Source organism: Pseudomonas rhizophila, from assembly GCF_003033885.1.
Taxonomy (GTDB): domain Bacteria; phylum Pseudomonadota; class Gammaproteobacteria; order Pseudomonadales; family Pseudomonadaceae; genus Aquipseudomonas; species Aquipseudomonas rhizophila.
In genome coordinates, this window is the sequence record NZ_CP024081.1 from 569,610 (window position 1) to 627,280 (window position 57,671).

The 57,671-nt window shown below is 61.8% G+C and carries 42 protein-coding genes and 2 pseudogenes (2 of these 44 cut by a window edge); 21 read left to right on the top strand and 23 right to left on the bottom strand.

What is annotated here, in order from left to right; translation table 11 throughout:
- From cobG to CRX69_RS28165, 5 genes and pseudogenes are all read left to right on the top strand, one after another.
- Window positions 1-990, top strand: the 3' portion of a protein-coding gene (gene cobG / locus CRX69_RS02605; RefSeq protein WP_240539578.1) for a precorrin-3B synthase. It extends 330 nt beyond the left edge of the window; the window shows 990 of its 1,320 coding nt (coding positions 331-1,320); its start codon lies off the left edge, out of view; it ends in the stop codon at window positions 988-990.
- Window positions 983-1,609 (top strand): precorrin-8X methylmutase, encoded by a 627-nt coding sequence (locus CRX69_RS02610; RefSeq protein ID WP_047227378.1) that lies wholly within the window; start codon window positions 983-985, stop codon window positions 1,607-1,609. Before cobG ends, CRX69_RS02610 begins: the two co-directional genes overlap by 8 nt.
- On the top strand, window positions 1,609-2,340 hold the full coding sequence (locus tag CRX69_RS02615; protein WP_107321476.1) for a precorrin-2 C(20)-methyltransferase: 732 nt from the start codon (window positions 1,609-1,611) through the stop codon (window positions 2,338-2,340). The genes CRX69_RS02610 and CRX69_RS02615 overlap by 1 nt, the downstream gene beginning before the upstream one ends.
- Window positions 2,340-4,031: a precorrin-3B C(17)-methyltransferase gene (cobJ, locus tag CRX69_RS02620; protein ID WP_107321477.1), complete on the top strand. Its 1,692-nt coding sequence runs from the start codon at window positions 2,340-2,342 to the stop codon at window positions 4,029-4,031. The genes CRX69_RS02615 and cobJ overlap by 1 nt, the downstream gene beginning before the upstream one ends.
- A 462-nt stretch (window positions 4,032-4,493) precedes the next feature.
- Window positions 4,494-11,566: pseudogene (locus CRX69_RS28165) on the top strand (TcdA/TcdB pore-forming domain-containing protein).
- 54 nt (window positions 11,567-11,620) lie between these two features.
- Here CRX69_RS28165 and CRX69_RS02630 read toward each other — a convergent pair.
- From CRX69_RS02630 to prmA, 8 genes are all read right to left on the bottom strand, one after another.
- On the bottom strand, window positions 11,621-12,217 hold the full coding sequence (locus tag CRX69_RS02630; RefSeq protein WP_047227382.1) for a MarC family protein: 597 nt from the start codon (window positions 12,215-12,217) through the stop codon (window positions 11,621-11,623).
- 63 nt (window positions 12,218-12,280) lie between these two features.
- Window positions 12,281-15,055, bottom strand: a complete 2,775-nt coding sequence (locus tag CRX69_RS02635) for a hybrid sensor histidine kinase/response regulator (RefSeq protein WP_107321478.1) — start codon at window positions 15,053-15,055, stop codon at window positions 12,281-12,283.
- A gap of 99 nt (window positions 15,056-15,154) precedes the next feature.
- The gene (gene purD, locus CRX69_RS02640) at window positions 15,155-16,450 is read right to left on the bottom strand and encodes a phosphoribosylamine--glycine ligase (RefSeq protein WP_047227384.1); all 1,296 of its coding nucleotides are present in this window, start codon (window positions 16,448-16,450) and stop codon (window positions 15,155-15,157) included.
- 189 nt (window positions 16,451-16,639) lie between these two features.
- The gene (purH, locus tag CRX69_RS02645; protein WP_047227385.1) at window positions 16,640-18,247 is read right to left on the bottom strand and encodes a bifunctional phosphoribosylaminoimidazolecarboxamide formyltransferase/IMP cyclohydrolase; all 1,608 of its coding nucleotides are present in this window, start codon (window positions 18,245-18,247) and stop codon (window positions 16,640-16,642) included.
- Between the two features lie 83 nt (window positions 18,248-18,330).
- On the bottom strand, window positions 18,331-18,651 hold the full coding sequence (gene fis / locus CRX69_RS02650) for a DNA-binding transcriptional regulator Fis (protein WP_025211617.1): 321 nt from the start codon (window positions 18,649-18,651) through the stop codon (window positions 18,331-18,333).
- Window positions 18,648-19,655, bottom strand: coding sequence for a tRNA dihydrouridine synthase DusB (gene dusB / locus CRX69_RS02655; RefSeq protein WP_047227386.1), 1,008 nt, complete (start codon window positions 19,653-19,655; stop codon window positions 18,648-18,650). The genes fis and dusB overlap by 4 nt, the downstream gene beginning before the upstream one ends.
- Before the next feature lie 185 nt (window positions 19,656-19,840).
- Window positions 19,841-21,079 (bottom strand): DUF3426 domain-containing protein, encoded by a 1,239-nt coding sequence (locus CRX69_RS02660; protein WP_107321479.1) that lies wholly within the window; start codon window positions 21,077-21,079, stop codon window positions 19,841-19,843.
- Window positions 21,080-21,109: 30 nt separating this feature from the next.
- Complete coding sequence (gene prmA / locus CRX69_RS02665; protein WP_047227388.1) at window positions 21,110-21,988, bottom strand: 50S ribosomal protein L11 methyltransferase; 879 nt, start codon at window positions 21,986-21,988, stop codon at window positions 21,110-21,112.
- A gap of 81 nt (window positions 21,989-22,069) precedes the next feature.
- Here prmA and CRX69_RS02670 point away from each other — a divergent pair, with 81 nt between their 5' ends.
- Complete coding sequence (locus CRX69_RS02670; RefSeq protein WP_240539581.1) at window positions 22,070-26,155, top strand: dermonecrotic toxin domain-containing protein; 4,086 nt, start codon at window positions 22,070-22,072, stop codon at window positions 26,153-26,155.
- Between the two features lie 81 nt (window positions 26,156-26,236).
- Here CRX69_RS02670 and accC read toward each other — a convergent pair whose 3' ends face one another.
- From accC to CRX69_RS02700, 5 genes and pseudogenes are all read right to left on the bottom strand, one after another.
- Window positions 26,237-27,592, bottom strand: coding sequence for an acetyl-CoA carboxylase biotin carboxylase subunit (gene accC, locus CRX69_RS02675; protein ID WP_047227390.1), 1,356 nt, complete (start codon window positions 27,590-27,592; stop codon window positions 26,237-26,239).
- A 17-nt stretch (window positions 27,593-27,609) separates the two neighbouring features.
- Window positions 27,610-28,071 carry an acetyl-CoA carboxylase biotin carboxyl carrier protein gene (gene accB / locus CRX69_RS02680; protein ID WP_047227391.1) on the bottom strand — a complete coding sequence of 154 codons (462 nt, stop codon included), beginning with the start codon at window positions 28,069-28,071 and terminating at the stop codon, window positions 27,610-27,612.
- 48 nt (window positions 28,072-28,119) lie between these two features.
- Window positions 28,120-28,572, bottom strand: a complete 453-nt coding sequence (gene aroQ / locus CRX69_RS02685; protein ID WP_018605716.1) for a type II 3-dehydroquinate dehydratase — start codon at window positions 28,570-28,572, stop codon at window positions 28,120-28,122.
- A gap of 547 nt (window positions 28,573-29,119) precedes the next feature.
- A pseudogene (locus tag CRX69_RS28170) lies at window positions 29,120-29,626 on the bottom strand (methyl-accepting chemotaxis protein); the annotation flags it as partial.
- A gap of 1,492 nt (window positions 29,627-31,118) precedes the next feature.
- The gene (locus CRX69_RS02700) at window positions 31,119-32,789 is read right to left on the bottom strand and encodes a GGDEF domain-containing response regulator (protein ID WP_047227393.1); all 1,671 of its coding nucleotides are present in this window, start codon (window positions 32,787-32,789) and stop codon (window positions 31,119-31,121) included.
- 285 nt (window positions 32,790-33,074) lie between these two features.
- Between CRX69_RS02700 and CRX69_RS02705 the strand changes: the two genes are divergently transcribed.
- The 6 genes from CRX69_RS02705 (at window position 33,075) to CRX69_RS02730 (ending at window position 39,728) form a co-directional block, all read left to right on the top strand.
- On the top strand, window positions 33,075-34,142 hold the full coding sequence (locus CRX69_RS02705) for a DUF2333 family protein (protein ID WP_047227394.1): 1,068 nt from the start codon (window positions 33,075-33,077) through the stop codon (window positions 34,140-34,142).
- 3 nt (window positions 34,143-34,145) lie between these two features.
- Entirely contained in the window at window positions 34,146-34,703 is a 558-nt protein-coding gene (locus CRX69_RS02710) for an NUDIX hydrolase (RefSeq protein ID WP_076382828.1), read from the top strand.
- 171 nt (window positions 34,704-34,874) lie between these two features.
- Window positions 34,875-35,246, top strand: a complete 372-nt coding sequence (locus CRX69_RS02715; RefSeq protein WP_047227396.1) for a translation initiation factor Sui1 — start codon at window positions 34,875-34,877, stop codon at window positions 35,244-35,246.
- Between the two features lie 223 nt (window positions 35,247-35,469).
- The gene (gene speA, locus CRX69_RS02720; protein WP_047227397.1) at window positions 35,470-37,383 is read left to right on the top strand and encodes an arginine decarboxylase; all 1,914 of its coding nucleotides are present in this window, start codon (window positions 35,470-35,472) and stop codon (window positions 37,381-37,383) included.
- A gap of 234 nt (window positions 37,384-37,617) precedes the next feature.
- Window positions 37,618-38,934: a type VI secretion system Vgr family protein gene (locus CRX69_RS02725; protein ID WP_107321483.1), complete on the top strand. Its 1,317-nt coding sequence runs from the start codon at window positions 37,618-37,620 to the stop codon at window positions 38,932-38,934.
- On the top strand, window positions 38,931-39,728 hold the full coding sequence (locus CRX69_RS02730) for a DUF4123 domain-containing protein (protein ID WP_107321484.1): 798 nt from the start codon (window positions 38,931-38,933) through the stop codon (window positions 39,726-39,728). The genes CRX69_RS02725 and CRX69_RS02730 overlap by 4 nt, the downstream gene beginning before the upstream one ends.
- 5 nt (window positions 39,729-39,733) lie before the next feature.
- Here CRX69_RS02730 and CRX69_RS02735 read toward each other — a convergent pair whose 3' ends face one another.
- Entirely contained in the window at window positions 39,734-41,083 is a 1,350-nt protein-coding gene (locus CRX69_RS02735) for an MATE family efflux transporter (protein WP_107321485.1), read from the bottom strand.
- A 209-nt stretch (window positions 41,084-41,292) separates the two neighbouring features.
- A complete protein-coding gene (locus tag CRX69_RS02740; protein WP_047227401.1) occupies window positions 41,293-41,586 on the bottom strand; it encodes a hypothetical protein in 294 nt (97 codons plus the stop codon).
- 164 nt (window positions 41,587-41,750) lie between these two features.
- Here CRX69_RS02740 and CRX69_RS02745 point away from each other — a divergent pair, with 164 nt between their 5' ends.
- From CRX69_RS02745 to CRX69_RS02760, 4 genes are read left to right on the top strand one after another with little or no spacing between them, the layout of a single operon-like run.
- A complete protein-coding gene (locus CRX69_RS02745) occupies window positions 41,751-42,056 on the top strand; it encodes a MazG-like family protein (RefSeq protein WP_047227402.1) in 306 nt (101 codons plus the stop codon).
- The gene (locus CRX69_RS02750) at window positions 42,053-42,802 is read left to right on the top strand and encodes a methyltransferase domain-containing protein (RefSeq protein ID WP_047227403.1); all 750 of its coding nucleotides are present in this window, start codon (window positions 42,053-42,055) and stop codon (window positions 42,800-42,802) included. The genes CRX69_RS02745 and CRX69_RS02750 overlap by 4 nt, the downstream gene beginning before the upstream one ends.
- Before the next feature lie 25 nt (window positions 42,803-42,827).
- Window positions 42,828-43,445: a DUF4136 domain-containing protein gene (locus CRX69_RS02755; RefSeq protein ID WP_076382818.1), complete on the top strand. Its 618-nt coding sequence runs from the start codon at window positions 42,828-42,830 to the stop codon at window positions 43,443-43,445.
- Window positions 43,446-43,465: 20 nt separating this feature from the next.
- The gene (locus CRX69_RS02760) at window positions 43,466-44,023 is read left to right on the top strand and encodes a DUF4136 domain-containing protein (protein ID WP_047227405.1); all 558 of its coding nucleotides are present in this window, start codon (window positions 43,466-43,468) and stop codon (window positions 44,021-44,023) included.
- A 295-nt stretch (window positions 44,024-44,318) separates the two neighbouring features.
- On the opposite strand, the gene CRX69_RS02770 is transcribed toward CRX69_RS02760, so the two are convergent.
- Window positions 44,319-45,173 carry a MaoC family dehydratase gene (locus CRX69_RS02770; RefSeq protein WP_047227406.1) on the bottom strand — a complete coding sequence of 285 codons (855 nt, stop codon included), beginning with the start codon at window positions 45,171-45,173 and terminating at the stop codon, window positions 44,319-44,321.
- A 2-nt stretch (window positions 45,174-45,175) separates the two neighbouring features.
- Window positions 45,176-46,528: a 3-oxoacyl-ACP reductase gene (locus CRX69_RS02775; RefSeq protein ID WP_107321487.1), complete on the bottom strand. Its 1,353-nt coding sequence runs from the start codon at window positions 46,526-46,528 to the stop codon at window positions 45,176-45,178.
- A 145-nt stretch (window positions 46,529-46,673) separates the two neighbouring features.
- On the opposite strand from CRX69_RS02775, the gene CRX69_RS02780 reads away from it, so the two are divergent.
- Entirely contained in the window at window positions 46,674-47,951 is a 1,278-nt protein-coding gene (locus CRX69_RS02780; protein WP_107321488.1) for an acetyl-CoA C-acetyltransferase, read from the top strand.
- Here the strand turns inward: CRX69_RS02780 and CRX69_RS02785 are convergent.
- Window positions 47,938-48,966: a bile acid:sodium symporter family protein gene (locus CRX69_RS02785; RefSeq protein WP_107321489.1), complete on the bottom strand. Its 1,029-nt coding sequence runs from the start codon at window positions 48,964-48,966 to the stop codon at window positions 47,938-47,940. The two genes, CRX69_RS02780 and CRX69_RS02785, sit on opposite strands and share 14 nt — an antisense overlap.
- Window positions 48,967-49,045: 79 nt before the next feature.
- Between CRX69_RS02785 and CRX69_RS02790 the strand changes: the two genes are divergently transcribed.
- Both CRX69_RS02790 and CRX69_RS02795 read left to right on the top strand, forming a co-directional pair.
- Window positions 49,046-49,837, top strand: a complete 792-nt coding sequence (locus tag CRX69_RS02790) for an AraC family transcriptional regulator (protein ID WP_076382810.1) — start codon at window positions 49,046-49,048, stop codon at window positions 49,835-49,837.
- Window positions 49,838-50,063: 226 nt separating this feature from the next.
- Window positions 50,064-50,957: a PA4780 family RIO1-like protein kinase gene (locus tag CRX69_RS02795; protein ID WP_047227411.1), complete on the top strand. Its 894-nt coding sequence runs from the start codon at window positions 50,064-50,066 to the stop codon at window positions 50,955-50,957.
- 606 nt (window positions 50,958-51,563) lie between these two features.
- Here the strand turns inward: CRX69_RS02795 and cueR are convergent.
- The 3 genes from cueR to CRX69_RS02815 form a co-directional block, all read right to left on the bottom strand.
- Window positions 51,564-51,977, bottom strand: a complete 414-nt coding sequence (cueR, locus tag CRX69_RS02805) for a Cu(I)-responsive transcriptional regulator (protein ID WP_047227412.1) — start codon at window positions 51,975-51,977, stop codon at window positions 51,564-51,566.
- Window positions 51,974-54,367 carry a heavy metal translocating P-type ATPase gene (locus CRX69_RS02810; protein WP_107321490.1) on the bottom strand — a complete coding sequence of 798 codons (2,394 nt, stop codon included), beginning with the start codon at window positions 54,365-54,367 and terminating at the stop codon, window positions 51,974-51,976. The genes cueR and CRX69_RS02810 overlap by 4 nt, the downstream gene beginning before the upstream one ends.
- 128 nt (window positions 54,368-54,495) lie before the next feature.
- A complete protein-coding gene (locus CRX69_RS02815) occupies window positions 54,496-54,879 on the bottom strand; it encodes a hypothetical protein (protein WP_047227414.1) in 384 nt (127 codons plus the stop codon).
- A 148-nt stretch (window positions 54,880-55,027) separates the two neighbouring features.
- Between CRX69_RS02815 and CRX69_RS02820 the strand changes: the two genes are divergently transcribed.
- Together CRX69_RS02820 and CRX69_RS02825 are read left to right on the top strand one after the other, a co-directional pair.
- Complete coding sequence (locus CRX69_RS02820) at window positions 55,028-55,225, top strand: heavy-metal-associated domain-containing protein (protein WP_107321491.1); 198 nt, start codon at window positions 55,028-55,030, stop codon at window positions 55,223-55,225.
- A gap of 96 nt (window positions 55,226-55,321) precedes the next feature.
- A complete protein-coding gene (locus tag CRX69_RS02825; protein ID WP_076382806.1) occupies window positions 55,322-56,524 on the top strand; it encodes a multidrug effflux MFS transporter in 1,203 nt (400 codons plus the stop codon).
- A gap of 1 nt (window position 56,525) precedes the next feature.
- Here the strand turns inward: CRX69_RS02825 and CRX69_RS27645 are convergent, their stop codons facing one another.
- Both CRX69_RS27645 and CRX69_RS02830 read right to left on the bottom strand, forming a co-directional pair.
- The gene (locus CRX69_RS27645) at window positions 56,526-56,696 is read right to left on the bottom strand and encodes a hypothetical protein (RefSeq protein WP_171061426.1); all 171 of its coding nucleotides are present in this window, start codon (window positions 56,694-56,696) and stop codon (window positions 56,526-56,528) included.
- A 222-nt stretch (window positions 56,697-56,918) separates the two neighbouring features.
- Window positions 56,919-57,671 carry the 3' portion of a zinc-binding alcohol dehydrogenase family protein gene (locus CRX69_RS02830; RefSeq protein WP_047227417.1) on the bottom strand. The gene runs 261 nt beyond the window's last position, so the window shows 753 of its 1,014 coding nt (coding positions 262-1,014); its start codon lies beyond the right edge, outside the window — the gene reads right to left on this strand; the stop codon is at window positions 56,919-56,921.

Sequence of the window (57,671 nt, forward strand, 5' to 3'; positions counted from 1 at the left end):
CGGCAGATGCTGCTCGATACCCGTCCGTTGGCCGCGCGGATTCTTTTCACCCTGCAAACCCATGAACGCTTCCATGAGCTGTCGGCCAAGTTCGCCGTGCAATTGGACGGCGGGGAAGGGTTGGCGATGCTTGAACATCACCATGACCTGTGGCTCTCGGCGCTGGTTCGCAACGGCGAACCGTGGCTGGCCTTCGGGCTGGCCGGCACCCCGCTGGATAAGCCGGACGGCGCTGTGCGCCTGGCCCAGGGACATGATTTGGTGGTAGCGGTGCTGGAGTTGTTTCTCGACCTGGCCCGTCCCGACCAGACGCGCATGCGTCACGTGCTGGCCGAAATCCCGAGGGATGAGTTCCTCGTCCAGTTGGCCCGCCGCGTGGCGTTGCAGCCCCCTCCGGATTGGCGGCGGGGCGAGTCCATCGACGGATTGCACATCGGCATCCATTCCCAGTACGACGACCGGGTCTACGTTGGCGCGGCGGCGCCTCTGGGCCGGCTCGACGCCGTCATGCTGCGCGCAGCGGCGCAATTGGCGCGGGACAAGGGCGACGCCAGCCTGCGTTTCAGCCCCTGGCAGAGCCTGTTGTTGCCCAACGTGCGCCGCGAGGATGCGCCCGGTGTGCGGGCGCGGCTCGAGGAGTTGGGGCTGTTGTGCTCGCTCGAGCAACCCCTGGCGCAACTCATCGCGTGTACCGGCTCCAGTGGCTGTGGCAAAGCCCTGGCCGACACCAAGGCCGATGCTCGTCAATTGGCCGAGCTGCTGCAACGCCAGGGCCGTGCCCTGAAGATCCATCTCTCGGGCTGTCCGCGTTCCTGCGCAGCGGCCCATGTCGCGCCCGCCACCTTGCTGGCGGTCGCCCCCGGTCGTTACGACCTGTATTTTCGCGATGCGACGCTGCCGGGTTTCGGCGCGTTGCAGGCGCACGATCTAACTATTGAAGCGCTCGGCCACTGGCTCGACGCTCGCCCCCGGAGCCCCCTTGATGCTTGATTACATCCGCGACGGTCAGGAGATCTATCGCAACTCCTTCGCGATCATTCGCGCCGAAGCCAACCTGGCGCGCATTCCGGCCGACTTGGAAAAACTCGCGGTGCGGGTGATTCACGCCTGCGGCATGGTCGAGGCCGTCGATGGCCTGCAGTTTTCCGAGGGCGCCGGCACGGCGGGACGCCAGGCGCTGGCCGCCGGTGCGCCGATCCTGTGCGATGCGCGGATGGTCAGCGAAGGCGTGACCCGGGCTCGCCTGCCAGCGAACAATCCGGTGATCTGTACCTTGCGCGACGAGAGCGTGCCGGCGTTGGCCCTTGAATTGGGCAACACCCGTTCGGCGGCCGCCCTGGAGCTTTGGCGTCCGCATCTGGAAGGCAGTGTCGTGGTGATCGGCAACGCGCCGACCGCGCTGTTCTACCTGTTGGAAATGCTCGATGCCGGCGCGCCGAAACCGGCACTGATCCTGGGCTTCCCGGTGGGCTTCGTCGGGGCCGCCGAGTCCAAGGCGATGCTGGCAGCCAACAGCCGTGGCGTGCCGTTCGTGATCATGCAAGGCCGGCTCGGCGGCAGCGCCATGGCCGCCGCCGCCGTCAACGCCCTCGCTACGGAGATTGAATGATGCAGCAGCCTGGACGTCTGATCGGCCTCGGCGTAGGCCCCGGTGACCCGGAACTGATTACGGTCAAGGCCCTGCGCCTGCTGCGCGAATCGCCGGTGGTGGCGTACTTTGTCGCCAAGGGCAAGAAGGGCAACGCTTTCGGCATCATCGAGGCGCATTTGCAGGAGGCGCAGACGTTGCTGCCGCTGGTCTATCCGGTGACTACCGAAGCGCTGCCGGCCCCGCTGTCCTATGAACAGGTCATCGCCGACTTCTACGACACCGCTGCCGAGCAGTTGGCCGTGCATCTGGATGCCGGTCGTGATGTGGCGGTGATCTGCGAGGGTGATCCATTCTTCTACGGCTCCTACATGTACCTGCACGATCGCCTGGCCGAGCGCTATGACGCCGACGTGATTCCTGGCGTGTGCTCGATGCTCGGTGGCGCCTCGGTGCTGGGTGCGCCGCTGGTCTATCGCAACCAGAGCCTGTCGGTGCTCTCCGGCGTCTTGCCCCACGACGATCTCAAACGTCGCCTGGCCGACGCCGATGCGGCGGTCATCATGAAGCTGGGGCGTAACTTCCCCAAGGTCCGGCAGGTGCTCCAGGAACTGGGCCTGGACGGTCGGGCGTTGTACGTCGAGCGGGCAACCATGGCCAACCAGAAGATCGTGCCGCTGGATGAAGTCGAGCCGATGTCCTCGCCGTACTTCTCGCTGATCATCGTGCCCGGCGAACGGTGGCAGGGTTGATGACTTCCAAAGTGCCGGCCATTGTCATCCTCGGCCCGGGCAGTCTCGCCACCGCCCGGCGGATCCAGCAGCGCTACCCTGACGCCCTGATTCATGGCCTGAGCGGACGGGTTGAGGGCGTGGATCGTCCCTACCACGAGTTCGGCGCGACGTTGCGCGAGCTCTACCAACAGGACACGCCGATCATCGCCCTGTGCGCGGCCGGCATCGTCATCCGCACGCTGGCGCCGCTGCTGCTGGAAAAAGGCGTCGAGCCGCCGGTGCTGGCGGTGGCCGAGGACGGCAGCGCGGTGGTGCCGCTGCTTGGCGGGCTGGGCGGGGTCAATGTCATGGCCCGTGATATCGCCACAGCACTGCAAGTCACCCCGGCGATCACCACCAGCGGTGAATTGCGTTTTGGCACTTGCCTGCTCAATCCGCCGAGTGGCTACAGCCTCGGCGATCTGGAGCAAGGTAAGCGTTTTGTCTCCGATCTGCTGGCAGGTGAATCGGTGCGCATCGAAGGCGCCGCGCCGTGGCTGGCTCAGGCGCAGTTACCCGAGGATGAACGGGCACGGTTGGCGATCCGTATCGACAGTGCTGCGGGTACACCGGCGGCGGATGAGCTGCGTATTTATCCGCGCAATGTGCTGGTGGCGTTGAGTGCAGGGGCGTCGGCGGACATCGGCGCGATACTGGAGCAGGCCGGCCTCGCGCCGCAGTCGCTGGCGTGCCTGTTGGCGGCGGACAGCGACATGGCCCGTCCTGAGCTGCACGAAACGGCATCGGCCTTGGGTGTGCCGCTGCGTTTTGCCGCAACCAATGGCAACCTCGAAACAGGGTTGAGCGATGCCCTCGGCCAACCGGCATCGCTACAGGTCATGGGCAGCCATGCCATCGCCGTGGCCGAGCAGCCCCTCGACCCCGAACAGATCGGCCGCCCGCGCGGGCGTCTTGCCGTGATCGGCCTTGGCCCCGGCGCTGCCGAGTTGATGGTGCCGGCCGTGCGCGCCGAACTCGACCGTGCCACCGATGTGCTGGGCTACGAAACCTACGTGCGCATGGCCGGTCCCTTCCGGCCCGATCAGGTGCAGCACTGCACCGACAACCGCGAGGAAATGCAGCGTGCCCGTCATGCCTTCGAGCTGGCAGCCCAAGGGCGATCCGTGGTGGTGGTGTCGTCCGGCGATCCAGGCGTGTTCGCCATGGCCGCCGCGGTGCTCGAAGCGCTGCACGAGTCGACGGATGCCCATTGGCATAGCGTCGACCTGCAAATCCTTCCGGGCGTCTCGGCTTCCCTCGCCACCGCCGCCCAGGCCGGTGCGCCGCTGGGTCATGATTTTTGCGTGATGTCGCTGTCGGACAATCTCAAACCGTGGTCGATCATCGAGAAACGCCTGGATCTGGCGGCTGAAGCAGACCTGGCCCTGGCGTTCTACAACCCGATCTCCCGTTCCCGACCGTGGCAGCTGGGGCGAGCGCTGGAGATCGTTGCGCAACATCGCACGCCGCACACGCCGGTGGTGTTGGGGCGTGATATCGGTCGTCCGGGCCAGACCCTACGGGTCACGACATTGGGACAGTTGACCCCGGACCAGGTGGACATGCGCACCATGGTGCTGATCGGTTCCTCCACCACGTGTGTATTCCCGCGCGCCGAAGGGGGCGACTGGGTGTACACGCCGCGTTGGTATGGCAGCAAACCGCTCTGATAAAACCCGGCGGCCCGCCTGGGCCGCCTCTATCTGACTTCGTCATGTTCGAGACTTCGTGGGTACAGGACGTCCCGCTGTTTGACGCTGTAGACGTCGCGAATACCTGTTTGTTTGAATAATGAAATAAATATTCGATGCGCGAGCGCTAAGTCATTGTGTTCGGAAACTTATTGAATTCCTTGTGAGTTGAACAACGTTCGAAGTGTGGGCTATGTTTGCTTCCGCTTTGAAATTGATTGGGACTGTAAAGTGCTGTTTGCGGCCTGAGTGAACGCTGTTGTTGGGGCGCACTGGGGATGGCTGCTACTTATCTATTGCAGGAGAGAGCGCGCAACTTCTCCTGACAAGATTATTTCTTTGGATGACTTGATGCAGAGGCTGCCCGAGTGCTTGGAAGCGCTTGTCGGCGGTCATCGTGCAAGGCTGTCCTGTTATATACGATAAATGGAAGTATTGTTTATGAGTGAACCTGAGCGTTCATCGGCGGATGACTACGTCGATTTTGTGAGTTTGTTGAAACTAAAGGATCTTGAACAGGCCTTAATACCGTACAAGGGTTCGGAACAATATGATTCGGTGCTTCGGTATTACTTTGGTTGTATTGCCCTGTTGGATTCTGCGCGCATGTTGGAACCGTTGGGGCTGCTCAAGCAGGCGGTGGGAACCTTGCAGGGAAACAGCCGGCGCCGTCGTGCGCCGGAGCCGCTGAGCACCGATGGCGCCGGGCCTGCGAACCTGGCGCAGATACAAAACAAAATCGAGGGTTTCGAAGCGCGCCTGCACAACAGCTTCGAGCAGTTGAAACTACCCGCTACCGAAGTGCCGAAAAACCTGCATTTTGTCTGGCTTGGGGGCGGCGTCGGGGCGATTCAGCGTGATTACATCAATATCTGGAAAAAGGTGATGGGCCCGCAGGGCTATCGCCTCAGTCTCTGGTATGACAGCGACGCGCTGCTGGCCTATGAGACCAACCGGATCATTGTCGAAGCCGCGAAGGCCGATGCCATGCTCAATGGCGGGCAGGCCAGTGTCGATCCGTTGGAGTTGGGCGACCGTTATGAAGAACGCGCCATCGTCCTGAAGCAGCAGATGTATGCGCATATCACCAAGGTTGTGAAGAACGGCGGCAGTGCCGATGAGGCTCGAATCGATCTGCTGGTTCGCGCCTACGGCCAGGATAAGGCGCGGCTCAATACCCTGATGAACGATAACCGCCTCAGCCTCACGGCCTTGGCTGAGGGTTGCCTGAGCCTGCGCGACGTTGCCGCCGGTCAAGCACCCCTTCACTTGCGGGATATCTACGAGCGCGAGATCAGTCTGCGTGGCATGTTTGCCGGGGGCTCCGACATTGTGCGTGTCGAAGCCCTGTTCGCCGAAGGGGGCAGCTATGTCGATATCGATCACCTGCCGCCCTTGCTGGAGAAACTGGGGGAGGTGGACATTCGTGAGTTCAAGACCGACGCGCGCCTGGGGGTGTTGCAGTTGTTGCTTGATCGAAACCCGGATTGGATGCCCGGCCGTCAGGCATTGCGCAGCCAGTACACGGATTATCTCCACGCGATCCCGTCGCAGCATCGCGATGCGCTGGAGCGGTTCGCTAAAAGCCAGCCCGAGTTGAACCGCGTTTTTCGCCCGCCGGTGGAGCGTCTGGCGCGTCCGTACGAGCTGCGCGCCGTTGCCGCGCGAAACTCGTTGAGCAACGCTTTTTTGATGGGCCACCCTGGGGCGGCGATGCTCAAAACCGTGCTCGAGCGTTTCAGGCTCAACTATGAAATCGTCGATGCCACCGCGCGCCTGGCCGATGAGCAAAACGTTGCCCTTACCGATGCCCAGAGCATGATCGGCCTTGCGCGTCAGGCCGCAACGCAGGTTTTCGGTGCGTTTCACGAACTGTCGCCGGAAGCGGAAATGGCCGCGGCGTTTCTGGTGGAGGCGGCCGCCACTTACTACAGCGACGGTATCCGCCCCCAGAGCGAAGTGACGATCTACCTGACCGGCCCAGCCGCCATGCGCGAGGGGATGGCCGATTACCACCGGGCGCATTTCACCCCGCGAACCGCCGAGCAGTGGCGCGCGGAGGCGGCCATCGCCGCCGTCGGCAGCGTCAATGGGGCCACCGAGGAGGAGCTGGATCACTCCTGGAAGGAAAACGAAAGTGACACCGGGCAATGGCTCGTTAACGAGAAAAAACGCTGGCAAGAGGGCCGGTTCAAGGCTCGTTATGCCGGCGATATGGCCGAGCTGCTCAAATACCGTACGCTCCAGTTCGATGAAGGCTGGCCGGTGATCGAGGGGCGACATGTGTTGTCCACCGAGCTTTTGCAGCATCTTGCCGATGAGCTGGGTAAGCCGTTCATGCAGATGATGAGTCTGGGCCATGACGGGACGGTGATTTTCGACAAGGCGATACCGCTGGGTTTTGATGAACGTCAGTCGATCCTCGCCCAAAGCGCCAGTGCGTTGCCGCCAGCATCGTTGAGCGATCAGCAAACGCGCCGGTTGTCCGTCGTTGAGCTTCTGGAGCGCCTCGCCAAAGGTGATTTTGAAGTCGCTCAATTGAGTCCCCTGCAACGTCTGCTGCTGGGGGGCTTGACCGGTGCGACGGCCTTGGATAATCGCAGCTTCGATGCGGTACGCCCGCAGTTGGATAACCTGGCCAACAACGTCGCGAACCAGGGAAGCGCCGGCGGCTATGCAACGATCGAGCATGCGTTGTACCAACGTAAGGCGCCGGCTTTTCTGGCCGGGCTTGCCAGTGCGGCCGAGTATCCGCCAGGGCATGAGGAGACCGCCCTGGCCCTGAAGAAAAACGCCCTGGAGCAGCCTTTGACATTGCGCCAATGGGGCCAGCACGTCGCCCGGATCCGCCAGGTGGCGAAGCTTGAATACCGTGTCCGGGTCGTTGAACGCCTCGGTACTGTCCTGGACGATTTCGATGCCGACACAATCAAGCTTGTACCTCAGGATCTGCTGCTCCAGGGCGATGGCGACAGGGTGGGCGGACGTTGTTATCCCTTGGCCCTGGCAATGGCGGCAGCCTTGTCGCAGGACAAGGTTGCGTCAACACCTTGCGTGAGCGGTTCTACCTGGGGGTGATCGAGCCTCAGGCCAGTGATTCGCAGACGTTCCTCAACTGCGTGGAGTCGTTGCGCGACGTGCAGATCGGCGACGTCGGCCGTGGGTTGGCGCGCTCGGATCTGAATGCGGTGGTGGACATTCTGCAAGCCAGGACCACGACCAGCACGCTGATGCTCAACTCCGATAATCACGCCATGCTGGTGGCCAAGACCCTAGAGGGGGAGCGCAGTACGTATCACTTCTACGATCCGAACTTTGGCGTATTCGAGTTCCAGCAGGCGACACGCTTCAGGCAAGCCTTGGAGCAGTTCTTCCTTCAGCACGAGATGGCCAGTTATTACGCCGCGTATGGCGATGCGGCGCGCCCGACCTTCGATCTCATCGACCTGGACGGTGCCAAGGTGGCGAGCCTGGCATTGTCTGGTGCAATTGATGTTTCCAAACTGCTGCAACCCGGCGCGCTGCCCGGGCAGGCGCTGCGCCCGGTCAGGCAGCGCCTGGCCAATGCCCGGGGGCAGTCGCTGCAGAGTAATCCTCGACTGGGCAACTGTCTGCTGGCGCTGGATGGCCAGTGGTGGGGGCAACAGATCGCGCAGGCAACGGCCCATCTTCAGCAGGCGGGTCAATTGGCATCAGGCCTTGTGCCGTTGTTCGAAACCCTGGAGGTCATGTCGAACGGATCGTACCGCATAAGCCTGATCGATCCTGAGAGTCCCGAGCACCTGGTACGGGTCGTCACTGACGACCATCGACTCTTGCGTATAAAAAGCTACCTCTCGGAACGTTTTTCAGCCTTGGCCAATAAACCGTCCGTGCCCAGCGATCCCACCGAAGTGGGCAGCGTCCATACCCTGAACGCCGGTTTCGCCATACAGGCATTGATGAATGCATTGAGACGGCAGGAAGGGCCTGATCGCTCCCTGACGCTGGCGGTGCGCTTGCATGGCTATGTCAATTACGCGCAATTGGTTCACGGCAACGTGGTGGATATCGCGGGCCTGGTGGGGCTGGTGCGTCAGGCACTGGCTGAAGAAAAACTGATTGCCCGTACCGTCGCGCCAGTGGTGAAGGCGGCGGTGGGAAGCAGCGTGAGCGAAGCGACAGGGGGGCTGCTGCAACTGGCGAATGTCGGCTTCGACATCTATCAGTTGTCGACTGCCCGAAACGAAGTGGAACGCGCGCAGTTCGGCACCCAACTGGCGTTCGACTCGGCCGGTCTGGCGTTGTCGGTAGGCGCTTACGCCGCCGGTGCCACCACCGCCGGAGCGTTTCTGGGCGGCGCCGCGGTGATGCTGGGCGGGCTGGCGGTGGGGGTGGCCGCGCTGGCCCAGGGTTTCGCCACCATTGCTGAAGAAGCCAAGCAAGTCGGGCTTTTCTTCGATGAGGCTACAAAAGCTCATCTTCAGCCTTATCACTTTGATGCCCCCAGTGGGGCATGGCTGCCGCGTTCTTCGTTGATCGTTCAGACGCTGGACCTGACCCGCTCCGAGCTCGTGCTGGACAGCCCCAGGCTGTATCCGCTACGTGATCATTTCGGCGTGCCGACCTTTGATGACGATTACCGCCGGGCAATCGATATCCGTCGAGAGCTGAATCTGCCAGGTCGGGTCAAGTTCACGCCGCCGGCAGACCAGGTCGTCGTCCTGCCTTGCACACCGCAAACCTGTTATCGCTACGAGTACAAGGCGCTTCCCTTCGCGAGCCTGCGCCATGACACCGGTTTCGACACGGCCCGGCGTCTGGAAAAAAGGAAAGCGGATGGTGGCTGGCTGTTCCTGTTTTCGTTCTATTCGTTTCCCAGCGACTACATCCTCTACCGCATGGTGCCTGACTATCGGCCAACAGTGATCGATGTGTGGCTCGATTCCGTCGATCGCTCGCTGGGGGTGCCCGTTCTCCCTGCCGTCTGGCACGCAAAGGTAGCCTATCGGATTCGGGGTGCCGGAAAACGCTGCGCGTTGGGACTCAATCCCGGCGTGGGCCTGATCCTTGAGTCGGGGCCTGCGCAGAAGTCCAGTTGGGTATTGGACGCCCCTTGGGTCGGCGAGAGCGACATCCGTTTCGAGGGTTCAGGGAAACTGTTTATCGGTGAGCTCCAGGTGACGCTCACGGGAACGGGGAGCCATGAAATTGTGCTCAAGATCTCCGACAATCAAGTGTTTCAGGTTGAGCTGCAGGCGCGCAAACTCACCCTCGTCGAGCAGGATGTGCCACCGGGCATGAGTCGACAGGCGTTGCAGGGGCACCTCAAGACTCTGGCTCAAAAGCACCGCCTGGTGATGCCGTATACGGCGGTGCACCATTATCTGATTCCGTTCGAGGCACCGGACGAACCCCGCTACGTTACGGCCTGGTACGACGCGAAGGAGGACCGCTTCCTGTACATCCGTGACGATATGCCGGGTGTCGATGCCGCTGTGTTGGGGGCGGTGGCGGGTGCTTCCTGTTACTTCTACGACCCGCAGAACCTGATCATCTGGCAAGTCGACGCGGTGACCGGGCTGTTGAGCCATCGTTATTGGCTGTGGGGCGCAAGCAATGTCGCAAGCACCATCAAGCGCGTCGAGGTGGATGCACAGGGGGTGATTCATGTCGTTCAGCAAATCACCCGCAAGGATCAGGCCCGCGATGTTTTGGTTTATGTGATACATGAGGGGCAACTGCTGCTCAGTTCGATCACTCGGGACCTGGACCTGGCATTGGAGTCGGTCCTGAGTGCCAGCGAAACACTGGCCGACTGGTCGCTGATCCTTGGTAACGGCTACCCCTTTACCCCATCCGCCAGCGAAAAGGACAGCTTCATCACCGTCAACTGGCGGCCTGCCCCCTTTGTTTCGGTTTGCTGGAAGCCCGAGGCGCAGTGGCGGGACATGGCCTGGGTTCGCCGTAGCGATGACTTGATCATCCGTCCCTCACCCGGGCGCAACCATCACCGTGGCTGGGCCGACTCGATCAAGCACATGACTGACCTGACGTTGCTGACACCGGCGGGCGACAGCGATGTGTTTGTCATCTATGACCGGCTCAGACAGGAACTGTGTCGCAAGCAACGTACCGAGGTGGCGGGAAAGGGACACTGGTCCGAAACATGGATGCGCCCGCAGAAGCTGGAAAACGTCATGGCGGTTGACGGCGGCTACGTCGCCCTGACGTCAGAGGGCCTGTTCTTCAACCTGACGAGCCAGGGCAGACTGGCCTTGGGCGGTTTGAGTGAAGTGTGGCTCAAGGATCGGGCGCACTGGTGGTCCGCATTGGAGCCCTTGGCCCGGCAATACGCAACCGACAGCTTTGCCCTGATCGGCTTGACCCACTTGAACGGTGACGCGAGGTTGTGTGCCTGGTACGTCGGCAACCGATTGTTGCTGGCTGAATGGGGGCATGCAAAGCAAGTGCGCCTGCTCGGCGTTACCCCGGATAGCGAAGCGGCCTGGCTGTTCGATGTATCGAGTGGCGAAGTCTATCGCCAGGCATTCATCGATCCGCAGAAACTGGAGTCCGCTTTTGGCCAGGGTTCGCAGTTGCTGCAGGCTGATGCATTACCCGCCGCGGAGCGTGCATGGGCGCCCTGGCAGTTTGTCGAACTGACGGTCGAAGGAGTGGGGCTGCGTGGCGTGACATTCGAGGGCGTGGTGGTTGTGCTGCGAGACCGGGAGCCGGCGTTGATTACCGGCGTCACTCACGAATGGGTCGTCGCACAAGGTGGCCGGAAGCTCGAGGGCCTCAAACAGCTGGCGGCCCAGCCATTTCGCAGCGCACTGCTGTCAGTGGAGGAGCCCGGTAACCTGCAATGGTTCGTCGCCGAGACCGAGCGTGTGATTCGGGTTCCCAAGACGGTCATTCCAGAGTCCTTTGAACTATTGGGCACCCAGCAGCGGAGCAACGTGCTGCTTCATGAAAGCCGGAACGGAAAGCTGCTGACCTTGCCGGGTATGGAGCATCTTGGGCCACTCAGTTACATCCGGCGTGATGCCGAGGTTCTGGCTATTGAGGGCCAGATGAAGGTTGATGATCTTCTTGCGCTGATGCCGGACGATGTTACGACTCTGGTCCTGCGCATGGGACAAGGCGCGGTGAGTTACAGGTTGTCGAAAGCGGCCTGGTTGAGAGTCAAGTCGGTCATTCTCGATTGCCGGCACTCGCTGGGCAGCGCGCAGACAATCCCCGGTAAGTTGATCTGGGAGCACGATGAGCCTGACCAGTTGTTGCTGAGCCCCATCCATGAACATCTGGTGATCATCGACCCGAACAGTGGGCACAGTGTGATTTTTCGTGAAGTGTATGCGGCGGATGTCAACTTGCGCGGAGAAGTCGTGCTCAGCTTTGGAGGAAACCGGCATTACACCGTCTCGACACTGATTGAGCAGTTGGGTGCTTTGCAGAATGCCAGCAACGGTGTCGCGCTCAAAGAGTTGTCACACGTATCGTATGAGGAGGAAAGCAATCTGGTGAGTTGACCACGGTCCGATATTCTCGCTGGGGTCTTACGTCGCAAGCAGACCGCTGCTGTGTCAGGGCACCAGATAGCCTCTGACCCCGGTAAAGATGATCTGCGCGGCCAACGCGCAGACAAACAACCCCATCAGGCGGCTGACAATCTGTAAGCCCTGGTCACCGAGAATCCGCTCGATGCGGCTGGACAGGTAAAGCACCACGCCGACGGTAAAGCTGGCCAGGGCGATGCTGATGATGGCCATGAGTTTGTCGTCCCAGTGCGGCTGGCTCACGCCCATCACCAGCAGGGCACCAATGGTGCCGGGGCCGACCGTCAACGGAATGGTCAGCGGGACAATGGTCACGTCCTGCTGAACATTATCTGTCTGTACGGCTGATTTGCCTTGGGCCATGCCCAGCGCCGAAATGAACAGCACGCTGCCGGCGCCGATTCGGAACGCATCCACGGTGATGCCGAACACGCTGAAAATCACCCGTCCGAACAAATACAGCAATACGCTGGACACCAGCGTCGCGATCGCGACTTTCCAGGCCAGGCGCCGTTGTTCCTTGCGCGAGTAGCCGCGAGTCAGGCCGATAAAACATGACAGCACGAAGAAGGGGCTGTAGAGCACCAGCATCTTCAGATAAACGCTGAACAACACATGAAGCATGGTCGAGGCTCAAGGCGGAGAAAGACGTCGGGGAGTCTATCAGGCGTTTTGGTGTCTGTCGGCTCAGGACGTCTGCGCTGTACGATTCTGCTGGTCGCGCTGGGCCACCCAGTGTTCGATCAGCTCGCGCAGTTGCGACAGTTCCACCGGTTTGGCCATATGGCCGTCCATCCCGGCCTGACGGGCGCGTTCCTTGTGTTCGGCCAGGATGTGCGCGGTGAGCGCGACCACGGGGGTGCGGGTGCGCTGGTTACCCATTTCCCAGGCACGCAGTTGCTGGGTGGCGGAAAAGCCGTCGAGGATCGGCATTTCGCAGTCCATCAAGACCAGGTCGTAGCGCTGCTCCTTCATGGCCTTGAGGGCTTCCTCGCCGTTGCTGGCGGTATCGGGTTGCAGGTTGAGCTTGCCGAGCATGCCACGGATGACCTTGGTGGAAATGCTGTTGTCTTCGGCCACCAGGATGCGGAAGTCGCTGGGCACTTTTACCGGAACGACAGGACCGGCGCCCATCGGAATGCTCGGCGCCTGGCCTTTGTTGCGCTGGTTGAGTTCGTCCGCCAGGGTGGTCTTGAGGGTATAGCCGGCCACCGGTTTGGCGAGGATGCGCTTGACCCCGCTGTTGCGTGCCACGACCTTGCTCGGCGCGTTGCTGATGCCGGTGAGCATGATCAACAGGATGTCGTGATTCAGGCTCGGGTCTTCCTTGATCTTGGCCGCCAGTTGCATGCCGGTCATGCCGGGCATGTTCTGGTCCAGCAGCACCACGTCGAAGTAGTCCCGCAGGTGCGCCTTGGTGCGCAGCAGCGCCAGGGCTTCCTTGCCCGATGGTACGGCGCTGACGTTCAGGCCCCAGGCGCTGCATTGCTGCACGAGCACTTTGCGGCAGGTGTCATTGTCGTCGACGATCAACACCCGCGCCCCTTGCAGCGGACTGTCGAGGTCGGAAGTCGGATGTTCGAGGCGATCCGGGTCCAGGGGCAAGGTCAGCCACAAGGTACTGCCCTGGTTGCTGCCGCTTTTGATGCCGAACTCGCCGTGCATCAGCATGATCAATTGACGGGCGATGACCAGGCCTAGGTTGCCGCCCAGGCGGGTGGCCGAGAGGAAGTTCTTGCTGTGCAATTCGGCATGCATCAGCGTGTCGCGCTCTTCGGCGTCCATGGGTGTTCCGCTGTCCTGCACCGCGATGCGCAGGCGCGGCTGATTGCTGCGCTCGTCCAGCGCCACGACGATCAACACTTCGCCCTCGTCGGTTTTTTTCAGGGCGTTTTCCAGCAGGCTCAGTAGCGCCTGGCGCAACCGTGTCGGGTCACCGCTGATCACTCGCGGCACCTGGGGTTGGATAAAGCTGATCAGTTCGACATTCTGCTGTTCGGCCTTGGCGCGGAAGATACTCAGGCAGTCCTCGATCAGCGCATTGAGGTCGAACTGCACGTCGTCCAGTTCGATCTGCCCGGACTCCAGCCGGGAAATGTCGAGGATCTCGTTGATCAGGGTCAGCAGTTCGTTGCCGGCGCTGTGGATCGTCTGCACGTAATCGCGCTGCTTGACCGACAGCGGCGTGCCCAGCAGCAGTTCGGTCATGCCCAGTACGCCGTTCATCGGCGTACGGATTTCGTGGCTGATCTTGGCCAGGAACTCGGCCTTGGCATTGATCTCGGCATTGCTCGCCGCCAGGTCGCGGCTGATGCTGAAACGGCTCTCGTTGATCGAGCGCTGGCGCTCACCCAGGGCGACACTCATCAGCAGTCCGCTGACGCAGATGAACCCCAGCAGGGTGATGATCAGGCCCTGGGGAGCGACTTCCGTCAGCCCTTGCAGGGCCGGCAGGATGATCAGCGTGCCCAGGTTGAAAACCACCATGGCGGCGACAAACAGCCGTGCCGGGCGATAGCCCTTTTGCCAGTGCCAGGCGCTGACAAACAGCATGCTCAGGCCGGCCAGCGCGACCAGGGCATAGGTCATGATATTGAGCGGCAGTGTGTTCACGAACAACAGCAGCAGGCTGCAGAGCGTGATGAACACGATGTCTCCCAGCAGCAGCCGGTTCAACGGGTGCGGCCCCACGGGGGCGAAGAAGCGGTAGGCGAACATCAGGCCGCAGGGCGCGGTCAGCAGCAGGGCCAGATAGGCCCCCGGCGTCTGAATGGCCGGCCAGTCGGGCAGCCAGGCTCCAGCCAGGTTCAACAGCAGCACCAGGCTGAGCATCAACAACCCTTCGCAGGCCGCCAGCCACAGGCAACTGCGTGAGCGGGTATAGGCGTAGCGGGTCAGGTTGTGCAGGATCAGCATCGCGATGCAGCCGAACAGCAACCCGTAGATCAGCGTCTGGTTCTGGTTGGCCGCCGCCTGAATCGCCGTTTCCAGGGTGACATAGGGCCGCAGTTCGTGCCGGGACGCCAGGCGCAGGTAGACGTCCAGCTGTTTGTCGCTGCGCGGCAGGGCCAGCATGTAATCGCTGCTGGGCAGGGGCTGTTCGATACGGGGCAGGGCATCCCCGCCGACCTGTTGGTCCACCAGGGTATCGCCGTCCAGCACATAGAGGTTCAGGCGAGACAGGTCGGGTGCAAAGATGCGCAGTATTTGTTCATGTGGGTCGGGGGCCAGCCGGAAACGCAACCACAATGCCCCACCCGGCTCGGCGGCCTTCAGGCGGTCCAGGTCGATGGGGCTGAATTGATTGGTGTAGCGGGCAGAACGGATGTCGCTCAGCTTCAGGTCGCCCTGTTCGTCGAGCAATACCGCCCAGCCACTGCCTGGCGCGGCCTGGGCCGGGAGCGTGCAGAGCAGTGTCAGCAGGGTGACGGTTAAACCTATGGCAATCCTGAGCCAGCGCACGGCGAAATCCCTTCGTAGGTTGATGCCAGATTATAACTATGCGCGGCGCCGGAGCAGACAGGCAAGGGCCATGGGCGCTTGCCGGTCTGAATGGCCGGGTTATTCCAGATTTTCGCCACGCTCGCGGGCAATGGCACGGTAGCCAATGTCCTTGCGGTAGAAACAGCCTTCCCAGTCGATCTCGGCGGCAAGCTTGTAGGCCTGCTGCTGAGCCGCGTCGACACTGGACCCCATGGCGGTGGCGCAAAGTACGCGACCGCCGGCGGTGACCACCTGGCCATCCTTCAGCGCGGTCCCCGCATGGAAAACCTTGCCTTCCAGCCCGGCTGCAGCCTCCAGGCCTTGTATCGCATTACCTTTAGCGTAGTCGCCCGGATAACCCCCGGCTGCCAGTACCACACCGACGCTCGGACGCGGATCCCACTGGGCTTCGACCTTGTCCAGAGCCTGGGCCAGGGCCGCTTCGACCAGCAGCACCAGGCTCGATTGCAGGCGCAGCATCACCGGCTGGGTCTCAGGATCGCCGAAACGGCAGTTGAATTCGATGACTTTTGGGTTACCAGCCTTGTCGATCATCAGGCCGGCATACAGGAAGCCGGTGTAGACGTTGCCTTCCTCGGCCATGCCGCGCACGGTCGGCCAGATGACCTGGTCCATGACCCGCTGATGGACCTCGGTAGTGACCACCGGGGCAGGGGAGTAGGCACCCATGCCACCGGTGTTCGGGCCGCTGTCGCCATCGCCAACACGTTTGTGGTCCTGGCTGGTGGCCATTGGCAGGACGTTCTTGCCATCGACCATGACGATGAAGCTGGCTTCTTCGCCGTCGAGGAACTCTTCGATCACCACCCGGGAACCGGCGTCCCCGAAGGCATTGCCGGCCAGCATGTCGCGCACGGCGTCTTCGGCTTCGGCCAGGGTCATGGCTACGATCACGCCTTTACCGGCGGCCAGGCCGTCGGCCTTGATCACGATCGGCGCGCCTTTTTCGCGCAGGTAAGCCAGGGCCGGATCGATCTCGGTGAAGTTCTGGTAGTCGGCGGTCGGAATCTTGTGACGTGCCAGGAAATCCTTGGTAAAGGCTTTCGAGCCTTCCAGCTGTGCGGCTCCGGACGTCGGGCCGAAGCAGTCCAGGCCACGGGAACGGAACAGATCGACCACGCCGGCGACCAGCGGCACTTCCGGGCCGACGATGGTCAGTGAGACGTTCTTCTCGGCGAAGTCGGCCAGTTGTTCCAGGGCCAGCACGTCGATGGCGACGTTTTCGCATTTGGCTTCGATGGCGGTACCGGCATTGCCCGGTGCCACGAAAACCTTCTGCACACGCGGATCCTGAGCCACTTTCCAGGCCAGGGCGTGTTCACGGCCACCGCTGCCAATGATCAAAACATTCATTTCAAAAACCTCGGATGACGCTGATTCTGTTTGGAGCCTAGGGCGTTTTGCGCCATAGGAGGTCGCAATAGAAGTCGGTAGATGCAAGGCGGAGTCGACCTCGATGAGCGGAGTTGCCTTTTGGCAATGAGCATCATCGAGGTCGGCTCCAACGCAGCAGATGCCGGCTTCAGTGCGGCCGTTGTCTTGTTAGTGACGGAAGTGGCGCATGCCGGTGAATACCATGGCGATGCCGGCTTCATCAGCCGCGGCAATCACTTCAGCGTCACGCATCGAACCACCCGGCTGGATCACCGCAGTGATGCCGACCTTGGCCGCGTTGTCGATGCCGTCGCGGAACGGGAAGAACGCATCGGAGGCCATGACCGCGCCCTGTACCTGCAAACCGGCGTGTTCAGCCTTGATCGCGGCGATGCGGGCCGAGTTCACGCGGCTCATCTGGCCGGCGCCGACGCCGATGGTCTGGCGGTTCTTGGCGTAGACAATGGCGTTGGACTTGACGTACTTGGCGACTTTCCAGGCGAAGATCAAATCGTTGATTTCCTGCTCGCTTGGGGCGCGCTTGGTCACCACTTTCAAATCTTCGCTACCGATCATGCCTATGTCGCGACTTTGTACCAGCAGGCCGCCGTTGACACGCTTGTAGTCCCAGGCCGGCGCGCGGTCGGCCGACCATTGGCCGCAGGCCAGCAGGCGCACGTTGGCCTTGGCGGCGACGATGGCACGGGCTTCTTCGCTGACCGAAGGGGCGATGATCACTTCGACGAACTGACGCTCGACGATGGCCTTGGCGGTTTCGGCGTCCAGTTCACGGTTGAAGGCGATGATGCCGCCGAAGGCCGATTCGGTGTCGGTGGCGTAGGCCAGTTCGTAGGCCTGGCGGATGCCGCCCTCGGCGTCCGGGCTGACGGCCACGCCGCACGGGTTGGCGTGCTTGACGATCACGCAGGCGGGCTTGACGAAGCTCTTGACGCATTCCAGCGCCGCATCGGTGTCGGCCACGTTGTTGAACGACAGTTCCTTGCCTTGCAACTGGGTGGCGGTGGCGATACCGACTTCGGCCGGCTTGGCTTCCACGTAGAACGCCGCGCTCTGGTGCGGGTTCTCGCCGTAGCGCATTTCCTGGGCCTTGATGAACTGGGTGTTGAAGGTGCGTGGGAATTCGCTTCGGCCTTCGGTCGACAGGGTTTCAGCGGCCTGGTTCACGGTGCCCATGTAGTTGGCGATCATGCCGTCGTAGGCGGCGGTGTGTTCAAAGGCCTTGAGCATCAGGTCGAAACGCTGGGCGTAGGTCAGGCCACCGGCCTTGAGGTTTTCCAGCACGCTGGCGTAGTCACTGGCGTTGACCACGATGGCCACGTCTTTGTGGTTCTTGGCCGCCGAGCGGACCATGGTCGGGCCGCCGATGTCGATGTTTTCAATGGCGGTCGGCAGGTCGCAACCTGGCTTGTTGATGGTGGCTTCGAACGGGTAGAGGTTGACGGCCACCAGGTCGATCGGCTTGATGCCGTGCTCGTTCATGATGGCGTCGTCGATGCCGCGACGACCCAGGATCCCGCCGTGGATCTTCGGGTGCAGGGTCTTGACCCGACCGTCCATCATTTCCGCAAAACCGGTGTAGTCCGCGACTTCCACTGCGGCGACGCCATTGTCCTGCAGCAGCTTGAAGGTCCCACCGGTGGAGAGGATCTCGACGCCCAGCTGTTGCAGTTCGCGGGCGAATTCGAGGATCCCGGTCTTGTCGGAAACGCTGATCAAGGCGCGGCGGATCGGCAGGCGGGTGGTCTGGTCGGTCATTTCAATTTCCATCAAAAGCAAGGGAAGTCAGCAAAAAAGGCGACCGTTTTTTACGCGGGCGCCTTTCTGGTTTGATTGAATGCTTACAGCAGATCGTACTGCTTGAGTTTCTTGCGCAGGGTGCCGCGGTTCAGGCCCAGCAGCTCACTGGCCTTGGTCTGGTTGCCCTTGACGTAGTTCATCACGCTCTCGAGCAGAGGTGCCTCGACTTCCGAAAGCACCAGGTTGTACACATCCGTGACGGCAGCGCCCTCAAGGTGGGCGAAATAATTGTGCAGCGCCTTCTCGACACTCCCGCGAAGGGTCTGACCTTCTTCGCTGGGCGTATTGAGGTGCTGTTTCAAATTTACGTTGTCGCTCACGGGTGTTATTCCACTCACTAAAGTCTCGGTCATCATCGTCATGCGGCCACCCCTTCGTCCCCTGTCAGGCTCTTGTAACGCTCAGCGAAGAACGCCTGAACGTCGGCGCATTGTGCTTGCGTACCATCCAAACGATTGAAACGGGCGCGAAACTCCCTGGCGCCCGGCAGGGTTGCGAGATACCAGCCCACATGCTTGCGAGCGATGCGTACACCCATGACTTCTCCGTAGAAGGCATGCAGCGCGGCCAGATGCTCTAGCAGAATACGTTCCACCTCGGACAGTTGCGGCGCAGCGAGCTTTTCGCCGGTGCGCAGGAAGTGTTCGATTTCACGAAAAATCCATGGCCGCCCCTGGGCAGCCCGGCCGATCAACAACCCGTCGGCACCCGTCGCGTCCAGCACGTACCGGGCCTTTTCGGGCGAGTCGACATCGCCGTTGGCAAAGACCGGCATCGACACCGCCTGCTTAATCGCGGCAATGGTGTCGTACTCGGCCTCGCCGGTGTACAGGTCGGCACGGGTGCGGCCATGCACCGCCAACGCCGTAATGCCTGCCTGTTCGGCGATCTTGGCCACCGTCAGGCCGTTCTTGTTCTCCCGGTCCCACCCGGTGCGGATCTTCAGGGTCACCGGCACATCGACTGCGGCGACGACCGCCTGCAGGATCTCGGTGACCAGCGCTTCATCCTTCAACAGTGCCGAGCCTGCAGCCTTGTTGCAGACCTTCTTCGCCGGACAGCCCATGTTGATGTCGATGATCTGTGCGCCCAGCTCGACATTGGCCCGGGCCGCCTGCGCCAGCATCTGGGCATCGCCACCGGCGATCTGCACCGAGCGGGGCTCGGGATCGCCTTCGTGGATCATGCGCAGACGCGATTTGCGGGTGTTCCACAAACTCATGTCGCTGCTGACCATTTCCGAAACTACAAGCCCGGCGCCCAGTCGCTTGCACAGCTGACGAAAGGGCTGGTCGGTGACGCCCGCCATAGGGGCGAGAACCAGGCCGTTCTGTAATGTATATGGGCCGATGCGTACCGCCGACATAGGACTTCCCTGAAGTGGGGCCGGATCATGAGACTTCGAAAAAGGGTTGGCATGATACCCGCTCTCGATGACTGGATAAAGGTCGAATTGGATAAAATCTGAACAGCTATTTTGTTATCGCCAGCGGTTTGGTTCGGGTGCGCTGAGTCAGAAAGCTGCCGCCAATCGCCCGGCCCTGGTGTGCATCACTCTGGTGAATGAAAGCTCAGGCTGTAGTTCACCGCTTTAGGTCCCGGGTCGAGGATATCCAGGGCAATATGAATGGGCGTCTGCGGCGGCATTTCCCCCAGGCCTTCGACATCGCCGCCCAGATATTCACCGGGCTTGAAACGGCGACTGGCGATCAGATGCCCGTTGAGGTCGGCGAAACGCAGCTCCAGCAGCGGGAAAGGCTGGGAGAACGGCGCACGGTTGTAGATGATTGCGTCCACCACCAGGGCGCCGCTGAACTCCGGATGGCTGCGCACCACCAGGTTGCTGCTTTTGATTTTGCCGATGTCGACCTTGGACGGCACGTCGCAGCCGATGGTCGGGCAAATCTGCAGGAACCACGGGCGATACTGATCCTGACGGGCCAGTTCTTCGAAGTGGTAGGCGATGTACTGGCCGGCCAGGGCCGCGGCGGCGAACAGGATCAACAGGCCCCACAGCAAACGCCGGCCCCAGGGCGAGCGACGCTTGCGCCAGTCCAGTTGCAGCGGATCGTCATCCAGGTCCTGAAGGGCCTCGGCGCGTAATCCGGGTTCATGGCGCTCGCGTGCCTTGCGCGTCGGCACCGCTTGCAACGGTGCTTCGTCGTGATCATCGTGATCATCGCTGGCAGACAGACTTTCCAGGTGTTCGTGGGGCTCGTCGTCCGGCTCCAGGCGTAGCGGGGTGACCGGCTCGTCGTCCGGTTCCAGCGGTTCCAGGGTCAGGGGCAAGGACGGTTCGGTGCGCGGTGGGCGGGCCGGTTCATGGGGCTCGAACGGTTCGACCGGGGTTTGTAGGGCCGTTTCGTCGCGCTCGCTGGCGGATTCGCTGTACAGGCTGTCGGACCAAGGCTCCTGATCGTTCGAGAGCGGGTCGCGTTGCGCGCTCAGGTTGTCTTCACGACGTCGGCCGAAGGTATCCGGCGCACGCTTGTCACGCCGCTCCAGTCGAGCCAGTTCCTTGTCCAGATCATCGAGGTCCAGCTCGGCGGCGGTCCATTGCTTCTGGCTGATCGCACGGGGCGGGGATTCGGCGGCGGGCGTCTTGATTGGCGGTGCCAGGGGCGTGACGGTTTCCTTGGCAGTGTGCTGTTCCAGCAATTGCCGTGCGGCATTGAACACTTGCAGGCACGAGCCACAGCGAACCACCCCGCGGGCCACGCTCAATTGAGTATGGCTGACGCGAAAACTGGTGTGGCAATGCGGGCACTGGGTGACGAAACTGTCAGTCATGCGGCAATCCGGTTGATACAGGCGGCCATTCTAGCGCCGACGACCGGTGATGCGCACCCAGCCATCGCGATTGGCGATGGGGTCCAGATCAAAGTCCGCGGCATAGGCCGCAGCGACTTCTTCACCCTGTTCGGCCAGGATGCCCGACAGCGCCAGGCGTCCGCCCGGCTTGACCAGGCTCGACAACTGCGGCGCCAGGGACACCAGCGGACCGGCCAGGATGTTGGCCACCAGTACGTCGGCCTGAACCTGTGGCAGGTCTTGCGGCAAGTACAGGGGGAACAGCTCTGGGGCAATGTTGTTGCGCCCGGCGTTGTCGCGGGAGGCTTCCAGGGCCTGGACGTCGATGTCGGTGCCGACCGCTTCCTTGGCGCCCAACAGCAGCGCGGCAATGGCCAGGATCCCCGAGCCGCAGCCGAAGTCGAGCACGTTACAGTCTTTAAGGTCCTGGCCGTCGAGCCATTCCAGGCACAGCGCGGTGGTCGGGTGCGTGCCAGTGCCGAACGCCAGCCCTGGGTCCAGCAGCAGGTTCACCGCATCCGGCTGCGGCGCGGCATGCCAGCTCGGCACGATCCACAGGCGCTGACCGAAGCGCATCGGCTGGAAGTTATCCATCCAGCTGCGTTCCCAATCCTGGTCTTCGATCACTTCGCTGTGATGCTCGGGCAACGGGCTGCCGGTGAGCAGCTCCAGATGTGCCAGCACGCTGGCCGGCTCGGTGCCACCTTCGAAAAGGGCCAGCAGGTGAGTGTGGGACCATAACGGCGTGGTATTGAGTTCCGGCTCGAAGATCGGCTGGTCTTCGGCGTCCATGAAGGTTACCGATACGGCGCCTACTTCAAGAAACGCGTCTTCGTAGGTTTCGGCTTGTTCCGGGCTGATGGCCAGACGTACTTGCAGCCAAGGCATGGCGGGCACCTTTGGAAAAAAATCTACAGGAGGCAGCGCAGGGCTGCAAAGGCGCGCAGTGTACGCCAGGTCGCCATCAAAGTGGATAAGCGAGTCTCGTGCCGCCGGCGTGGTGTTTCGATATATATATGTATGACATGGGGGCAATGCAGGACGGATAAGGTGCGGGTCCACACAACAGGGAGGAATGTGATGGACAACACTGCCGAACGGCACAGCAACACGAGCGGCGCGGGGACGGTCTCTTCCCCGCAGGCGGAAACAGCACAAGTCATTCTGGAGAAGTTGGCACGTTGGCAGGCGGCTATCGACCAGCGATTACACGCTCAGATGCCCTTGCTGGAGGTGCTGGAAGAGTACCTGCTGGTCCAACTGCGCACCCATTATTACCAGGGCAACATCGATCCATACTTCATCGGCACCCTGCTCGGTGCGGTGCTGCAACGGATGATCGACCAGACGCCGATGGCTTTTGATGAAGAACAGGATGCTCCTTACCGCTGGCCCGGCGGGACTGATCCGGGGTTTGCGGCTGAGCGTCGGGAAGTCATCGTGCAGGTGGTGGAAGCAAGCGCTGCGGGCTTTACCCATCACTACAAAGACTATCTGCAACGTCACTGGCGCATGGCCGGGAGCGACGCCTCTCTTGAGGAGGTGGTCAAGCACAGGCTCGCTGAATACCTGGCCCGGATCGATAGGATTTTCCAGCCGGAGCAACTGGCGGGGGTGGACGTCGATGAGCTGAGGGAGAAGCTTGAAAACCTTCAGGCGCACTGGCGTCTCACAAACCAGATCACCTCGTTGGCAACCGCTCAGGAACGGCGGAGTCTTCAGGCAATCGCTGGGGGGCAATTGCCTGGCTGGCTGAAGGCGCTGAGTGAAGTCGAGCGTAAACAGTTGAAGGCTTTTGAGGCACGGACCTCGCAGGCGCAGGCGCTGGTGGATGAGCTGCTCGACGGCCTGGGCTCGCTGCAGGCGTTTGCCCGGCGGCTGGCCAGGGACTATGTCAGGCGTGAACTGGACATGGAAGTCGAGCCTGACGGCATTCGAGTGCAGTTGCAGTGGCGAGGGATCATTGACCAGCCGGTGCAGACCCATAGCCTGAGCGAATTGCTGGCGGCAGGTCCGATAAGATCGGACGCCATATCGTTGTTCCTGGTGGAAAATGGCGCCATGCTGCGCAACCAGCCTCTTTCGCCGGCGTTCATTACCCAACTGCTGGCAGACGTGGATGCCCCCGCTGGGTATGGGGCAGCATTGGTCAGCCAATATGGCCGGGCAGACCTGAAGGACGCCATGCTCGATTGGTTCGTGGCGCGCCTGGAGCAAAGCGCGTTCGTGGCGCGTTGTGCGGGCCATTTGAAGGTGAGCCATCACGAGGCGCTCAAAACCTTATGGGCGAACGAGACGTCGGCGCAATCGGCCAGTGCCTGGCGTGTGGCCTGCCTTGCGCTTCCAAACGCACTGAAGTGTTCCGATCTTCTGTTGTTTTACCGCGAGGACCGGTCGGGCGAGGTCAGTGATCTGCTGTTGTATGCCCCCGGTAAGCCAGATGGGCAGGAGTGGATCGAGTTGCCCTCGCTTCGGTCCGTGAATGCAGAGATAGGCGCCTGGATTGAAAGCCAGGCGGGTCGCGAATACCTATTGCAACAACTCTCTGCCGCCGGGCGTGATGTGGCTCGGGAGTACTTTGCCGGCGTGGCGGACAAGCCGGTGGCATGGGATCTGAACAAAGACCTCAGGAGCACTGCGATGGCCTTCAAAGCCTGCCTTGAGGCGTCTGTTGCAATGGGCCTGGCCAACAACCTGGCGCAGGTGGAGCAGGACGAATCGCCCCAGTGGTACGCGGCCCTGCCGCTTGACTCCCGACGCATCATCAGCAGCTTGAGCCAGGAGCTCCTGGTTCATCAGCAGGTCTTCAACGAGCAGATCGCCGGCTATGAGGTCTTTGTGGACTTCGCCAAACGTACCGTCACCCAAGCCATCGCACCGTACATGCGTAGCAAGGGGGTGCAGGAACCGGTCGATCCTGCCACGGTGCTCATCGACTACACACCCGGTCTGGCGAGTGGCAAGACCCAGGTTGCCAGCTTGCTGGAGCTGGCCATCCATGGGTATGACGACAACTCGGGCATCGACAACCCCAGAAAAGGCGTGCGCTCATCGATCGGGCAGGACCTGGGGCAGGTTCGCAGTGCGGAGCTGGCGACCTACATCCGGCGGGCCTACGTGGGCGAGCAGTATGCGCGGCAGATCCGCGCCAGGTTCCTCGATGCCAGCGCTGCCGAATACACCAAGCGGCGCAATGCCTACCGCAACCTGTTGCTGACCCGGATGGATCGCGACCTGCGGATCGCGACGGGCAAGTCCTTGTTGAACGCCCGTGAGTTCTGGTGGCTCACCCGGCAAATCACGCTGCTGAGTGAGTCGACGCCGGTGACCGGCTCAGTGAGTTCGCAGGCAGTGGTGCAGCGCGAAGGTCTGATCCGGTTTACCGTCGGCGGTCATGTGGTATTGGGCGTCTATGTCTTTGCCTACTTTGATCCCAAAGGCGCCTATTGGCTGTACACGCCCGACGCTCCCGACGGCGTCACATTTCGCCCATACCAGGACTTCCCCGGGGCGGTCGCCGCACGCCTGCGTGATTACGTACTGGAGCGGGTGGCCGTTGGTGCTCGTGCCGCGGTAAGGCGCTCGCTGACGGCTTTGGCGACCACGACCCGTGGCCTCGAAGTATTGCGCGAATTCAATCGGGTAATGGATATCTCGTCGCAGTTCGATGCCTACATCGAGCGTGCTGTCACGGACGTGGAAGATGTCACGAAAAGTCGCGGCGAGGTGATCAGGGATCAGGTGCTCAAGGGCCTGCTCTTCGCCTCCGCGCCGGTGTGCATGGTTTACCCGCCCTTTGCCCTGTTGCTGGATGCCGGCTTCATTGCCCTCAGTTCCAGGCAGGCGATCGAGGCGCATGGGCAGGGCGACACGGATCGCGCCCTCGGCCATTGGCTGCAAGCGACCTGGGGCGCGTTGTTCGGCATGCTTGGGGCAATGAGCATGACCCGGCTGCTCGGTCAGGCTGTCAGGAGTCTGAAGCTCGCCGTAAGGCCCATGTCCTTGGCCGCTCAGCGCCTGAGGCAGGTGACATCAGTCGCTGCCAGGGAGGGCGGGCCGCTGATCCAGCCGATCCGTTTCGATCCGAAACAGGCGGTCAGGGAAACGCCGAAGAATTTGCAGCAGGTGACCGAGGGGGCTTTCAAAGGCACCTATCTCAGCCCGTCCAGCGCTACGCAGCCGCGAAATGCTTTCTACATACTCGACAAGGGCAGGTACTACCAGGTGAGGGGGAATATCTACTTCGATGGTCTGTGCCTGGTGGATGCCCGTTATCCCGGCGCCTTTTACAAACCGCCTGTGTACAGGATGGCGAATGGCAAGTGGGCGCGTAAACCCGTTGGAATGAGTGGCGGCAATGATGATGTGCGTAACCTTGGGCGAGTGAGCGATCTTCGCGAAGCGTTTCCCGGGCATGTCTTCCCGGACGTGGCGCGGGGCGCGTTGCAGGGCGAGGCGGTGGTCGCCAGGTTCAGCGAGACGGCGGCAGACAACTATCTGTTCTCCCTGAACGCCCAGACATGCGTGATCGCTTCGTTGTACAACCCGACCACCAAGGTCGGGGCGGTCATTCATTTCGATCACAACATCCGCGCACTGATCGAGCGCAGTGTTCGCGACGTGAAGCAGCGTTTGGGAGGGGCAGCGAAGGATATTCGCGCCATTCTGGTGGGCGGCGATTGGCTGACAGGCGCTGATATTGGCGAGCCGGTCAGATCGGTGATGAGGCGCCAGGGGCTGCAGCCAACCTGGGATCACTGGTCGTATTCTTCCTGCTTCGGTAATACCTATGGTGTGTCGCTGGATCTGCGCACTGGGGTGACGTCGGTGTTCAAGACATCACAGAGTCAGGTTGAGCGCTACTACATACCGGTGCTGGCGAGGGCGAAACAGAGTTCCGACCCGGTGTCGGTGCGTGCGCGTGGGTTCATGACGCGCTTGCGTAGTGAGCCGTTGGTAGCCAATGCCAATGGTGGCGTTCGCACCCTGCAGGGCAGGGCGGCGACGAGGGCGCAGATCGAAGCACAGGCACTCCCTACGGTAGCGCTGAGCTGAGTCATTCGCCGCCATTGTGAAAGACAGGCAAAAAAAGACCCCGGCCAATGGACCGGGGTCTTTTTTACATCACTCGGGACATCAAGCCTGATCAGCCAGCTTGTGTTCCAGGTAATGGATGTTGACGCCACCTTTGCAGAAGCCTTCGTCGCGGACCAGGTCGCGGTGCAGCGGGATGTTGGTCTTGATCCCGTCCACCACGATTTCGTCCAGCGCATTGCGCATGCGCGCCATGGCTTCGTCACGGGTTGCGCCGTAGGTGATCAGCTTGCCGATCAACGAGTCATAGTTCGGCGGAACCGCATAACCGCTGTACAGGTGCGAGTCGACGCGAACGCCATTGCCGCCCGGAGCATGGAAATGCTTGACCGTGCCAGGGCTTGGCATGAAGGTTTTCGGGTCTTCGGCGTTGATCCGGCATTCCAGCGAGTGGCCGCGGATCACCACGTCATCCTGGGTGAACGACAGTTTGTTGCCGGCGGCGATGCTGAGCATCTCCTTGACGATGTCGATACCAGTGACCATTTCCGAAACCGGGTGCTCCACCTGAACACGGGTGTTCATTTCGATGAAGTAGAAACGACCGTTCTCGTAGAGGAACTCGAAGGTGCCGGCGCCGCGGTAGCCAATGTCGATGCAGGCCTTGACGCAGCGTGCCAGGACTTCCGCGCGAGCCTGCTCGTCGATGCCCGGTGCCGGTGCTTCTTCGAGGACCTTCTGGTGACGACGTTGCAGCGAGCAATCGCGGTCGCCTAGATGGATGGCCTGGCCCTGGCCGTCGGACAGCACCTGGACTTCGACGTGACGCGGGTTGGTCAGGAACTTTTCCAGATAGACCATCGGGTTGCCGAACGCCGCGCCCGCTTCGGAGCGGGTCAGTTTCGCCGAGGAAATCAGGTCTTCTTCCTTGTGTACCACACGCATGCCGCGACCACCGCCACCACCGGCAGCCTTGATGATCACCGGATAGCCGACTTCGCGGCCAATGCGCAGGGCGGTTTCTTCGTCTTCAGGCAGCGGGCCGTCGGAACCTGGAACGGTAGGTACGCCGGCGGCGATCATGGCATGCTTGGCCGATACCTTGTCGCCCATCAGGCGGATGGTGTCGGCTTTCGGACCAATGAAGGCAAAACCGGAGTTTTCGACCTGTTCGGCGAAGTCGGCGTTTTCCGCCAGGAAACCGTAGCCAGGGTGAATGGCGGTGGCGCCGGTCACTTCAGCGGCGGCGATGATCGCCGGGATGTGCAGGTAAGAGTGCGCAGCCGACGCCGGACCGATGCAGACGGATTCGTCCGCCAGGCCCAGGTGCATCAGTTCTTTGTCGGCCTTGGAGTAAACGGCGACGGTCTTGATGCCCATCTCTTTGCAGGCACGCAGAATCCGCAGGGCGATCTCACCGCGGTTAGCGATCAGAACTTTTTCCAACTTCGCAGTCATCAAAGGCTCTCCGCGGTTCAAACGATGGTGAACAGCGGTTGGTCGTACTCAACCGGCTGGCCGTCTTCAACGAGGATGGATTCGATCACACCGCTGGTTTCAGCTTCGATGTGGTTCATCATCTTCATGGCTTCGACGATGCACAGGGTGTCGCCTTTCTTCACGGTCTGGCCGACTTCAACGAAGGACGGCGAGGACGGGGAAGACTTGCGATAGAACGTGCCTACCATTGGCGAACGGGCAACGGTGCCGTTGAGCGTTGGCGCGGCAGGTGCTGCTGGAGCGGCGGCAACTGGCGCTGCTGCCGGAGCAGGCGCGGCGGCTGGGGCCTGCATCGGTGCCGGCGCGTAGAACTGCTGGGCCGGGGTCTTGCTGTGACGGCTGATGCGTACGGACTCTTCGCCTTCCTTGATCTCGAGCTCGTCGATGCCGGACTCTTCCAGCAATTCGATCAGTTTCTTAACTTTACGGATATCCATGAATCATCAACTCCCAAGGGTCGGTCAGGGGCGTTTAACGCTTGTTGTTCAAGCTGTTGCCTGTTTTTCAAGCTGCTCTAGGGCGGCCTCCAGAGCCAGTCGGTAACCGCTGGCGCCAAGGCCGCAGATCACTCCCACCGCTACATCGGAGAAGTAGGAGTGATGGCGGAAAGGTTCGCGTTTGTGCACGTTGGACAAATGCACTTCGATGAATGGGATGCTCACTGCCAGCAGCGCGTCACGTAATGCGACGCTTGTGTGCGTAAAAGCAGCGGGATTGATCAAAATGAAGTCCACACCTTCGCCACGCGCGGCATGGATGCGGTCGATCAATTCATATTCGGCGTTGCTTTGCAGGTAGAGCAAATGATGGCCGGCATTGCGGGCCCGCTGTTCCAGGTCCTGGTTGATCTGGGCCAGTGTCACGGCCCCGTAGACGCCCGGTTCGCGGGTGCCCAGCAGGTTCAGGTTGGGTCCGTGCAGGACCAATAGGGTCGCCATCTGCTGTTCCTTGTTATCTGTGAGCAGGTGTCAGAACCCGGCGACTATGCCGCAAAGCCTTTATGGCTGTCCAGTTCTCTGCAATAGCCAGCACGATGACCGATGTTTGCGCGAAATTTGTGACCATGCTCCAAGATCCGGTCACCCGCCCCTGGGATGCCTGCGCTAAACCCTGTGGGAGCGAGCCTGCTCGCGATGGCGGCGATACATTCAATATTTCTGCAAGCTGACCCACTGCAATCGCGAGCAGGCTCGCTCCCACAGGGGATCTGTGGTGAACATCAAGGTTGGGAATAACCCGAAACCCGCGTGGGAGCGAGCTTGCTCGCGATGGCGGCGGCACATTCAGCACTGATGCAAGCTGACCCACCGCTATCGCGAGCAAGCCCGCTCCCACAGGGATCTGTGGTGAACATCAATGTTGGGAATAACCCGAAACCCGTGTGGGAGCGAGCCTGCTCGCGATGGCGGCGATAGATTCAATATTTCTGCAAGCTGACCCACTGCAATCGCGAGCGAGCCCGCTCCCACAGGGGATCTGTGCTGCTTAAACCCGAAATGCCTGAACTGCCGTGTGCAAGCGCCCACCGAGCACCAGCAGGTTGTCGCCCTGTTCCCGCCCCTGACCAATGCGCAGCAGATTATCCCCACCCAGTTGATGAATCCGCTCACTGTGATCGCGGATTTCGCTGACGGCGCCGCTTTGTTGGGCGGTGACGTCGGCGATGCGCACTGCGGTTTCGGAAATGGTCTGGATGGCCCCGACGATTTTATCCAGTGCGCCGTCGGCCGCTTGTGCCTGGTTGGCGGTGGCTTCGGCGTGTTCGACCTGGGCGCGCATGCCGTCCACCGACTGGCGCGCGGCCAGTTGCAGGCGGGCGATCAGTTCCTGGATCTCGGCAGTGGCGCCCGCCGTGCGTTGGGCCAGGGAGCGGACTTCTTCGGCCACCACCGCGAAACCTCTTCCCATGTCTCCGGCGCGTGCGGCTTCGATGGCGGCGTTGAGGGCCAGCAGGTTGGTCTGATCGGCAATCGAGCGAATCACTGTCAGCACGCCGCCGATGGTGGCCGATTCCTCGGCCAGTTGTTCGATCATTTGTGCGTTGCCTTGCACTTCGCCCACCAGCGCATGCAGGCCGGTGAGGCTCAGGCCGATGACTTTCTGCCCTTGCTCCACAGCATGCCCGGCGCTACGGCTGGCGTCGGCGGCCTGGCTGGCGTCACCGGCCACTTGTTGAATGGTCGCTTCCAGTTCGCTGAGAGAGTCGCGGATCAGCGCCGTGTCACCGACCTGGTGCTCGGCGCCGCTGTGCAATTCTCCACTCAGCTCGGCCAGTGCCCGGCTGCTGCCAGCGACCTGCTCGGCATTCAGGCGAATGGTGCCGACCAGATCCACCAGATACGCCCGCAAGCGATTGAGCGAGGCCTGGATGTCTTGTAACTCGCGGTTGCTGGCGCCCACATGAATGTCGCGGCTGAAATCCCCTTCGGCCCAAGTCGACAGGGCGGGTGCCAGATTCGTCAAAGTCCGGGCCAGGCGCCGCTGCAAGGTGTCGATGAGCAATGCGATCAGCAGGATCAGGCCGATCATCAATCCCTGAATCAGCCGAACTTCGCCCTGGATCTGGCCATGTTGGGCGCGAACCGCCGACTCCATGGCATCGATCGCCTGTTGCACATCGGCGATTTTCAAGTGCGTGGCGCCGCTCAGTTCTGTGCGCTTCTGGATCAATGCGCGAGTGCGCCCCAGTTCGGCAGGGTAGCGGCCGAGCAGGCTGTTGAGTTCGCGCTTGAGGGCGATGCCGGCGTCTTCGGCGACGGTTTCTTCCTGGGTCTGCAAGCCCATCAGCGCAGCGAAATCATCGCCCTGCGCTTCGTTGCTGGCTGTCACGCCCAGCAGCGGCAGGCTGTCGAGGCTCTCGGCCTGTGTGCGGATGCTCTGCAGTTCCCGTTCGACATCGGCGGCCAATTCGCTGCGTCCGCTGCTGACCAGTTTGTCCCGGGCGAGGGACAGTCGGCCCAGATGTTGCGAAGCGGCGAACAACGGCGGCAGGTAGGCCGGGGCGCCATTGGCGTATTGCGCAAGGCGGTCCAGGCTCGCGCTCAGCTCCCGTTCGGCCTGCAACAGCAGGGCTTGCGGATCGCCCGCCAGCTTACCGGCGGCCAGCAGATCGGTCTTGCTGAAGCCGTCGAGGCTGGACAGGCTTGGGCGCAAGCTCTTGGCCAACTCGGGCGGAAATTGGTCCAGGTCCTTTTGCAAGGTATCAATGGACTGGGTCGCTGCGCTGAGGCGCAAGGCGTCGCCGCTGGACAGGTAATCTTCGATGTTGCGCGCCACCTCGCCCTGGAACTGCCGCGACAGGCTCAGGTAGCGCTCCATCAACAGATAGGGGCGCTCCAGGGCGATTTGCGACCACCACAGGGTGCAAGCCAGGCCAAGGCACACGGCAACTAAAAGAAGGGTATTGAGATTGGTCAGCAGCTTCAGGCGCATCAAGGGTCTACCAAGGGCAGAATCGTAAGTGCTTGAAGTTATTGCGTTTGGGTTACAGGTTTATGACTGAATCGGTGGATTCCGATGAAAAGGTGGCACTTTGCTTTGATTGCCGCGCGCTTTGTACCCGATTGCGCCCTGCGTGCTTGGCGCGGTACAGCGCTTCGTCCGCCTGGCTGGCCATCATCAGGCTGTCGGACTCTTCGCTCATCTGCACCACGCCCGCGCTGAAGGTGCACCACAGGTCCTGGGGCTGCGCCGGGTAGTGAATTTCGGCAAAACGCTGGCGGATTTCATCCAGTACCTTATAGGCCGCATCGATATCCGTGTCCGGCATGACGATGGCGAACTCTTCACCGCCGTAACGGCCGATGAAGTCGGTCTTGCGCAGACGCTGCTTGAGAAACAGCGCCAGGCTTTTGATCACCCGGTCGCCCATGGGGTGGCCGTGGCTGTCGTTGACCCGTTTGAAATGGTCGATGTCCAGCATGGCAAAGCTCAACGGCTTGCCTTCGCGGCGAGCGCGGAAGCAGCAGTCTTCGAGCAATTGCAGGATATGGGTGTGGTTGTAAAGACCGGTGAGGCTGTCGCGGACCATCCGCGCCTTGAGGTTGCGCGCCCGGGCCGCTCGGTTGCGCACGGTGGTGATCAGGTGCCGGGGTTTGATCGGTTTGGTCAGGAAGTCGTCGCCGCCTTCACTCATGGCGTCGAGCTGTTTGTCCAGGTCGTCTTCGGCGGACAGGTAAATGATCGGCACGCTGACATAGCGGTCATTGTGGCGGATCACCTTCGCCAGCTCCGTGCCGGTGCAGGCGGGCATGTACATGTCGAGGATGATCAGATCAGGCTGGAAATCCGCCAGCTCGGCCATGGCCTGGATCGGTTCGATCAGCGTGCGGGTGACGATACCGGCGCTGTTGAGCAGGCGCTCGGTGTGCAGGGCCTGGGCACGGGAGTCATCAATGATCAGCACTTTGTAGGGTTCGTACTGGGCAACGCAGGTCAGCACTTCGATCTTTTCCAGCAGGCTCGAGGCTTCCAGGGTGCCGGTGAGGAACTCCTGCCCGCCGGCGCGCACCGCCGCCAGGCGTGTCGGCGTGTCGGTTTCCAGCAGGCTGAAGAACAAGAGCGGCAACGGCTGCTCCAGACCTTCCTGAGCTTCGGCGGCCAGTTTCAGGCCGATGCCGGGGCCGCTGAAGTCCACGTCCATGACAATTGCGGCCGGCAGGCGCTCGACCATCGAAGCCCGAAACGCCGCCACGCTGTCGAGCGCCTGGGCGCTGAGGCCGAAGAACTCCAACTGCTTGGCCAGCCGCTCGGCGCGGTCATGGTCCTGCAACATCACGTAGATGGGTTTGCGCAGCGGCGGCAGGAAGGTCTGTTCGAGCTGATCGCCATGGCGCAGGCCGGTGCGGGACAGGCGCTGCATCAGTCGATTGATTTCAGTGATCAGGTGGCTGCTCAGACGCCCGCGATTGGCTTCCACCGCTTGCAGCGATTGACTGATGCCCTGGGCGAGCTGGCAATGCTCCGGTTGCTCGAAGCGCTCGGCAAAGCGCAGCAAACGCAGGTTGGCTTCGCTGAGCTCCGACAGGTCGACGCCTGACCATTCACTGCGTTGCAGGCGCTGCCAGATCTCCAGGATCTGACGAGCCTGGTGAATTACCCGCTGGGCAAAGTGGTGCTTGAGGCGCTCACGGCTGGGGTCTTCTGGCTCGGTCATATCCTGACTACTAGTTAGGGTGCATGCTGAGATCGACTGGTGGCTCTATGCTAGCACCTCTTTTCATTCGCATGAGTGTCATACGTCAATAATCTGTCTTGGGAGGGTATTCAGTTTATGACCGGTCAGTTTCGTAGGCTGGTGACAGCGCTTCCTTTATAGTGGCCGTTCGATTGCCCTGTCGTGGTCGGCATGATTTGCGCCGCATTATCGCGTTTCAAATCAGGCACGATGGCGTAGGGTTGTGGTCGAACCGTGAACTCAAGTGATTGAAGGGACATCGCCATGCTGGACTGGAAAAACCGCGCGGGCAGCGCGCCTGAACGTGCCGCCGAGCCGAAATCGGCCACCCGCAGCTACCTGGGTGGGCTTTTTTTCAGCCGGGCACTGGCCACCCTGGTCGGCCTGTACTTGCTGGTGACCATTGCCGTCGGCTGGTACTGGAGCCAGGAGCCCGCCCTGTTCCCCGTGCAGCAGAACGCCCAGGCGGCCGCGGAGAAGGAAGGCCGGCAAATGGTGATCGGCTACACCACCGTCGAGACCCTCAAGACCGTGGCCGAAACGCTGCTGACCAAGCCAGGTGGCTACATTTCCAACGACCGGTTCCCGCCGGGCCTGTGGATGGACAACATGCCGAGCTGGGAATATGGCGTGCTGGTGCAGGTACGCGACCTGAGCCGCGCTCTGCGCAAGGACTTCGCCCGATCCCAGTCCCAGTCCGCCGAGGACGCCGACCTGGCCAAGGCCGAGCCGCGCTTCAACTTCGATAACCGCAGCTGGGTGCTGCCCTCCAGTGAGTCGGAGTACCAGGAAGGCATCACTCTGCTGAGCCGCTATCAGGCGCGCCTGTCCGATCCGAACCAGAAAAGCGCGCTGTTCTATGCCCGCGCCGATAACCTGAATAATTGGCTGGGCGATGTCGGCACTCGTCTGGGTTCGCTGTCCCAGCGCCTGTCGGCCAGCGTGGGCCGGGTCAAGCTCAACACCTCGCTGAAAACCGAAGTCACGGCCCCGGGCCAGGTACCGCAAGTGGACGAGGAGGTGGTCGAAACCCCGTGGATGCAAATCGACAACGTGTTCTACGAAGCTCGCGGCCAGGCCTGGGCGCTGTCGCATTTGCTGCGCGCAATCGAAGTGGATTTCGCCGATGTGCTGGCAAAGAAAAACGCCACGGTCAGCGTGCGGCAGATCATTCGTGAACTCGAAGCCTCCCAGGAGCCGGTCTGGAGCCCGATGATCCTCAATGGCAGCGGCTTCGGTGTATTGGCGAACCATTCGCTGGTGATGGCCAACTACATTTCCCGCGCCAACGCGGCGGTGATCGACTTGCGGCAACTGCTGAACCAGGGCTGACAGATGGAAGAAAGTCCGCGGGAGGTCGCTCATCGAGTGGCCTCGGATGCCGAGCTTATCGCTTGGGTCGATAAAGACGACAACCTGCTTGGCAGCCTGGTGCGTTCGGACCTGCGTGAGCGCGGTCTGATCGGGCGCGGCACCTACATCATGCTGTTCAACTCGGCCGGTGAGTTGTGCGTTCATCGGCGGACCCTGAGCAAGGCAATCTATCCGGGTTTCTGGGACGTGGCGGCCGGCGGGATGGTGCAGGCCAACGAGACCTATGCCGAGTCGGCGGCTCGAGAGCTGGCGGAAGAGTTGGGCGTGAGCGGCGTCGAACTGACGGCCCATGACCATTTTTATTTCGAAGACAGCGGCAGTCGCCTGTGGTGCTCGGCGTTCTCGGCCGTGTGGGACGGGCCGCTGATTCTGCAACCTGAAGAGGTACTCGAGGCGCGTTTCCTGGCGGTCGACCAGGTGCTCGATGAAATCCAGCACAAGCCTTACTGCCCGGACTCTCTGGCGGCACTGGAGCGCTATTTGCGAGCCCATGGCGATGATGTCGCAAAGAAGCGCTAAATTGGCGCCGATTGGCCCTTAGCAAGTTAGCTTTTTGCCGTTACACTGCGCGACTTTTCAAGCTGAATCGCTGTCTGCGATCCAGTAGCGCTGCCCCTGCCTGAGTGGGGCTTCGCGGTCGGGGCACTTACTTTTGCCCGGCCAGTCTTTGTCCTCCCAAGAGGATTGCCGGTGGCCAAAAAAGCCGCATCCTTCGCCGCCTTGGGCGGCCTGGTATTTTCTACCGACGCCGGTCGTCATTGCCCTGATTGCCGCCAGCCGGTGGATGCCTGCATCTGCAAACAGACCACCATCCCGGAAGGTGACGGTATCGCTCGCGTGCGCCGTGAAAGCAAAGGTCGCGGCGGCAAGACGGTGACCACGATCACTGGCGTGCCGCTGGCCGAGGACGCGCTCAAGGAACTGGCCACCACGTTGAAGAAACGCTGTGGCACCGGTGGTGCTTTGAAAGACGGCATCATCGAGATCCAGGGCGATCACGTCGAGCTGCTGCTGGCGGAACTGACCCGACACGGCTTCAAGGCGAAAAAGTCCGGCGGCTAGCAGCCTCTGTGAAAACCACCCTCGGCTTGATTCGAACCCTTTCTACGAAGCACGGTTCGAAGTCGCCCACATGGTTTTCACAGAGCCTGTTCTGAACGGGTTTCTAAACTCAGCGCTGTGAGCAGGGTCTACCTTGCTTACAGGCAAATCGTCATTTCCATTCTCTAGACTGCTCCAGCCTCCTACCGGATGGTGCATTTTGACTTCTTTATAGGGGACTTCGATGTCCGTACGACGCACACGCAAAGACGATGGCAGCCAATGGACAGTTGCGGACAGCCGCAGTGTTTACGGGATCCGCCATTGGGGGGCCGGGTATTTCGCGATCAATGACGCCGGTCGCGTCGAAGTCCGTCCGAACGGTCCAGGCAGTTCGCCCATCGACCTGTTCGAGCAAGTCGACCAGTTGCGCCAGAGCGGCCTGTCGCTGCCCTTGCTGGTGCGCTTCCCCGACATCCTGCAAGACCGCGTGCGCCAGCTCACCGGTGCGTTCGACAGCAACATAGCGCGCCTGGAATACCAGAGCCAGTACACCGCGCTCTATCCGATCAAGGTCAACCAGCAGGAAGCGGTGATCGAAAACATCATCGCCACCCAGAACGTTTCCATCGGTCTTGAGGCCGGCTCCAAGCCCGAGCTGCTGGCGGTGCTGGCCCTGGCGCCCAAGGGCGGGACTATCGTCTGCAACGGTTACAAGGACCGCGAGTTCATTCGCCTGGCGCTGATGGGCCAGAAACTGGGCCATAACGTCTTCATCGTGATCGAGAAAGAATCCGAAGTCGGCCTGGTGATCGAAGAAGCCGCGTCGCTCAAGGTCAAGCCACAGGTCGGCCTGCGGGTACGCCTGTCGTCCCTGGCGTCGAGCAAGTGGGCCGATACCGGTGGCGAAAAGTCCAAGTTCGGCTTGTCTGCCGCGCAACTGCTGTCGGTGGTCGAGCGCTTCCGCGCCGCTGGCCTGGATCAGGGCATCCGCCTGCTGCATTTCCACATGGGCTCGCAGATCGCCAACCTGGCGGACTACCAGCATGGCTTCAAGGAAGCGATCCGCTACTACGGTGAGCTGCGCAACCTCGGCCTGCCGGTGGATCACATCGATGTTGGCGGTGGCCTGGGCGTGGACTACGACGGTACGCACTCGCGCAATGCCAGTTCGATCAACTACGACATGGACGATTACGCCGGTGTCGTGGTTGGCATGCTCAAGGAGTTCTGCGATGCCCAGAGCCTGCCGCATCCGCACATCTTCTCGGAAAGTGGTCGCTCCCTGACCGCCCACCACGCGATGCTGGTGGTGCAGGTGACCGACGTCGAGAAGCACCACGACGACGTGCCGGTGATCGAAAACAAGGAAAGCCTGCCGGAGACCGTGCAGTGGCTGGTTGACCTGCTGGGCCCGACCGATATCGAGATGGTCACCGAGACCTACTGGCGCGCCACCCACTACATGAGTGACGTGGCCGCCCAGTACGCCGACGGCAAGCTGACCCTGGCGGAAAAAGCCCTGGCCGAGCAGTGCTACTTCGCGGTGTGCCGTCGCCTGCATAACTCGTTGAAGGCCCGCCAGCGCTCCCACCGTCAGGTGCTGGATGAGCTCAACGACAAGCTCGCCGACAAGTACATCTGCAACTTCTCGGTGTTCCAGAGCCTGCCGGACACCTGGGCCATCGGTCAGGTGCTGCCGATCCTGCCGCTGCATCGCCTCGATGAAGAGCCGTTGCGCCGCGCCGTGCTGCAAGACCTGACCTGCGACTCCGACGGCAAGATCAAGCAGTACGTCGACGAGCAGAGCATCGAAACCAGCCTGCCGGTGCATTCCCTCAATCCGGGCGAAGATTACCTGTTGGGCATCTTCCTGGTGGGTGCCTACCAGGAAATCCTTGGCGACATGCACAACCTGTTCGGTGACACCGACTCGGTGAACATCTACCAGAATGCCGACGGCAGCGTGTACCACGCCGGTATCGAAACCCACGACACCATCGAAGACATGCTGCGCTACGTGCACCTGTCGCCGGAGGAGTTGATGACCCACTACCGCGACAAATGCGCCAGCGCCCGTATCAGCGCCGCGGAACGCACCCAGTTCCTGGATGCCCTGCGCCTGGGGTTGACGCGGTCGTCCTACCTGTCTTCCTGATGGCGGCCTGAACGCCCTCCGGGACTGTCAGAAAATACACCGTGTGCTGCGGGTTTTTTCGGATAGTCCCGGAGGGCGTTTTTATTTGTGCCGCGGTTATTTCCGAACACTGGTGCATTTAACCGGTGGTGTCCTTATTTCGTGTAGTCCCTTTCCTAACTTGTACTTGGGCTCTCTACTCGGCCATGGCTCTCAGCGAGAATCCTCAGCCGCCCCTCCTGTAGAGAAACGCCGATGTCCGATCCAGCCAGCGAGCCGTCATTTCGTCTGGAGATAGCCGGTCTGCCCGAATCCTTTGTTGTCGTGGCCTTCACGGGCAGCGAAGCCATCAGCGAACCCTTTGTCTTTGATGTGGAGCTGTTGATCGGCGATACGCCCCTGGACCTTGCCGGGTTGCTCTACCGCAGCGTCTGGTTGAGTTTCGACGCTGGAGGGCGGGGCATCCATGGGCAGATTCACGAGCTTGTCCAGCATCGTCAGGGCGCTGGTTGCCGGGTACGCATCGGGCCGAAGCTGGCGTGCCTGGCGCAACGATTCAGCCAGCGGGTGTTCAGTGCCCGCTCAGTGCCGCAAATCATTCGCCAGGTGCTCAAGGCCCACGGCATTGCCGGACGCCAGGTGTGCCTGGCTTTGAGTGGCGATTATCCGCTGCGCGATTTCTGTACCCAATATCGGGAGTCAGATCTGCAATTTCTCCAACGCGTGTGCGCCGAGGCGGGCATTTACTTCCATTTCGAGCAGGCTCGGGATGGGCATTGTCTGGTTTTTGCTGACAGCACGGACGATTCCCTGCCCGATGGCGAGACGTTTTACAGGCTCGAGGGAACGGCTCCGGCGGTGCGCAACTGGCGTGTACAAAGCGATGTTTCGGGGGAGCAGGTAGCCTTGGGCCGCAGCGATCTGATGGGGCTGCATTGCGGCCGGACGCTGTCGCTGGCAGGGCACCCTGTCGAAGGCTGGAACCAGCCCTGGCTGTTGACGAAAGTCGAGCATCGCGCGCAGGCCGGCGTGTATGGCAACCATTTTCGCGCCATTCCTGCGGGATGGCCGTTCGTGGCGACCGGGGTTGCGGCAAAACCTCGCATGCTGAGTCGGCAGCGCGGCTGGGTGGTCACGGTCGATGAGCCGCAGATGCAGGTGGCGGGGCGAGTGGCGGTGCAGTTCGACTGGGTCTATCAGGGGGAGGGAGCCAGTCCCAGTCATTGCTGGCTGCCGTTGGCCCCTGAGCTGGCCGCTTGGGGGCACGCCATTGGCAAGGGCTCCGAGGTGCTGGTGAGTTTTATCGAGGGCGACCCGGACCGTCCATTGATCAGCGCACTGCTCGACGCGCCGGCATCTCGGGAAGACGCGGATGAATCCCCCCTGAGTGAAACGTCCCAACCAGTCCATGAGGGCTCTGGCTTCGACCCGCTTCTGTTGGCGGCGATCCAGAGTGCCGAGCCGTTGGTGTTGTTGTGTCTGTTGCCCGGAGGCGGCAGCTTCAACCCCTGTAGCCAGCCGTTGTGCACCTGCCGCATGCTCACGCAGCTTGGCGCGGGCGCTGCTCCATGAATGCTGCCGCCATGTCTGCATCAGCGCCGCAATGGCTGCTGCTCGACGTACCCGGTGCGCCGGACACCGCGCAGCGTTTGCAGGAGCAGTTCGCCGAGATCCGGCGCTTTGCCTTGTTCGAAGGCACCGAATTGCACGGGCTGAGGGAGCATGGTCCGTTGCTGGTGGATTTGCAGCAATCGCCGGCACTGGCCAGCCTGTGTCACCTGGATGCCGGCGCCTGGCCGGGGCTGTTGTTGGTCAGCCGAGCGTCAGAGGCGCAATTACTGGCGCATCTGCGGCGTATGTTGACGGTGACGTTAGGCCTGCATCACAAGGCCTTGCTGAACTATTACAACCCTCACACGGCCAGTTATTTCTTCGACGGTTGCGATCCTCGGGAACTCAGTTGCTGGCTGGGGCCGATCAGCCTGGTGCGCTGGTTCGGCGGGACCTGGGGCGACAGGACCATCGGCAGCCAGGGCTGGCAGCAACTCTGCAATCCGGGGCTGGCAGTACCGGCACTGGAAAATGAACACAGCCTCAGCGACTGGCAGCAAAGTCAGTTGCAGCGATGTCTGCTGGAACGCCACGTCTGGCAGTGGTCATGTTCTACCGGACGGGATTTCCGCCTGCTCTGGGAGGACTTGCAGCAAGGGCTGACCCTGGGGTTCACCGAACGACCGGTACTCGATGACTGGTTATGGCTGCGCCTGCAATACCCCAATGCCCGACCCGTGCCGGGGCTCAAAGGCGGTTCGCAGCGCGAACGCCTGGATCACCTGCGGCGGCTGTGGCAGGACAATCAAGGTTGAAAAGGTCAATGGGCGCCGGCACCGAACCAGCTATCGCGCTGTTGCATGCGCCAGGCGAAAGCACCCAGGGTCAGGCTGCGCAAAGCCATGAACAGCAAGAAAGTGATCCACAGCCCGTGGTTGCCCAGCGCTTGCAGTACCCAGGCAAACGGCGACACCAGCAACAGGGTCAACAGCATGCCGTTGCGCATTTCCCTGGCACGAGTGGCGCCGATGAACAGGCCATCGAGCAAATAACTCCAGACCGCAATCAACGGCAGCGCTGCCAGGTAAGGCAGGTAGCGGTAAGCGGTGTCGCGCACGTCCGGAATATCGGTCTGCATATCGATGAACAGGTGGCCGGCGAGCAGAAACAGTAAGGCAAACCCCACGCTGGCAATCAATGACCATCCGCAGGCCACCACCAGCGAGCGGCGCAGGGCCAGGCGGTCGCGGGCGCCGATGGCGTGACCGCACAGCGCTTCGACGGCATGGGCCAGACCGTCCAGGGCGTGGGCTGTCAGCAGCAGACCATTGAGCAGCAGCGCGTTGGCTGCCACGGTCGCATCCCCCAGACGCGCGCCTTGCACCGTGATCAGGAAGAACACCGCTTGCAGCGCCAGGCTGCGAATGAAAATGTCCCGGTTCACCGCCAGCAACGGACGCCAGCTTTGCCACACCCCCAGGGCCGCCCAGGCGATCTGCCCCGGCCAGGCCCGCAGCGTGTTGCGCGCCAGGATCAGACCGACCAGGGCGCCGGTCCACTCGGCAATCACCGACGCCCGGGCCGAACCGGTCACGCCCCAGTCCAGGCCGATCACGAACCACAGGTTCAGGGCGATGTTCACCAGGTTGGTCACCAGCAGGATCGCCAACGGCGCCCGGGCATTCTGAGCACCGAGAAACCAGCCCACCAGCGCATAACTGGCCAGCGCCGCTGGCAAGCCAAACAGCCGGGTGTGGAAAAAGTCCCGGGTCAACTGCTCAAGCTCGGCGGATGGCTGCATGAAATGCAACGCCACGCCACTCAACGGCACGCCGACCGCCCCCAGCACCAGCGCCAACCCCATCGCCAGCAGCAGACCTTGCAGCAGCACCTGCCTCAACGCCGCTCCATCCCCACGCCCGGCTGCCTGGGCGGCGAACCCGGTGGTGCCCATGCGCAAGAAACCCATGGCCCAGGCCAGCACCGTATACAAACTCGCCCCGACCGCCACCGCGCCTAACTGATGGGCATGGGGCAAGTGGCCGATGACGGTGCTGTCCACCAGTGCCACCAGCGGCACGGAAATGTTCGAGAGAATCATCGGCGCGGCCAGCGCCCATACCCGGCGGTGGGTAAGACGGTCGCGCCAGTCGGTGATCAGGTTGGACATGCGAGCTCCTTGGCGGAGCGCGATTGTAGCGGGTTCTCGCATGATCGTTCTCATGCTCCGCGTGGGAATGCCTCTAGGGACGCTCCGCGTTCGATCTCAAAAAACTCTGTGGGAGCAAGGCTTGCCCGCGATGAAGATGACGCGGTCTTTCAGGGCGCCGAGGCGCCTGTATCGCGAGCAAGCTTTGCTCCCACACAGTGCTCTCGGCCCTAGTGAATGATCCAGCTCAACAACCACAACCCCAGCACCAACCAGATAATGCCCAGGATGATCGATGCCCGCATGAAGGCGCGGATTGCCGAGTACAGCAGCATCAGCCCGAGGATCAGCGCAATGATGCTGATGATCGAGGTGTCCATGCCCAGTGTGCGCGACAGGCCATCGACAAAGTTGCCGCCAGCATTGGCCAGGGTGTTGAACAGGCCGCTGAGCAGGTCGACGATAAACCGGATCACCGAACCGAGCGCCTGGCCGAGCCATTCGAAAAAGCTTTCTACCTGCATGTGTACATCCTGATGAGAGAGATCGGAATCGAGCCTTGGGCTTCTGGTTGTAAGAGCGGCTGAAGGCCAAGATCGTTCGATTATGGGGCAAAACGCCGCTTCGTACCGAGACGCTTGCCTTCCCTCGTCATCCCCCCGAAGCTATGCGCATTCAGGAGACCCCGATGAACCTTGTTGAACTGACCGAACGCCTGCATGCCATTCGTGACCGTAACAATTGGCGGCAATTTCACAGCCCGAAAAACCTCGCCATGGCCGCCAGTGTGGAAATGGCCGAACTGGTGGAGATTTTCCAGTGGCTGACCGAGGACCAGTCGCGCCAGTTGCCGGCGGACAAGCTGGCCCACGCTGGGCAGGAAGTCGGTGACATTGTGTTGTACCTGTTGCTGCTGTGCAGCGAGCTGGGGTTGGATATGGAGGCTGTGGTGCGCAGCAAGCTGGCCGACAGCGAGCGGCGGTTCGGCCAATGAGCGATCGCCATTTCGATCAGCTCGCCACGCGCTTTGCTGAAAAAATCTACGGTGGGGCCAAAGGTGCGATCCGCCTGGCGGTGCTGCAGGCCGATCTGCTTGAAGCCTTGCCTGAGCGTCCGTTGCGTGTGTTGGACATAGGCGCCGGCTTGGGCCACATGTCGTTGTGGCTGGCCGAGCGCGGCCATCAGGTGACCTTGGCCGAACCAGCCGAGCCCATGCTCGAAGGTGCCCGTCAGCGATTCGCCGATGCCGGTCAGAGCGCAACGTTCATTCAGGCACCGTGGCAGGCGCTGCCCGACCAGCTCACTGAGCCTTACGACCTGGTGCTGTGCCACGCGGTGCTGGAATGGCTGGCCGAACCCCATGCGATCCTGCCGGTGCTGCATCAACTCACGGTTCCGGGCGGCTGGTTGTCCCTGGCGTTCTACAACCGCGACGCGCTGGTTTATCGCAACCTGCTCAAGGGGCATTTTCGCAAGTTGCGCAAAAATGACATGGCCGGTGAAAAACAGAGCCTGACCCCGCAACAACCCCTTGATCCGCGGGAATTGGCGGCGCAACTTGAAGGCGTGTGGCAGGTCGAAACTCAAAGTGGCGTGCGGGTTTTCCATGACTACATGCCGGTGGAGTTCCAGGGCCGCGTGGAGCTGGCGCAGTTGCTGGAGATGGAGCTGGCTCACCGCCGCCATCCGGCGTTTGCCGGGTTGGGGCGTTATCTGCACTGGGTCTGCCGTCCCCTCTGATCTGAAAGAGCAATCGGAGCGCGAAATGAAAGGTCGTTCAGGGTTGTTGGTGTTGTGCCTGGGACTGGCTGCCTGCCAGGGCAGCAACCCGTATGTCGCCACGTCTAACCCGCTGCCACCGGCGCCGCCGCAGGCCGCCACGGTATTTGACCGCAGCGCTTACCCCGCGCCACCCCGTGACTACGGGCGCTATCGCAGTTGGGCCTGGCTCAACGGGCGACTGCCACCGGGCACCGCTTGGGCGGACTCGGCCCAGGTGGCTGAAGCGGTGAGCAACGCCCTGGATCAACGCGGCCTGCGTCCATTGCATGACAACCGCCCGGCCGACCTGTTCGTCAGTGCCGACCTGCGCCTGGAAACGCGCGTGCGTCAGGTTCGGGACGACTATGATTCCGGTTACTACGGCGGCTATAACCGTTACGACCGCTACGGCCCCGGCTATGGCATGTATCACTCGGTGCCGGTGGTGCGCACTTATCGGGAGCAGGTCGTGGTGGTGCGAGTGGACCTGTTCGATGCCCGTAATGGTCAGCCGGTGTGGAGCGCCAGCGCCGAGACCAGCCAGCGCGGCAGTCAGAGCGCGCGCACCGATGCCATTCGCGAAGCGGTGGAAAAAGCCCTGTCGGCTTATCCTCCAAGTTGATTACGCAACGGAGAAAAACCATGTTTCGCCGTATCGCTCTACTGGCTTTTACCCTGTTGCTCGGCGCCTGTGCGGGTACCCCGGTCAACCACGACTTTGACACCAGCCGGGATTTCTCGGCTTACCGCAGCTGGAGCTGGAAAGAGCCGGCGCTGCAATATCGCCCCGATGATCCGCGCATCAAGAGCGACCTGACCGAACAGCGGATCCGTCAGGCGGTTGCCGATCAACTCGACCAGCGCGGTCTGCGCCCGGCCCAGGCTGGCGGGCGAGGGGATGTGATGGTCCAGGCCTACCTGATCGTCGAGGATCGCCAGCAACAGATCACGACCAACTACGGCGGTGGTTGGGGCAGCCCTTGGAATGGCTATTGGGGCGGGCCGATGTACAACGAAACCCGCAACATCAGCTACAAGGTCGCCACGGTGCAGATTGACCTGCTCGATGGCAAGGACGGCAAGCTGGTGTGGCGTGGCAGTGATGAACGAATGCTCAGCAACTCGCCCAATCCGACGGATCGCAGCACCGCAGTGCGTGAGACGGTTGCGCGGATCCTGGCGAACTATCCGCCGCGGTAGGCGGACTCAGCATCGACGCCAACTGACCCACCGCTATCGCGAGCAGGCTCGCTCCCACAGGGGATTTGTGTCGCACGCAGGCCCCATGAACGCCCGAGAACCCATGTGGAAGCGAGTCTGCTCGCGATGACGGCGGCCCATTCAACATCGATGCAAGCTGACCCACCGCTATCGCGAGCAGGCTCGCTCCCACAGGGGATTTGTTTCGAACGCAGGCCCCATGAACGCCCGAGAACCCATGTGGGAGCGAGCCTGCTCGCGATAGCCATCGCACATTCAACAAAGATGCCGGTCCTCAGCCAGCCGGCCGCCAGCTCCCCACCATATGCTCCAACTCCCCCGAACCGATCAATCGCAAGTCCCCACTGGACCCCGCGGCACTCGCCAGCAGTGTCACTTCGCTGGGCAGGCGCACCGGCTTCTTGAAGGTGACATCGATCTCGACGTTGGCATCGGGCAAGTGTTCGTCCAGCGCCGCCAGGGTCCTGGCCTTGTTCCACAGGCCGTGGGCGATGGCGGTAGGGAAGCCGAACAGCCGGGCGCTGAGGCCGCTCAGGTGGATCGGGTTGTAATCGCCGGACACCTTGGCATATTGCCGGCCAATGTCAGCCGGCGCGGTCCAGTGCGCCACTTCAGTCAATGCCTGAATCTCTTGCAGCGGCTCTTCCACCAACGCGCCGTCAAGCTGGACGCCCTTGCAAAGCATCTGGCTCTCGGCCTCCCACAACGGCCCCAATTGATCATCGATGCGTGTCACGAGGTCGAACACCGCGCCCTTGGGGTGAGCTTGCAGATTCTGCACGTTGACGCGAGCCTGCACTTGGCTGACCCCGCCCATGGGCCGCAGTACACGGATGCGATTGCTCAAGTGGATCAGCCCCAGCAACGGGAACGGAAAGTCCCGGGCGGTGAGCAATTGCATCTGCAGGGCAAACGCCAGTACGTGGGGGTAGGTCGGCGGCAGCAGTCCGTTTTCGGCAAAACCGCAGACTTTGCGATAGGCCGCCAGGCGTTGCGGATCGACCTGTATCACTTGGCGCAGTCCGTCCTGGGGCAAGGTTTTTCCAGTGACCTTGCGCCGTGTCGCGGCTTTCACGTACAGCGAGGACATACCGGGCGCGGCGTTTACTTCATGCCATTGGATCGTCATGGTCATGCTCCCAGGAGGCTTTGCCCGCACACCCGCAGCGTTTGGCCGGTAACGGCGCCCGTCCCCGGCTGGGCGAGCCAGGCCACGGCTTCGGCGACGTCCTGTGGCAGGCCGCCCTGGCCCAGGGAACTCATGCGCCGCCCGGCTTCGCGCAGGGCGAAAGGGATGTCGGCGGTCATGCGGGTTTCAATGAAACCCGGGGCCACGGCATTGATGCTGATCCCCCGAGGTTGCAGGACCGGCGCCCAGGCCTGGGCCAGGCCGATCAACCCGGCCTTGCTTGCCGCGTAATTGGTCTGGCCGCGATTGCCGGCGATGCCGCTGATGGACGCCAGCAGAATCACTCGGCCATTGTCCCGCAGAGTGCCACTGTCGAGCAGGGCCTTGGTCAGCACCTGCGGCGCGTTGAGGTTGACCGCCAGCACCGCGTCCCAGAACTCCGGGGTCATGTTGGCGAGCGTCTTGTCCCGGGTGATGCCAGCGTTGTGTACCACGATGTCGATGCCGTCGGGCAGGTGTTCAGTCAACTGTGTAGCGACGTCTTCAGCACAAATGTCCAGCGTCACGCTGCGCCCGCTAAGGCGCGCAGCCAGGGCTTCGAGATCGGCCTTGGCCTGCGGGACGTCCAGCAGGATCACGTCGGCGCCATCGCGGGACAGGGTTTCGGCAATGGAGGCGCCGATCCCGCGGGCCGCGCCGGTGACCAGAGCCTTGAGGCCGGTGAGCGGACGCGTCCAGTCCTGGACCTGGGCCTGGCAGGCATCAAGGCGAATGACCTGGCCGGAAACGTAGGCGCTCTTGGGCGACAGGAAAAACCGCAGCGCACCTTCCAGTTGGGCCTCGGCGCCGTCACCCACATACAGCAATTGCAGCGTCCCGCCATGACGCAACTCTTTGGCCAGGGAACGGCTGAAGCCCTCCAAGGCCCGCTGCGTGCTGGCGGCAAACGGATCGGCGAGACCTTCCGGAGCGCGGCCGAGGATGACGACATGGGCGCTGTGGTCGAGGTTCTTCATCAGGGGTTGGAAGAACTCGCGCAGTTGCTTGAGCTGGTCGGCCTGCGCCAGATGACTGGCGTCGTACACCACCGCCTTGATTTTCGGACCGTGACCGGGGATCCATTCGGTGGCCAGTGTCGGTTCGCCCCCGTAGATGAAGATCGCATCGGTCAGGCGCTTGGCAAATGCGCCGATCTGTTCGGTCAACGGCCCGCCGCCCAACAGCAACGCACCTTCGATCGGCCGCAGCCGCCCGGCCTGCCAGCGCTCCAGGCGGGCCGGCGATGGCAGGCCCAGCGCACCGACCAGACGCAGGCCCAGGGGCGAATTGGCGAAGTCGATATAACGGTCTGACATGGAACACACTCCGGCTGATGAGGTTCAAAGTGTGGACCATGATTGGCAATCAGTCGTTCGATTGGCCAGATAAAGCCTAAGCTTGTGCGGGAGCCGGGTTTCCGCAGGCCCATTGGCGCATCCGGACATACACAGGGAGTTCTTCATGACACAGCTACGCCGCGTCGCGATCATTGGTGGTAACCGCATCCCCTTCGCCCGCTCCAACGGGGCCTATGCCACCGCCAGCAACCAGGCGATGCTGACCGCCGCGCTCGAGGGGCTGATCGAGCGCTATAACCTGCATGGCCTGCACATCGGTGAGGTGGCCGCCGGTGCGGTGCTCAAGCTTTCCCGGGATCTGAACCTGACCCGCGAATGCGTGCTCGGCTCGCGGCTATCGCCCACCACCCCTGCCTACGATCTGCAACAGGCTTGCGGCACGGGGTTGGAGACTGTGCTGTTGACGGCCAACAAGATCGCCCTCGGGCAGATCGACAGTGCCATTGCCGGCGGCGTAGACACCACCTCGGATGCGCCGATTGGCGTCAACGAAGGGCTGCGCAGAATCCTGCTGCAAGCCAATCGCGCCAAAACCACCGCTGAGAAAATCAAGACCTTCCTGCAACTGCGTCCCCAGCACCTCGTTCCCGAACTGCCGCGCAATGGCGAGCCACGAACCGGCCTGTCCATGGGCCAGCATTGCGAACTGATGGCTCAGACCTGGCAGATTCCCAGGGAGGAGCAGGACCAATTGGCCCTGGAAAGTCATCAGAAAATGGCCGCGTCCTACGCCGAAGGCTGGCAGAACGACTTGATGACGCCGTTTCTCGGCCTGACACGGGACAACAACCTGCGTCCGGACCTGACCCTGGAAAAACTCACCGCCCTCCAGCCGGCCTTCGAAAAAAGCGCCAAGGGCACGATGACGGCGGGCAACTCCACACCATTGACCGATGGCGCGTCACTGGTGCTGCTGGGCAGCGAAGAGTGGGCCAAGTCCCGGGGGGTGCCGATCCTGGCGTATGTGCGCGACGGCGAAACGGCAGCGGTGGATTTCGTCAACGGAGCAGAAGGGTTGTTGATGGCGCCGGCCTACGCCGTGCCTCGGTTACTGGCGCGCAACGGCCTGACGTTGCAGGACTTTGATTACTACGAGATCCACGAGGCATTTGCCGCTCAAGTGTTATGCACGCTCAAAGCCTGGGAAGCCCCGGATTATTGCAAGACGCGACTGGGCCTCGACGCTCCGTTGGGCAGCATAGACCGCAGCCGGCTGAACGTGAAAGGCAGCTCCCTGGCCGCCGGCCACCCGTTTGCCGCCACGGGTGGAAGAATCGTCGCCAACCTCGCCAAGTTGCTGGACGCGGCGGGGCGGGGCCGCGGTCTGATTTCCATCTGCGCGGCCGGTGGCCAGGGTGTGACGGCAATCATTGAGCGTTGAGGGACGCCTCGCGTTGTTGATGAATGAGTTCCCGTTGGCGGTTGGCGTAGCGTTCGGCCAGGATCGAACAGACGATCAGCTGCAACGGGTGATAGATCATGATCGGCAGCAGGATCAGCCCCAGGCCGGGGTTGTTGCCGAAAATCAACGCGGCCATCGGCACCCCGGCCGCCAGGGATTTCTTGCTGGCGCAGAACACCGCGGCAATCTCATCGGCGTTGCTGAACCGCAGGGCCCGAGCGGTGCGGGTGGTCATCCACAAAATGATTGCCAGCAACACGGCACTGCCAAGCAATGCACTGAGCAGCACGGTGTTGCCTTGTTGTTGCCAGATCCCGGACACCATCGAATTGCAGAACGCCGCGTAGACCAGCAGCAGGATCACCAGTTTGTCGATGATGCTGGTGTAGCGTTTGTACCGCCCGAAAAAACCGGCCAGCCAGCGGCGCAGTAACTGTCCGAGCACCAGCGGCAGCAGCAACATCAGGCAAAGGTCGAGCAAAGTCGCACCCAGATCGATACCCCCGGCGCCGCTGCCGACCACGAAACTGACCAGCAGTGGCGTCAGGAAAATCCCCAGCACGCTGGACAGGCTCGCGTTGAGAATCGCCGCCGGTACGTTACCGCCGGCGCTGCCGGTCAGGGCCACCGAGGATGAAATGGTCGAGGGCAGGACGCACAGGTAGAAGAACCCCAGCATCAGCAGTGACGGCACATGGCGGCCCAGAAGCCAATCGCTGACCAGCCAGATCAACGGAAACACGCCGAAGGTAAAGAGCTGCACCATCAAGTGCAGTCGGGTGTTTCTCAGACCGTGGCGGATCTGCTCGCCGGACAGGTTTATCCCGTGCAGGAAGAACACGACAAAGATGCCGATATTGACCACCCACTCGGCATGCATGGCGCCACCCGTGGCGCCAAAGCTGGGAAACAGATACGCCAGCAACGTGGCAAGCAGCATGCCGCACAGGAACCAGTCGGTTACCAGGCGTTTGAGGTGTCTGAAAATGTGCATACGGCACCGCAAGTTGTAAGAAAAGTCGACTTAGCCTAACGTCGGCACTTGCAGCCGTCTTGCGACATAAGGCCAATCCATGCCGACTAACGGACACCAACAACTCGAAAGACGCATTCCCGACCTGACGGAATTGCCCAGGCCGCTTTATGCCCGTGTCGAAAGCTTGAGCGCCGGTTCGTGGACCCAGGCCCATCGTCATGATTGGGTGCAGTTTTCCTACGCCATCAGTGGCGTGCTGGGTGTGCACACCGCCGAAGGCAGTTTTTTCGCCCCGCCACAATGGGCCATCTGGATTCCTGCCGACCTGGAGCATCATGTGGTGACCTCCACCCGGGCAGAAATGCGCAGCCTTTATGTTCGTCGCGAAGCCTGTCCGTGGGCCGATGAACGCTGCCGAGTGCTGGAGGTCACGCCGCTGGCGCGGGAGCTGATCAAGGCTTTTTGTCAGTTGCCGGCCGATTACGCTCAGGGCGATACCCAGCAAGCGCGACTGGTGCAAGTGTTGCTGGACCAGTTGGCAACACTGCCGGAGGTTGGCTTTTGCCTGCCACTTCCCCGGCATGCGCGTCTGCTGGCGTTGTGCAACGAGCTGATCGAACAGCCCGACCAGAACGTGACTTTGCAAGTGTGGGCCGAGCGCCTGGGCACATCGGAAAAAACCCTGATGCGTCTGTTCCAGCGCGAAACCGGCCTGAGCTTTCGCGCCTGGCGCCAGCGTACGCGGCTGTTGTCGTCCCTGGGGTCGTTGGAAAAAGGCGATAGCGTGACCGGCGCGGCGTTGTCCTGTGGCTACGATTCCACGTCCGCTTTCATAGTGGCGTTCAAGGGGATGTTTGGATTGACCCCGGGGGAGTTGTTTAAACATTGAATCAGCTGCACTGGGCATGGCTGTCAGCTCTTGTCGCAAATGCCTTTGCATTCAGTTGCCAACGCTATGCGCTGTCTCGGCTATGATTCGGCTCGGTCGATTTAATCCGGCACATTGTGTGCATCGAAGGGTTCATAAGTCGGCAACCCCTCCCCGTGGAGGGAGGATTGCCGTATAACGACTGTCATTCGCGTGTTCGGTAATAAAGGACCCACAATAAAAGCTGATGAAGACTCCAAAACGCATTGAACCCCTGATCGAGGACGGTCTGGTCGACGAGGTGCTGCGCCCACTCATGAGTGGTAAAGAAGCAGCTGTTTATGTGGTGCGCTGCGGCAACGAGTTACGTTGCGCCAAAGTCTACAAGGAGGCGAACAAGCGAAGTTTTCGTCAGGCGGCCGAATACCAGGAAGGCCGCAAGGTGCGTAACAGCCGCCAGGCCCGGGCCATGGCCAAGGGCTCCAAGTTCGGGCGCAAGGAAACTGAAGACGCCTGGCAGAATGCCGAAGTGGCGGCGCTGTTCCGGTTGGCCGGTGCGGGCGTGCGAGTGCCCAAGCCGTACGACTTCCTCGAAGGCGTGCTGCTGATGGAGCTGGTGGCTGACGAATACGGCGATGCGGCACCGCGTCTGAACGATGTGGTACTGGAGCCGGATCAGGCCCGTGAGTATCACGCGTTCCTGATCTCCCAGATTGTGTTGATGCTGTGTACCGGTCTGGTGCACGGTGACCTGTCGGAGTTCAACGTGCTGCTTACGCCGACGGGCCCGGTGATCATCGATCTGCCGCAGGCGGTGGACGCCGCTGGCAACAATCACGCCTTCAGCATGCTGGAGCGGGATGTGGGCAACATGGCGTCCTACTTCGGCCGGTTTGCCCCGGAGCTCAAGCGCACCCGGTACGCCAAGGAAATGTGGGCGTTGTATGAGGCTGGCACCTTGCACCCGGCCAGCGTGCTGACCGGCGAGTTCGATGAGCCGGAAGAACTGGCGGATGTCGGCGGGATCATGCGTGAAATCGAGGCTGCCCGTCTGGACGAGGAACGCCGCCAGGCCGTCCGCGCCGCTGACGACGCTCCACCCGGCAAAACCGAAGAACCGCCTCCGCCCTGGATGCAGTGAGCGCTTGACCAGAAACCCGGCCCAGGCCGGGTTTTTTGTGGCTGCCCAAAAAATCCCACACTGTTTTTTGTGAGGCCCTCAACACCTGCGTCCGCCACCAACTCCCTGTGGGAGCGAGCCTGCTCGCGATAGCGGTGGATCAGCTTGCATGGATGCAGGATATGCCGGCGTCATCGCGAGCAGGCTCGCTCCCACATTGGTTCTCGGGGGTATATGGATCCTGCGTTCGGAACCAATCCCCTGTGGGAGCGAACCTGCTCGCGATAGCGGTGGATCAGCTTGCATGGATGCAGGATATGCCGGCGTCATCGCGAGCAGGCTCGCTCCCACATTGGTTCTCGGGGGTATATGGATCCTGCGTCCTGCACAAATCCCCTGTGGGAGCGAGCYTGCTCGCGATAGCGGTGKATCAGCTTGCATGGATGYAGGATRTGCCGGCGTCATCGCGAGCAGGCTCGCTCCCACATTGGTTCTCGGGGGTATATGGATCCTGCGTCCTGCACAAATCCCCTGTGGGAGCGAGCCTGCTCGCGATAGCGGTGTATCAGCCTGCATGGATGTAGGATGTGCCGACGTCATCGCGAGCAGGCTCACTCTCACCTTCGCTCAAGCATGCACTGTCTTCTCGCAACACCCCGACGCCAGTTCCTTGAGAATCGGGCAGTCCGGGCGGTGGTCGCCGTGGCAGTGTTCCACCAGGTCCTGGAGGGTGTCGCGCAGTTCGGCCAGTTCGCGGATTTTCTGGTTCAGTTCGTCGATGTGTTGCCGGGCCAAGGCCTTGACGTCGGCGCTGGCACGTTGGCGGTCCTGCCAGAGGGTCAGCAATTTGCCGACCTCTTCCAATGAAAACCCAAGGTCCCGGGAGCGCTTGATAAAGGCCAGGGTGTGCAGGTCATCGGCACCGTAGATCCGGTAGCCGCTGTCGGTGCGATGAGCCGCCTTGAGCAGGCCAATGGATTCGTAGTACCGGATCATCTTCGCACTCAGGCCGCTCTGGCGGGCCGCTTGGCCGATGTTCATCGCTTGTCCTCCAGGTGTTTGGGTGTCCAGAGTTTCAACAGTAACGCGTTGCTCACCACGCTGACGCTCGACAAGGCCATGGCCGCGCCGGCCAGCACCGGGTTGAGGAAGCCGAATGCCGCCAGGGGAATACCGATCAAGTTGTAGACGAATGCCCAGAACAGGTTCTGACGGATCTTGGCGTAGGTCTTGCGGCTGATCTCCAGCGCCGCGGGCACTAGCCGTGGATCACCGCGCATGAGGGTAATACCGGCGGCGTGCATTGCCACGTCGGTGCCGCCGCCCATGGCAATGCCAATGTCCGCGGCGGCGAGGGCCGGGGCGTCGTTGATGCCGTCGCCTACCATGGCCACCACCGCATGGGTCTTCAACTGTTGGACGATGGCGGACTTGTCGGCCGGCAGTACTTCGGCATGAACGTTGGCGATGCCCAATGCCTCGGCCACCACCCGGGCACTGCCGCGGTTGTCGCCAGTCAGCAGGTGGCTGCCGATATGGCGTTCATTCAGGGCGTGTACGGCCGCCAGGGCGCCGGGCTTGAGTGTGTCGCCGAAAGCGAACAGGCCCAGCACCCGTGGCGTTGCGTTTTGCTCAATCAGCCAGGACAGGGTTCGGCCCTCGGTCTCCCAGGCCTGGGCCGACTCGCTCAGCGAACCGGGGGCCAGGCCCAGTTCGTCCAGCAAACGTCGGTTACCGAGGGCCAGACGCTGTCCGTCCAGGCTGCCGGCAATACCGCGTCCGGTCAGCGACTGGCTGTCGTTGATGTCCGGGACAACCAGGCCGCGCTCCGCACACGCATCCAGCACCGCCTTGGCGAGGGGGTGTTCGCTGCCGCGTTGCAGGGCGCCGGCCATTTGCAGCAGCTTGTCTTCGTCACCGTCCAGAGCGCTCAAGTGGGCGATGCGTGGTGTGCCGGAAGTCAAGGTTCCGGTCTTGTCGAACACCACGGTGTCGACTTCATGGGCGCGCTCCAAGGCCTCGGCATCCTTGATCAGGATTCCATGGCGGGCAGCCACCCCGGTGCCGGCCATGATTGCCGTGGGTGTCGCCAGACCGAGGGCGCACGGGCAGGCGATCACCAGCACGGCGACAGCGTTGATCAGTGCCGTCTCCAGGGGGGCGCCATACAACCACCAGCCGATCAACGTCGCCAATGCCAGCACCAGCACGACCGGCACGAAGACCTGGCTGACTTTATCCACCAGCTTTTGAATGGGGGCCTTGGCCGCCTGGGCGTCTTCCACCAGGCGGATGATGCGCGCCAGGACGGTTTCCGTGCCCAGGGCCAGGGTGCGCACCAGCAGGCGGCCTTCGCCGTTGATGGCACCGCCCGTCACCTTGTCGCCGGGCTGTTTGGGCACCGGCAGGCTTTCGCCACTGATCAAGGCTTCGTCAGCGTGACTCTGGCCTTCCAGCACTTCGCCATCCACCGGGAAGCGTTCGCCGGGTTTGACCAGCACCCGATCATTCAAGCGCAGGGCGCTGATGGCGACGTCCCGCTCCTGCCCGTCAATGACCTGAATCGCCCGCTCCGGTCGCAAGGCTTCGAGGGCGCGGATAGCACTTGCGGTTTGGCGCTTGGCGCGGCTTTCCAGGTATTTGCCGAGCAATACCAGGGCAATCACCACGGCCGAGGCCTCGAAATACAGGTGCGGCATGCTGCCAGGGCGGGCAATGGCCCATTCATAAATGCTCAAGCCATAACCCGCGCTGGTGCCCAGGGCCACCAGCAGATCCATGTTCCCGGCCCCGGCACGCACGGCCTTGTAGGCCGCGATATAGAAGCGCGCACCGAAAATGAACTGCACCGGCGTCGCCAAAGCGAATTGAACCCAGGCCGGCAGCATCCAATGCACGCCAAACGGTTGCAAAAGCATGGGCAGCACTAACGGTACGGACAGCAAAATCGCCAGCACCAAGGCCAGGCGCTCGCGATTCAGGCGATTGCTTTGTGCGTCATGGGGTTGCTCGGCCTGCCAGACACTGGCGTCATAACCGGCGCCCTTGACCGCATCGATCAGGGTTTGCGGGTCGACCCGGCCGAGCAAGTCCAGGTGGGCCCGTTCGTTGGCGAGGTTGACGCTGACACGGTTCACCCCGGCGACTTTGCTCAGGGCACGCTCGACCCGGCCGACGCATGAGGCACAGGTCATTCCCTCGATGGACAGTTCCAGCGTCTGGACGGGGACACTGTAGCCGGCCTGTTCGACGGCCTGCATCAAGGCTGGCAGGCTGCCCTCGGGCGCCTGGATCCGCGCCTGTTCGGTCGCCAGGTTCACGCTGACGGCGCTGGCCCCTGTGACGTTGCTCAAGGCGCGCTCGACCCGCCCGGCGCAGCTGGCACAGGTCATCCCGGCAATCGGCAGATCGAAAAGGGTGGATTCAGACATCGGACAGGCTCCCTGTAGTGAATGACTACAGGATCAACCTTGCCACGCCGGGAAGGTCAAGCGCTAATCCAAACGCTTGCACACACACTTTGTGGGAGCGGGCTTGCTCCCACTTTTTATCTAAGGGGTCAATAACCCAGCTCAGCCGGCTTGAGATACATCCCTTCCTGGGTCATGGCAATGCGGAACTTCAGTATGTCGCCAGCCTTGAGCGTCACATCCTGCGACCCCGGCGCAAGCATGCCTGGGCTGCAGCCCGGCGCCTGGCCTGGCAGCAGCTTCAAGCGCAAGGAGAACTTTCCGGGTGGCAGGTTGAAAGAGGTGCTCTGTTCCTGGAACAAACGCCCCGAGAGCTGATCGCCGATATAGATGCCGATTTCGCAGGAAGTCGGCACTTCCAGGCGCTCGCGGGAAATGATCAGCACGCCGTAGTCTTCGCCGACGGCCAACGCCTGAGGGCTCACCGCTGACAAACCGAGCATGCAAAACAGGCTGAACGCTGACCAGCGCATGGCTGAACCTCCGGTGTGAAATCCTTGATGTGTGCAGCTTGGCCGAGCTTGGCAGCGATTGCCAGCCCGGCAGTTTTCGTCAGAACTTGACCTTTCCATGATGGCAAGCTTGAAACTGCTGGCAACCTCAATCCCAAGGAGTCATCTCATGCAAACATTCAATGTTCAGGGAATGTCCTGCGGTCACTGCGTCAAGGCCATCACCGAGGCTGTGCAGGCCAAGGATCCGGCGGCGCAGGTGCAGATCGATCTGGGCGCCAGGACCGTTCAGGTCCAGAGTTCGTTGTCGGTCGATGCCGTGCTCCAAGCCATTAAAGAGGAGGGGTACGAGGCCAGTCCCGCCTGAGATTTTTTAATAGTTAGCGACCTATCGGAATGTTCAAGAGCGCCCGGCAGGGCTAGACTGTCGGGCTGCTGACTGACGCCTGAACCTGGACGCCCGATGAACTTCCGTACCATTCTGATTCTTGGCGCCTTGAGCGCATTCGGTCCCTTGGCGATCGATTTCTATCTGCCGGCTTTCCCGGCCATGGCGACCGCCTTCGGCACCGACGAAAATCACATCCAACTGACTTTGGCGGCTTATTTCCTCGGATTGTCCATCGGGCAGTTGGCCTATGGGCCGGTGGCGGATCGCTTCGGCCGGCGCATTCCATTGCTGACGGGCGTCGGTCTGTTCACCCTGGCTTCTCTGGCCTGTGCCTATGCGCCGAGTCTGGAATGGCTGATCGGTGCCCGTTTCGTCCAGGCCCTGGGCGGATGCGCCGGCATGGTGATTTCCCGGGCGGTGGTCAGCGACAAATGCGACGCGGTGGGCTCGGCCAAGGTGTTCTCGCAACTGATGCTGGTGATGGGGCTGGCGCCGATCCTCGCGCCGATGCTTGGCGGGCTGTTGGTGAACCTGCATGGCTGGCAATCGATCTTCATTGCCCTGACGCTGTTCAGCGCACTGGCGGCGACGGCCGTGGCATTGTGGCTGCCGGAAAGTCTGCCGGCCCATGTGCCGCGTCAACCATTGTCCGGGGCGTTGCGCCAATATGGTCGACTGTTGACCGACACGGTCTACCTCGGGCATGCCTTGACGGGAGGCATCGCTATCGCCGGGATGTTTGCCTACATTGCCGGTTCGCCTTTCGTCTTCATCAAGCTCTACGGTGTGCCGGCCGAACACTTCGGCTGGCTGTTCGGAACCAACGCGGCGGGTTTTATCCTGGTGGCACAGGTCAACGCCCGGTTGTTGTCCAAACGTGGGCCGGCATTCCTGCTGTCGCGCGCGGTGTGGGTCTATCTCGCCGCCGGGCTGTGTTTGTTGGCGGTCAGTTCCTTGCACCCTGAGCGGTTGTGGCCGTTATTGATTCCGCTGTTCATTTGCATCGCCAGCCTGGGTTGCATCCTGCCCAATGCCTCGGCTTGCGCCATGAGTGGGCAGGGTGCTCGTGCCGGTAGCGCGTCGGCGATGCTGGGATGCCTGCAGTTTTCCGTGGCCGCCGGTGCCGCCGCATTGGTGGCGGCGCTGCACGATGGCAGTGCCGTGCCGATGGCGATGGTCATCAGCCTTTGCGGGTTATTGGTGGTGGGTGCAGCGATGCTGACCCGCCGCCTGCAACAGGCCCGGACACTGGCACAAGCCAGTGGCCAGGACTGATTCAGCCGGCCGCTCGCTGCTGCTGTTCAGGGTAGCGGTGAGGTGCGTGAATACGCGCTTGCAGGGTGGTGGCGAAAGCCTGGGCCTCGGCCTCGGTGCGGAAGGTCACGACGTGTTGGTCAAGACGCACTTGCCACTGGGATTTTGCCACTTCTTTTATCAGGATCTTCATTGCTGACCTCCTCACGTAAAAGATTGTGCTGCAAAGGCCTCGAGTGTAGACCTGAATGCGATCGCAATTGTGACAAGGGTCAATTCTCAGACTGACGGTGCAGGTTTTTTTTGTGGGAGCAAAGCTTGCTCGCGATACGCGACGACTTGGCCTGACGGGGAACCGCGCGACCTTCATCGCGAGCAAGCTTTGCCTCTACAAAAACCGCCCCCTTATCGGTGGTTAGAAACCTTCAAGCACAATCTTGCCTTTGGCTTTTCCGCTTTCCAGCAGGGCATGGGCCCGGCGCAGGTTTTCGGCGTTGATGGTGCCAAAGTGCTCGCCCACGGTGGTCTGCAATGTGCCGGCATCGATTAGCGCGGCGACGCGGTTGAGCAGGTTATGTTGCTCAATCATGTCCGCCGTTTCGAACAGCGAGCGGGTGTACATGAACTCCCAATGCAACGACAGGCTCTTGCGCTTGAGCTTGGTCACATCCAGCGCCTTGGGATCATCGATCAGCGCCAGTTTGCCTTGGGGCGCCAGGGCTTCCACCAATTGATCCAGATGCAGATCGGTGTGGGTCAGGCTGGCGACATGGGTCACCTGAGCCTGGCCTGCCTGCTTTAATACATCGCTCAGCGGATGGCTATGGTCCACGACCAGATCGGCACCCAGGCCTCTTACCCAGTCCTGTGTCTGCGGCCGGGAAGCGCTGCCAATCACTTTCAGTGCGGTGAGCTGGCTGGCCAGTTGCGTCAGTATCGAGCCGACACCTCCTGCAGCGCCGACGATCAACAGGCTTTGCCCCTGATCTTCCTGGCCTTCCTGGATTTGCAGGCGCTCGAACAGCAATTCCCACGCGGTAATGGCCGTCAGCGGCAGGGCAGCGGCTTCGGCGAAACCGAGCGTCTTGGGCATCTGGCCGACGATACGTTCATCCACCACATGCAATTGGCTGTTGCCGCCGGCGCGGGCAATGGAGCCGGCGTAGAA

Bases quoted from the DNA above. Each gene is read 5' to 3' on its own strand.
- CRX69_RS02725 (WP_107321483.1), top strand. From the start codon at position 37,618: ATGTCCGATCCAGCCAGCGAGCCGTCATTTCGTCTGGAGATAGCCGGT.
- purH (WP_047227385.1), bottom strand. From the start codon at position 18,247: ATGACCGACCAGACCACCCGCCTGCCGATCCGCCGCGCCTTGATCAGC.
- CRX69_RS02825 (WP_076382806.1), top strand. From the start codon at position 55,322: ATGAACTTCCGTACCATTCTGATTCTTGGCGCCTTGAGCGCATTCGGT.
- CRX69_RS02710 (WP_076382828.1), top strand. From the start codon at position 34,146: ATGGAAGAAAGTCCGCGGGAGGTCGCTCATCGAGTGGCCTCGGATGCC.
- CRX69_RS02630 (WP_047227382.1), bottom strand. From the start codon at position 12,217: ATGCTTCATGTGTTGTTCAGCGTTTATCTGAAGATGCTGGTGCTCTAC.
- CRX69_RS02615 (WP_107321476.1), top strand. From the start codon at position 1,609: ATGCAGCAGCCTGGACGTCTGATCGGCCTCGGCGTAGGCCCCGGTGAC.
- CRX69_RS02745 (WP_047227402.1), top strand. From the start codon at position 41,751: ATGAACCTTGTTGAACTGACCGAACGCCTGCATGCCATTCGTGACCGT.
- CRX69_RS02785 (WP_107321489.1), bottom strand. From the start codon at position 48,966: ATGCACATTTTCAGACACCTCAAACGCCTGGTAACCGACTGGTTCCTG.
- CRX69_RS02780 (WP_107321488.1), top strand. From the start codon at position 46,674: ATGACACAGCTACGCCGCGTCGCGATCATTGGTGGTAACCGCATCCCC.
- dusB (WP_047227386.1), bottom strand. From the start codon at position 19,655: ATGTCGGCGGTACGCATCGGCCCATATACATTACAGAACGGCCTGGTT.
- prmA (WP_047227388.1), bottom strand. From the start codon at position 21,988: ATGCCTTGGCTGCAAGTACGTCTGGCCATCAGCCCGGAACAAGCCGAA.
- CRX69_RS02750 (WP_047227403.1), top strand. From the start codon at position 42,053: ATGAGCGATCGCCATTTCGATCAGCTCGCCACGCGCTTTGCTGAAAAA.
- CRX69_RS02760 (WP_047227405.1), top strand. From the start codon at position 43,466: ATGTTTCGCCGTATCGCTCTACTGGCTTTTACCCTGTTGCTCGGCGCC.
- CRX69_RS02815 (WP_047227414.1), bottom strand. From the start codon at position 54,879: ATGCGCTGGTCAGCGTTCAGCCTGTTTTGCATGCTCGGTTTGTCAGCG.
- CRX69_RS02770 (WP_047227406.1), bottom strand. From the start codon at position 45,173: ATGACGATCCAATGGCATGAAGTAAACGCCGCGCCCGGTATGTCCTCG.
- CRX69_RS02755 (WP_076382818.1), top strand. From the start codon at position 42,828: ATGAAAGGTCGTTCAGGGTTGTTGGTGTTGTGCCTGGGACTGGCTGCC.
- CRX69_RS02740 (WP_047227401.1), bottom strand. From the start codon at position 41,586: ATGCAGGTAGAAAGCTTTTTCGAATGGCTCGGCCAGGCGCTCGGTTCG.
- CRX69_RS02705 (WP_047227394.1), top strand. From the start codon at position 33,075: ATGCTGGACTGGAAAAACCGCGCGGGCAGCGCGCCTGAACGTGCCGCC.
- CRX69_RS02775 (WP_107321487.1), bottom strand. From the start codon at position 46,528: ATGTCAGACCGTTATATCGACTTCGCCAATTCGCCCCTGGGCCTGCGT.
- CRX69_RS27645 (WP_171061426.1), bottom strand. From the start codon at position 56,696: ATGAAGATCCTGATAAAAGAAGTGGCAAAATCCCAGTGGCAAGTGCGT.
- CRX69_RS02660 (WP_107321479.1), bottom strand. From the start codon at position 21,079: ATGACTGACAGTTTCGTCACCCAGTGCCCGCATTGCCACACCAGTTTT.
- CRX69_RS02700 (WP_047227393.1), bottom strand. From the start codon at position 32,789: ATGACCGAGCCAGAAGACCCCAGCCGTGAGCGCCTCAAGCACCACTTT.
- accB (WP_047227391.1), bottom strand. From the start codon at position 28,071: ATGGATATCCGTAAAGTTAAGAAACTGATCGAATTGCTGGAAGAGTCC.
- CRX69_RS02735 (WP_107321485.1), bottom strand. From the start codon at position 41,083: ATGTCCAACCTGATCACCGACTGGCGCGACCGTCTTACCCACCGCCGG.
- CRX69_RS02790 (WP_076382810.1), top strand. From the start codon at position 49,046: ATGCCGACTAACGGACACCAACAACTCGAAAGACGCATTCCCGACCTG.
- CRX69_RS02610 (WP_047227378.1), top strand. From the start codon at position 983: ATGCTTGATTACATCCGCGACGGTCAGGAGATCTATCGCAACTCCTTC.
- CRX69_RS02795 (WP_047227411.1), top strand. From the start codon at position 50,064: ATGAAGACTCCAAAACGCATTGAACCCCTGATCGAGGACGGTCTGGTC.
- aroQ (WP_018605716.1), bottom strand. From the start codon at position 28,572: ATGGCGACCCTATTGGTCCTGCACGGACCCAACCTGAACCTGCTGGGC.
- CRX69_RS02820 (WP_107321491.1), top strand. From the start codon at position 55,028: ATGCAAACATTCAATGTTCAGGGAATGTCCTGCGGTCACTGCGTCAAG.
- purD (WP_047227384.1), bottom strand. From the start codon at position 16,450: ATGAATGTTTTGATCATTGGCAGCGGTGGCCGTGAACACGCCCTGGCC.
- speA (WP_047227397.1), top strand. From the start codon at position 35,470: ATGTCCGTACGACGCACACGCAAAGACGATGGCAGCCAATGGACAGTT.
- CRX69_RS02730 (WP_107321484.1), top strand. From the start codon at position 38,931: ATGAATGCTGCCGCCATGTCTGCATCAGCGCCGCAATGGCTGCTGCTC.
- cobJ (WP_107321477.1), top strand. From the start codon at position 2,340: ATGACTTCCAAAGTGCCGGCCATTGTCATCCTCGGCCCGGGCAGTCTC.
- fis (WP_025211617.1), bottom strand. From the start codon at position 18,651: ATGACGATGATGACCGAGACTTTAGTGAGTGGAATAACACCCGTGAGC.
- cueR (WP_047227412.1), bottom strand. From the start codon at position 51,977: ATGAACATCGGCCAAGCGGCCCGCCAGAGCGGCCTGAGTGCGAAGATG.
- CRX69_RS02810 (WP_107321490.1), bottom strand. From the start codon at position 54,367: ATGTCTGAATCCACCCTTTTCGATCTGCCGATTGCCGGGATGACCTGT.
- accC (WP_047227390.1), bottom strand. From the start codon at position 27,592: ATGACTGCGAAGTTGGAAAAAGTTCTGATCGCTAACCGCGGTGAGATC.